Source organism: Brevibacterium sp. (genome assembly GCF_031179145.1).
Classification (GTDB): domain Bacteria; phylum Actinomycetota; class Actinomycetes; order Actinomycetales; family Brevibacteriaceae; genus Brevibacterium.
In genome coordinates, this window is sequence record NZ_JAPSIB010000008.1 from 3,287 (window position 1) to 60,186 (window position 56,900).

Here is a 56,900-nt window from a genome sequence, read left to right on the forward strand (position 1 = left end):
GGAGAAGGCGGCCATGGAGCAGGTGCTCGACACGTGCCCCGGGAAGTCTGCCTTCGACGAGGATGTGTCATGGCCAGGGCGTGGCGAAGGGGACAAAGCGCCGGAAGAGCCGAATGCTGATTCCGGCTCCGGTTCGGACGGGGCAACGCATTTTGAGAACTGCGCTGCCGCGCGGTCGGCCGGCGCGGCTCCCGTCCACCGAGGCGACCCCGGCTATGGTTCCCACCTCGACCGAGATGGCGACGGGATCGCCTGCGAGTGATCGACCGGCGTCTCCGACGTTTCGAGGTCGATTCGGTGCGATTCTGAGAACAGATATCGGACCGAATCGACCTCGAGAATCGTGTCCCGGACTCGGGGTGGGGGTTTCGCTGGGTCTGACCGGGTGATCAGACCTCGGCGGCTGCTCGCGATGCGGCGCGCGACCGCTTCCGGGTTCCCTTCTTCCGGCCTCGGAAGATCAGCTGGTCGAGGCTGATCCGTCCCGGTCCGGCGGCGGCCAGCAGGAGGGAGCCGGCTGCCAGGGCTGCGACGAGCTCCCAGCCGCCCTGGTCGACGAAGACTCCGGCAGTCAAGTGGACGAGGATCATCGCCCCGACCATGTTGATCGCCAGCAGCAGGCCCACGACAGGAGTGAGTGCGCCGAGGATGAGCAGGGCGCCGCCGATGAGTTCGACGTAGGTGGAGAACGGCGCCGCCACCTCGGAGGCCGGCACACCCATCTGGTGGAACGACTGGGTCGTTCCCGCCACGGTCCATTCGCTGAACTTCTGCCACCCGTGAGCCATGAAGATGACGCCGAGGCCGATTCGGGCGATGAGAGTGACGATGTCGCGAACGACGGTCGGGAGTCCAGTGGTGGCGTACACGCCTACCTCCAATGAGTAGTTGAAATTGCAACTGAACGGTACGTGCTGAACATGCCGGTTTGCTGAAAGCCAGATGCGAGCATAGTCGGACTTCCGCCTGCGGACGAGTTCAGCCCTCCCTGAACGTGCGAAGTCCTCCGGTCACCGGCGGGCAGGTCTGCTGCGCCGGAGCCGGAGGACCCGGGAAGGCCGCTCAGGCGGGGATACGATCAGCGGTTGACGAGCTTGAAGAACGTGCTGTCGCTGCCGTCCGACTTCTGCTCCTGGTAGAGGAAGGCGAGGTTCTCGTCGTCGAACTTCTTGAACCAGTCGTCCCAGCTGATGTGCTCGAGGTCGTCCTTGCCGGCCCCGCCGGGGAAGTCGATGCGCAGGACGCCGGGATCACCGCCCGATTCGGTCGAGCGCACACTGGCGGGTTTGCCGTCGTGGGCCTCGACCCAGCTGCGGATCTCGTCGTGGTCCGTGGTCGTCGTGCTCTGTGATGTCATCGGTCATTGTCCCTTCTCTTGGTGTGATCAGGTCAAGACGTGAGGGCGGCAGTGCCGCCTGTCACTGTTTCCACGCTATCACCGGCCGGCCGGCGGAGCAGGAGGAGATTCGAGGCGGAGGAGCAGTTCGAAGCAGTGGCCCATCCGGAGAATCGAAGCAGAGGCCCGCCCGGAGAATCGAAGCTCAGGCCCGGGAGGAGAGACTGCGTTAGGCGGCGACTGTAAGTGAGGACGGGCGGAATCGAGCGAACTCTGGAACGCTCTGCCCGGATCGTGGAACAATGACGGGTGAAACAGCGACGGGAAGTGTGACCGCATCGTATACGGAAAAGATGATCTTTGTGACCAGTGAGAACACCATCGTGGGCGTCACCAGTGAGGACGCGGCCAGCGAGAGCACGACGACCACCCTGGATGCGACGGCCCTCCTCGGGGCGGGTCGCGGGGCAGCGGTGATCATCGCGTCCACCTCGGCGGCGAGGGGAGAGGCGGCCGACACCACCGGTCCGATCCTCGTCGACTGGCTGCGCTCGCGCGGCTACGACTGCCCTGAGGCCATCGTTGTCCGCGACGGGGAACCCGTCGGCCAGACGCTCCGGACGCTGCTCATCGACACTCCCGCGGACGAGCGGCCGCGCATCATCGTCACCAGCGGCGGAACTGGCTTGGCTCCCGACGACCGAACTCCGGAATTCACCGCCGAGCTCCTCGAGCGGCAATCCCCGGGGCTCGTCTACGCGATGTGGCGCAAGGGCCTCGAATCGACCACCTCGGCGGTGATGAGCCGCGGCGTCGCGGGCGTGCGCGGACGCACCTTCGTCATCAACTTCCCGGGGTCGAAGGGCGGGGTCAGAGACGGGATCACCGTCATCGACGAGCTCCTCGAACACATCCAGACCTCGGTCGAGGACACCACCGATCACGGCCCGAGGGTCTGATTCCCATGCAGCAGCGCAGAGCCGTCCGCGCCCGGGTCCACCGTTTCGACTCCACGGGGGAGATCTCCGCCGGCCCCGATTCGCTGGCAGGGGAGGAGCCGCTGGAGATCCGGCTCGACGGCGAGCAGTTCTCCGTCACGATGCGCACGCCCGGAAACGACGTCGAACTCATCGCCGGCTACCTGCTCTCCGAAGGTGTCGTGGCCGAGATGAGCGACATCGAGGAGATCGACTTCTCGGCCGGGCTGGCACCCGATGGCTCCCGCAACTACAACCTCGCCCTCGTGAGACTGCGGCGCGGGATCTGGAGCGCCGACGCCGCCCCCGCGCGCTCGGTCTACACTTCATCCTCGTGCGGCATCTGCGGGACCGCGGCTCTCGACGCGGTGACCAAGACCTCGGCCTACCCACTGATCCCGGCCTCCTGCCACTTCGATCCCGCGGCTCCCGCCCACAATCACTTCGATCCCGCGGCCCCCGCCCACAGCCACGCCGAGGTGGGCGATGATTCGCACGCCGAGGCGGCCGACGGTCCCCACGCCGAGGTGGGCGATGAGTCGCACTCCGAGGTGACTGTTGACGAGGACGGCGAGTACCGGTTCCCGCCATTGCTGGCGGCCGCCCGCGTGGGGGAGCTGCCCGATCGGCTGCGCTCGGGACAGAGCGTCTTCGACAAGACCGGCGGAGTCCATGCGGCGGCTCTGTTCGCCGTCGGCGACGACCCGCACGCCGAACCGGAGCTCCTCGCCACCCGCGAGGACGTCGGCCGGCACAATGCTGTGGACAAGGTCATCGGCTGGGCGATGGCCAACCGAGACCTGCCTCTGAGCCACACGGTCCTCCAAGTGTCCGCCCGAGCCTCGTTCGAGTTGGTGCAGAAGTCCGCGATGGCCGGGATCCCGATGATGTCCGCGGTGAGTGCCCCGTCGGCGCTCGCCGTCGAATACGGCAGGAGCGTCGGCGTGACGGTGATCGGATTCAACCGCAAAGGCCGGTTCAACGTCTACTCGTACCCCGAACGCGTGATCTGAGGAGGCGCCGGCCCGACGTCGCCTCGCTCGACGCTGCGTAGCCCGGAGCTGTTCGGCTTCCGCTCCCCGGCCCGGTGGTGTTCGACTTGGGCTGTCCAACTTCCGCTTTTCAGCTGAGCACCCTCGGCGCATAATAGAACGTATGGACGAATGGGATGCTCCGGAATGGCTGAACAGGTACAGAGCCTTCAAGTCGCTGTGCGCCGCCGTCTCGGGCGAATACATCCGGTTCAGTCTCACCACCGGTTGTGGCGACGTCTCGTACACGCATTCGCAGAGGACCGAAGGATTGCCCAACTATTCCTGTCGCCTCGAGGCCCGCGACGGCGCGGTGCTGATGCTCGAGCTCGACAACTGGCGGGGACGCCCGGATGACGTCCGAAGGGTGGTCCGGAAATGGCTGGGGGAGCATTCGAACCTGCGCGGCTGCAAACCCGCTCAGACCCACTATGGAGGCGACGAGTATTGGCGGACTCAGCTTCAGCATGCGAATCAGTGAAGCAATCAGCGAAGCACTGACTCAACCTCGAGCCCGCATCCCGGGTCAAGTCTGCAGATCAGCGAGGCACTGACTGCTGAGGTGGCCGTTGAGGCGACCGCTGAGAACTCACTCGGTCGAGATCCGCTGTCGCAGCCGCTGACCGTGAGTGAGACGCTTGACGTCCAAGTCCGAATCGAAGTTCGACCCCAGCGCCCCGGCCGCCACGCCCATCGCCGCGCTGAGCCAAGCGATGTCGAGATAGCTGGTGAAGGTCGCTTCCGTCTGAATCACCGTGCCGAGGAACTCGGGGTCGATGACGACCAGGCTGCCGAGCAGGATGAAGGTGACCAGGCAGAGGTAGAGGGCCACGGTGCAGGCGAGCAATGTCAGAATCGTGGAGAGATTGTAGAGGAGGACGGTCGCGGCCCGGCTCTCATTGGGCGGAAAGTCCCACAGCCGGTGGGAGAAGATGAGCCAGGCGACCATGCCGAGGATCGTCATCAGACCGATCGACAGCAGTCTCCCTGTCGACAGGTAGCTGGCCATCTGCCAGATCGAGCTGTAGAACACACCGAAGGCCCCCACGGCAGCGGCGGCGGCCATGATGCCCGAGAGTTTGGGCAGGGTTCGCCAAGGGTCGTTCGCCGCGACCATGCCCATGAGCAGTCGGATGTTCCCGGTCATCCGTGAGGCGTAGAGCGACAGCGCACCTGTCTCTTTGTGTTCCATCCACGTGCAGAAGCTCAGCTTCGGCTGGCGGACTCCCTTGCGTGAGAGGTTGGGGCGCATCCGTTCGATGCAGCTCATCAGGACGTTGAGAATCCGAACGTTGGGCCTGATCGCGCCGACTGCGGTGGAGCAGACGACGGCGACCCGGTGATCGGAGAACACCTCCGCGACCAGGGGGCGGCGGTGGAGGTGACGGGGGGCTTCGACGAGGACCAGGATGATGTCGATGTGCTCGTACTCGTCTACCGCCTCGGCGACGCTGTCGACGTCGATCCCGTAGTGCGGCGTCATCCTGACGGTCTCGATCCTGGTGGTCAGGTGGACCTTGGGTTCGAGATCGGAGTTGAGACGCTCGTCGAGTCTGTCCAGGACTCCCTGCAGGCGACGGCTGGGAAAACCGGGATCGGTGATGAGCAGGATCTCGAGCGGGGGGCGGGGCTCATTCATTTCGGGTCAAGACTCCGCCGCGGATCCGTCGCACCGGGTTTCTCGACCACCACCACCGGCGCCGGCGACAGATGCGGAGAAGGCAGGTACCTCGCTGCGATCGGACACGTGGTGACCACCGGCAGCCGGCGATTGACCGCATCTTTCATCGCCCGCGAGATAAGTTCCGCGCAGTGCTGGTCGGCGCTGTCCGGTTCGATGGCCTCGAGGTAGACGAAGACGACTTGATCCTTCTCGATCGTGTAATGCAGTGAGGCGACCAACTTGCCGGGCAGGTAAAGATCGAATTTCGACGCTCCCCGATTGTCGAGCATGGTGTACATGAGACTCCTGGAAGACTCGTGCAGTGCCGCGTGGAACTTTCACTATCGACCGCAAGCAGATGGTCATGGTTCTGACCAGTCCACTTGTGGCGAACGGTCCAGGAGCCAAGTGAAAGCAGCGCTGTTACTGGTTGACGGTTGGTTACCCCGTCAGTGTAAACGACTACAGCCGAATCCGGCGCGAAGCGCATTGCGGTAAAACGTAACAATCGCGTCAGGCTCAGCCCCGCGAATCGTCCGCCGGTGCTCACGAATCGTCCGCCGGTGCTCACGAATCGTCCGCCGGGACCCGTGAATCGTCAGGCTCCGCCCCGTGAACCGTCCGCCGGGGCCCGTGAATCGTCCGGCTGGGCCCGGGAATCGAGGAGATCACGCACGGCAGTCTCGGTGACAGGAAACCTGGCCGGGGCGTCGCCGTCGAGGAAGGCGTCGAAGAGACGCGGATCGACGTAGGAGTCCTGGGTGACCTTCGGAGTGTCGGCGAGGAACTGAGCGGTCACGTCGATCGCCTCCTTGATCAGCTTGCGCCGCTCCTTCTCACCCGTGCCCGCTGCCGTATCCCACGCCAGCGACTGACCTGCGACGACGGTGGCCCTCCAGGTGCGCAGGTCCTTGGCCGTGAAGCCGTCACCGGCCACGTCGCGGATATAGTCGTTGACCGCCTCGGCGGTGAGGCGCCGCCAGGCTCCGCCTTCCTTCGCGGCAAGCAGCTGCTGCGTCGGTTCCCGGCGGAGCATCGGTCGCACGGCTTTCGCAAGGTCGCTGTCCTCAAGGCTGACCGCCCACTCCTGGCCGCCCTTGCCCGTGAACTGGAGGGAGAGAGCGGAGCCGCTGACAGAGGCGTGCTGGATCTCCAGGGTCGACACTCCGTACGTGCCGTTGACCCGGGCATACTCTCGGCTACCGATGCGCATGCCCGTCGTGTCGAGGATGCGGAACGCGGCAGCCACGGCCCGGCGACCCGTGCCGCCGCGGGAACGGAGATCGAGGGTGACCCTCCGCCGCGCGTTCGGCAGCGCCCAGGCCAGGGACAACGACCGCTCGAACTTCTCTGCCTGCCGTTCGGCGATCCAATCGGGGTGGTAGATGTACTGCCGCCGTCCGGCGCTGTCGACACCCGTGGCCTGGATGTGACCGTCAGGACGCGGACAGATCCACACGTCCTTCCAGGCCGGGGGAATCGCCAATGACCGGATCCGGTCCAGTTCCTCTCCAGGCGGAACTTTCGTCCCATCTCCGTACAGGTAGAAGTAGCCCTTCCCGGCGCCCTTCCTCCGGATCCCCTCGGATGAAGGGTCGACGTAGGCGATCCGCCTCACGAATTCACCTCTTCTCCACTTCTCGACCGATGCCAGCGATTCAGCAGCTGGTGCAAGCGGTTCAGCGACTGGCGCCGCCGACGCTATCAATGTCGCCCATGATCCGTTTGAGCACAAGAGGGCTGGACAGAATCGGGGTTTCGTCCTAGGTCCACCGACGGCTCTCGTCACCCGCCGAACGCGCAGGCGCGGCGGCGTCTCCTGAGGTACGGCCTCGACTTTCGACCCAGGTGGAAGGAGAATACACTCACATCTGCGCAGCGCCGCGCCGAACCCCACGACTCGAACTCGTCAACCCCATGACGCGAAGCAGGAGGCCTGATGACCACAGCGCGAGCGTTCGACAGATCGAAGACCATTCTGTCCCGGATGTGCGCGGTCGGCGCCGTCACTCTCATGCTCACCCTCAGCGGTTGCGTGACCGCGGAGGGGGGAGTCTGGGGTGACATGTCCCGCGCGGTGGAGACGACCACCTCGGCGGTGAAATCGGTGTCGAACACCTTCCGCCAGGTCCAGGAGGGCACGACCCTGACCACGGTCGCGGAGACGAACTGCGAGGAGATGTTCAAGCAGGTCGAGAAGTCGAACAAGCAGATCTACGGGCTCAAGGTCGACTCGGACGCGCAGTCGGAGGCCCGGCAGAAAGTCCTCGACGAACTCTCCGGCGCCGCCAAGGCGATCGCGAACGCCCAGGACTCCATCGAAGGCACAAGCAGCGACTCACCCGAACAGCTGGACGCCGAGCTCAGCGACGCCGTCGAGCGGCTGTCCGCCCTCGAAGACGAGTTGGAGGCGCGGCAGTGAAGAAGATCGTCGGCGTCATGTTGGGCCTGCTGTCGGCGATCGGCGGCTTCGTCGACATCGGTGACCTGGTCGTCAACGCCCAGGTCGGCTCCCGGTTCGGCCTCTCCCTGGCCTGGGTGCTGCTCGTCGGCGTCATCGGGGTCTGCGTCTTCACCCAGATGTCCGGCCGGGTCAGCGCCGTGAGCCGACGGGCGACGTTCGAGATCATCCGCGAACGTCTTGGGCCCCGGGCGGGGCTGGCCAACCTCGCCGCCTCATTCCTCATCAACCTGCTCACCGTCGCCGCGGAGATCGGCGGCATCGCGCTCGCCCTGCAGCTGGCCAGCAGCGTCAGCTATCTGCTCTGGGTGCCGGTGGCGGCCCTCGCCGTGTGGCTGATCATCTGGCGGGTGAAGTTCTCCACGATGGAGAAGACCGTGCCGTTCGTCGGATTGGCCCTGGTCGGATTCGCCATCGCGGTGTTCATGCTCGGTCCGGACTGGGGTGAGCTGTTCGACCAGACATTCCAGCCGTCGGTGCCCGGCAACGAGCATGTGGCGACCTACTGGTACTTCGCGATCTCGATCTTCGGGTCCGCGATGACTCCCTACCAGGTTCTGTTCTACTCATCGAGCGCGATCGAGGAGAAGTGGACGCCGCAGAAGATCGCCGAATCCCGCCGCAACGTCCTCATCGGATTCCCCGTCGGCGCGCTGATCGCGCTCGCGATCTCCGCCTGTGCCGCCATCGTCCTCTTCCCGCAGGGCATCGAGGTCAGCTCCCTGTCGCAGGTCGTGCTCCCCGTCGCCGAGGCGGGTGGGAAGCTTCTCCTGGCGGTCGTCATCCTGGGCATCGTCGCCGCGACCACAGGCGCCGCTCTCGAGTCGACGCTGTCGACCGGGTACATGCTCTCGCAGTTCTTCGGCTGGCGGTGGGGGAAGACCCGGAAGCCGACCCATGCCGCCAGGTTCCACGTGACCATCATCGTCTGCGTGCTACTGGGCATCGGGGTCCTGTGCACAGGGGTCGACCCCGTGCAGGTGACGGAGCTGTCGGTGGTGTTCTCGGCCATCGCCCTGCCGTTGACCTACCTGCCGATCCTCATCGTGGCGAACGATCCGCAGTACATGGGCAAGCACGTCAACGGTCCGTTCACCAACGCCTTGGCACTGATCTACCTCGTCATCGTCATTGCCGCGTCCGTCGCGGCCATACCCCTGATGATCATCACAGGAGCGGGAGCATGAGTGAGAAGCAGAAGCCCCTCGACGCCGATGAATCCGTCGCCGAGCCACGGCACTTCGACGCCAGGCTGCACCTCGTCGACCGGCAGATCCTCGACAATGACGGCGATCCCGTCGCCGTCGTCGACGACCTCGAGATCAGCGACATCCCGTACGGACAGCCGCTGGATCCGGACGCCGATCCGCCGGTGATCACCAACATCCTCACGGGTCCGGTGCTCGCAACCCGCATCTTCGGCGGGCGCCCGCCGTCGTCGCGGTGGCACCGGATCAGCTGGGACAACGTCACCGACGTCGGAGTGACCGTCGACCTCGATCTGCCGCGGGACCAGATGGCGGCCGCATGGGTCGAACGCTGGATGCAGCGGCACGTCATCTCCAGGATCCCAGGAGGCAAACATGATTCTCAGTGACCTCATCGACGCCGAGGTGGTCGACTCGACCGGCGCCCGCCTCGGGTGGGTCCTCGACCTCCGCTTCAGTCGAGGTCGCGACGACTCGAGCCAGGCGCGCTTGGAGGCGATGGTCGTCGGCGGGCATCGGAGGGTGCCCTTCCTCGGCTATGAGCGAGCCGGGATGACCAGGCCGAAGATCCTCGCCTGGTTCCTCCACCGGATGCACCGTGATTCGCGGCTGATCCCCTGGAGCGAAGCGGCGCGGCTCGACGAAGGCCGGATCACCCTGCGCGCGGACTTCGACTCCGAACCGCTGATGGACCCCGGAGCCGGGGACGTGGAACGGGCGGCGGGGCGCATCGAGCAGAATACCGGGAAGCGGCAGGACGGAGAGCCCTGACCCGCGGACGGGCGCAACGCAGGCTCGTTGACCGGCGAAGACGCCGCAATTCAGGCCACCCCTGGCCGGCGGTGGAGACCCTCGCGGCGAAACTGTGTGAGTTCCGGCCCTTGGTGACAAGCACCCCTGATGTTGGAAGAATGGGCGAACCGTTCTTCGACGGGTCGGGCCGAGTCCTGCCCGTCTTCAAAACTTCATCAGGAGGACCCTCATGACGGCGCAAGTGTTCAACGATCGGACCCGCACCGCCCCACTTCCCCGAGGTCCGGTGAGTGAGCAGCTGATCGCAGTCCTCACCTCGGACGCCGAGGTGGGGCCGGAGGAACTCGATGAGCTGAGAACACGCGTCGTCACCGCCCTGGAGAACACCGACGACCTCTTCGCCGACGACGATCTCCAGCTCACGCTCTTCCTCCTCTACCTGCTCCACTACGGCCCCGCCGACTTCGTCACCGGCGAGTGGGAATGGAGCCCCGAGCTGATCGGCATCCGGAGCCTCGTCGAGGCTCAGCTGGAAGCCGCGCTCCGGGTCCACAACCCGCTGCCCGAGGTCCTCCCGGAGACCGGAGACGAAGTGTCCGAGGTCCTGTTCGAGATGACCGCCGGCGCCGCCAAGCCCACCCTGGCGATGTGGGCGGCCCGCCACGCCTCGGTGGAGCAGCTGCGCGAGTTCCTCATCCACCGCTCCATCTACACCCTGCGCGAAGCCGACCCTCACTCGTGGGCGATCCCACGCCTGCGGGGCCGCGCCAAGGCTGCGATCGTCGAGATCCAGTCGGACGAGTACGGGGCGGGCGATCCGGAGCGGGTCCATGCCGAGATCTTCGCCGGCACCCTGCGCAGTTTCGGACTCGACGACCGGCCCGACGTCTACCTCGACCTTGTTCCGGCTCTCACCCTCAACTCGATGAACACGATGAGCTTCTTCGGACTCAACCGGCGCCTGCGCGGGGCGATCGTCGGCCACCTCGCGGCATTCGAGATGACATCGTCGATCCCGAACAAGTTCTACTCCCGGGCGTTCTCCCGCCAGGGTTATGGCGAGGACGTCACCTGGTACTTCGATGAGCACGTCGAAGCAGATGCAGTGCACGAGCAGATCGCGGGCAGGGACCTCGCCGGGGGTCTGGCCGACTCCGACCCCGATCTCATCGCCGACATCATCTTCGGCGCCACCGCCTGCCTCTACGTCGACGACCTCGTCGCCGCGCACATGTACGCTCACTGGACCGAGGGGCGAACCTCGCTGCGGGAAGTCCGAGACATGCGATGACAGCCTCAGCGAATGCCGGCGCGAACTCGGCGAGGGCCGGCGCACCGATTCTGCCGGTGCACTATGTGCTGCCGATGCGGTGGAGCGAGGACAAGGGTCTGGCGGAACTCGCCGACTACCTCGAATCGATCAGGGAGTTCGTCGACGTCATCGTTGTCGACGGTTCCGATCCCGACCGCCGGCGACAGCACCGGGCCGCGCTGCCCGAGGACATCACGGTGCTCGACTGCGCGAACACCACCTGCCTCAACGGAAAGGTCGCAGGAGTGCTGACGGCAGTGCCGATGCTGCACCGGGCGAACACGGTCATCGCCGATGACGACGTCCGCTACGAACCCGAGGACCTGTTCAGGATCGTCGGTGAGCTCGATCGGGCCGATCTGGTCATCCCGCAGAACCACTTCAGCGCCCCCGGCAGTCACAGGGTTCCCTGGCACGCGCGGTGGGACACTGCCCGGTCCCTGCTCAACCGCGCCTTCGGCTCCGACTATCCCGGAACTCTCGCCCTGCGCACCACGATGCTCGCCGACGGATACGACGGCGACGTCCTGTTCGAGAATCTCGAACTCATCCGCACGGTGAAGGCTCGCGGCCGGATCGTCCGCAGCGTCCGCGATCTCTTCGTTGCCCGCCGTCCGCCATCATTCGCAGGCTTTGCCGGCCAGCGAATTCGGCAAGCCTACGACAGCTGCGCCCAACCACTGCGGTTCCTCGTCGAGCTCTCGCTTCTGCCCCTGGCCGTGGCATCCGCGCGCCGACCCAGACGTTTGGCGGCGATGGTCGTCCTCGTCATCGGCATCGCCGAGGTGGGGCGGAGGCGAGCGTCGGGCACATCCGTCTTCCCCGCCTCGGCGAGCTTCTGGGCCCCGCTCTGGGTGGCGGAACGGGCCGTCTGCGCGTGGTGGGCTCTGGCTCTGAGACTGCGTGGGGGAGTGACCTACCATGGCAGGAGGATTCCGGTTGCCGCGCATTCGCAAGCGCAGCTGCGGAAGGTTCAGCACGAACCGCAGGAGTCCTCTGCCGAGCCGCGACGGACGATCGTCGCGAGACCGGCTGCGGTCGGACCGTCGAGGAAAGTGAGCGAATTGTGAAGAACGAAACCGATCCGGTGACCATCACGCCCTGCCCCGACGGGCCGCTGCTGGTGCGCGGCGACTTCCTCATCGCCCCCGCTCCCGGCCGGGAGCCCGAGGCGCCGGGGCGGCGGGTCGTCGCCCTGTGTCGGTGTGGCAAGAGCGGGATCCCGCCGATGTGCGACGGCTCGCACAAGCTCGTCGGCTTCCGCGCGCCTGCCCCCGAGGCGGCACCCGAGGATTCTCCGCGAAGCGACTGACCACTGTCCTCTCTGCTGCTGCACCGCTGACAGACGACTGACGCCACCTCGGGGAATCCGAGGTGGCGTCAGTCGTTCTCAGCGCCGCGGTTCAGCTCTGGGCGCGGGCCCAGGCGCGGTGCTCGGCGAGGCCCTCAGCGATCTGCTTGACGATGCTGCCGAAGTCGTCATTGCAGTACACGCCGGGATCGTTCGCCGCGATTCCGTACTTCGACATCCATTCCGAGGAGTCGCTGTAGGCGCCGATGAACTTGAGGTGGCGCCACGCCTCGGAGACGAGGCGATCGATCTCCACGGTCAGTTCGACCTCCTCGGCGAAGATCAGAGCGTCGAGCTCGACCGAGGACATGGTCATATAGGTCCGTTCGACCGCGACGGACTTGCCGCCCGAGGTGATGCTTCCTCCGGCGGGAGCGATGAGGATCGGCACCATTCCTGCCTGCGCGATGAGGTCGTGCGCCTTGATGGCCTGCTCGGCCGGAGTCGCGGTGCCGGTGACGATGCCGACCTTCCGCCCGTCGATGGGCCACTTGTGGCCGAGCTGCGACAGCGCCGGGCTCGGCTCGACATCCGTGGCCGGCTCGACCTCGGGCTCGGGGACGTCGAGTCCGAGACCCTGGGCCACCATCGTGGCGAGTTCGGAGTCGACCGAGGCGAGCACCTTGAGCTGGCGTTCGCGGATCGTCTCCTCGTAGCACTTGCCGAGCTCGAAGGTGAACGCGTCGGCCAGGTGTGACTGCTCGAGCGGGGTGAGGCTGAGCCAGAACAGTCGAGCCTGGGAGAAGTGATCGTCGAAGGTCCGCGGCGTCTCGCGCACCTTCGTCGATTCGGCGACCCGCGTCGGCACCTCGACGAAGGTGTGATCGTCGTCGGCGGGCGCATGGAAGGGGTTGCCGCCGTCGAGGGAGTTCGGCTTGTACGGGGCGGCTCCGCGGTGGACGGCGGTCTGATGCATGCCGTCGCGGAACATGTCGTTGACCGGGCAGTGCGGTCGGTTGATCGGCAGCTGGGCGAAGTTCGGCCCGCCGAGGCGGCTGATCTGGGTGTCGAGGTAGGAGAACAGGCGCCCCTGCAGCAGCGGGTCGTTGGTCACGTCGATGCCGGAAACCAGGTGGCCCGGGTGGAACGCGACCTGCTCGGTCTCTGCGAAGAAGTTGCTCGGATTCCGGTTGAGGGTGAGCAGGCCGACGGGCTGGACGGGAGCCAGCTCCTCGGGCACGATCTTCGTCGGATCGAGGAGGTCGATGCCTTCGAACATCTCGTCCTCGGTGTCGGGGAACACCTGGATGCCCAGCTCCCACTGGGGGCACGCTCCCGCTTCGATGGCGTCGGCCAGATCCCGCCGGTGGAAGTCGGGGTCGACCCCGTTGACCATCTGCGCCTCCTCCCAGATCAGGGAGTGGACGCCGGCCTTCGGCTTCCAGTGGAACTTCACGAGCGAGGTCTCGCCGGCGGCATTCTCCAGGCGGAACGTGTGGATGCCGAAGCCCTCCATCGTCCGGAACGACCGCGGGATCGCCCGGTCGGACATCTGCCACATCGTGTGATGGGTCGCCTCGGTGTGCAGGGACACGAAGTCCCAGAACGTGTCGTGGGCGCTTTGGGCCTGCGGGATCTCACGGTCCGGATGCGGTTTGGCCGCATGTACGATGTCGGGGAACTTGATCGCATCCTGGATGAAGAAGACCGGGATGTTGTTGCCGACGAGGTCGAAGACTCCGTCCGAGGTGTAGAACTTCGTCGCGAACCCGCGGGTGTCGCGCACGGCGTCGGCAGAACCACGATTGCCCACCACCGTGGAGAAGCGGGTGAAGACCTCGGTCTCGACGTCCTTCTGCAGGAAGGCGGCCTTCGTGACCTTCGCGGCGCTGCCGTAGGAGACGAACGTGCCATGCGCTGCGGAGCCTCGAGCGTGGACGACGCGCTCGGGAATGCGCTCGTGGTCGAAGTGGGTGATCTTCTCCCGGAAGTGATGATCCTGCATGAGCAGCGGTCCGCGTCGGCCGGCCTTGAGCGAATGGTCGGTGTCGGGGACGCGGGCGCCCTGAGCGGTGGTCAGGTAGGCGCCCTGCTGTGCCTGATCCGCCTGGGTGTCGGCGCTGGGAGCGCCCGTCGGGGACGTCGGACGGGGACCGCTCTGGTCGGGCTTGGGCGGCAGCGGAGGCTGGGGATTCGTCGGCTCGTCGAACTCGGGGGTCCGGGGGCCAGGTTTGCCGGGAATGGTCGGCTGATCTTCGGGAGCCATATCGTTCTCCTCCTGTGTCGGGGTCGGGGTGGTCGGGGACGGATGGGTCTCGTCAGAGTACGGTCAGTTCCCCTCGTGAATCGCAATGTCGAGAAAGGTCTTGATGTTCTTGATCCGTGTGGTCAGCTCCGCGATGTCCAGGGACGCGGTGTACTCCTCCATCTCCCGTGTCTGAGCGGGGCAGAGGATCCCGGAGTCGAGGAGCCGTTTGATCGGAGTGACGGGGTCGTCGTAGACACGGCGGCGGACTCCGGACGGGGTTCGCTTCCACCCGATAGGGTTCTTCACCGGCATGAAGAAGTTGAGTCTGTCGCCGAGGGCGTCCCAGATGTCGTTGGCCAGCTCGATGTCGACGTGCGGATTGTTCTTGATCACCGATTGGAGCGTGTCGACGGTCTTGCGCTTGCGCTCGGCCAGGCGGATGCCGTGGTTGATCGCGGAGATCGGGTGAACTGCGACCATCCGCTCGGTGGCCCACTCCTCGATTTCGTCCAGCGGCAGCTCGGGGCTGATGAGGAGCCCGGTCACGATGTAGGGGATCGAGGCGACCGCCTCGGCGAGCACCTTCACCGGGTCGGCGTCGGGTTCGAAGCTCACGGTTCGGACCCATCCGATGCGGACATCGGTCAAGGTCAGGGTGCGGCGACCGGGGCCGCGATCGTCATCGTGGTCGGGGTCGATGTACTCGGCGACGAAGTAGCCCGGTTCCGGTTCGGCGAGGAGCTTGGTCGCATGCAGCGACACCGAGGTCCTCAACCCGGTGCCCGACCCGGAGAGGAGGACATCCTCGGTGGTGTCGGACTTCTCGGAGCTGAGGTAGCGGTCGATCGTGGCGGCCGAAATCTGGAACAGCTCCTCACGAACCTCCTCGGAGTAGCTGTCGCGTCCCGGCCGCAGGTGGCCGTGGGCTTCGAGGGAGGCGAGGCATTCCGGCATCGCGGCTTCCAAGTACTTTCCGCAGGGCTGCCCTGACTGCTCCCAGACGAATTGGAGCGTCTTGCGGGCTGCGAGGGAGAACTTCTTCGGCTTGCTGCGGCGGCGATCGGGGACCGAGTCGGGAGACACTCCCTCAGCCATCAGAGCCAACTGCTGCCTGAGCTGGTGTCTGGCGTGGTCACGGCTCCATCCTGTGGCAACCGTGATCGTATCGAGCAACCTGCCCTTGTCCTTCCTTGAGGACGTGTCGTACGCCTGCGCGTATTTGCGGGCCATTTGGATCGCGGTTGTCATCTCGTCCACTCCTGACTGTCGTTGAACGTCTCCGGCAACCTCTCATGCCCTTCCCGATTGCCGTCCGGCTCAAGAGAAGGAGGAGAGGCTTAGTGGAAATGACGCTAACTATGCGGTCACAGCTTCACAACCCCCCTTTACAAAACTCGGTTCTTGTTCTAGAGACGTTCATGTCCTGGACGAATGCGGAGAAGATCTCGGCCATGCCAGAGATTCCTGACATGGCCGAGACGCTGGAGATGCTCTGAGTCAGGTCAGTAGTGCCCGGGCGCGTCACTGCCGGGGAACGACTCCTCGCCCCACTCATCAACCAACTCGTCCTCGCTCATCGCGTCGTCCGATCCGGAGCCGGAGTCGTGAGCGTTCGAGTTCTGAGCGTCCGAGCCCTCGGAACCGGGACGCTCCGCCTCGGTGTCGGGAGCCGCAGCGGGCACCTGCTCGACCGAGTCGTTCTCGGAAGCCCCGGCGAAGTCCTCGGTGCTGTTCTGGTCGGGCGAATCGGTCATCTCTGTCTCCTCATAGGGTCGATGATTCCTGTCACCGGGCTCGCGGCCCGGCCCTGTCACCGGGGCTGACGCCCGGCATATCATTGATGATGGCAAAAACGTCACACCCTGTCACTCGACACCCGGAACTCACCTTCCGCCGCCGGTAGGGGACCTCCGGCCCGCCGGACGCCACCACCGGTAGGGGACCTCCGTCCCGCCAGGCGCCGCCGCCGGTAGGAGCCCGCCGGACCAGGCGAGCAGTCTCAGGCCGGTTCGGGCTCGAGCACCTCGACGACTTCGTGGTCGCGCTGGGTGAGGGTGGTGGGGGATTCGAGGTGCACCGCGCTGCTGGGGATGATCCCGGCACCGCCGTGTCGCCGCATCACCTGCCATTGGCAGTAGACGTCCTCACCGACATGGGTATCGGGCAGTTCGTTCCAGAACTCGAACCCTCCGGCGTCAATGAGCTTGTGCCGGTCGAAGAGCACGCAGCCGCCGACCCAGGCCACGTGGTAGACGCCAGGGTCAGCTGTCGAGTAGCTGCGGTCTGCGGCGATGTGGCAGAGGTTGGCTGCATTGTGGAGCTTCCAGCGCTCGAGTTCCTCGGCGCTCTGTGACAGCGACTCGGGTGCGACGGGTCCCTGCCATTCGGCGAACTCTCTCCATTCCTCCGGTCTGCGGTCGTCGAGGTAGGACAGGCCCTGCACCGCTGAGCCGATGAAACCGCATCTCTGCGTCTGCAGTGTGGAGAGCATCCTGGTGATCGTCCCCGGTTCCAGCCACACGTCGTCGTCGAGGTAGAGGACGAAGTCGGCTGAACTGAGGTCGAGCAGATGCTGGCGCTGCTGTGCCATTCCCCGTTTGGGCAGGTTGCGGTCGACCGTGACCCGGCGTCCCTGAGCCTGCAGGAGCGTGATCATCGGAGCGACCCCGGTGCGGGGTTCGACCGGCTCCCGGGACTGGTCGCTGATGATGACCGCGAAGTCGGCGTCCATCTGTGCGGCGAGCCCGCTGAGGGTCACGGCGAGCTCGGTGGGGCGGTCACAGGTGGGGATCAGCACCTCGACCGCTGCGGGGCCGGTGGGAGCGGGAGTCCGTGCTCCCCACTCCGCCGAGGTGCGTGCTCCCCTCGACCGTGAACCCGCCGACCGTGCGGAGGCCGACCGTGAGCCCGTCGACCGTGCACCGGCGGACCGTGTGTCCTCCGAAGATCTGTCCTCCGTCGAGATGTGTGCCTGCGTCGAGGTGTGTGCCTGCGAGCTCATTGTGCCTCCTTGGCAACGTCGGCCGGTGCCGCCTCCCGGCTCTGGCTGAGGTCGATGACGTCGACGCCGAGGTGGGAGAACCGCAGGGTCAGCTCCGCGGGCCGGAATGCCGTCTGCGTCGAGGCGTCGATCGCGATGACATCGGGGCGAACGGTCTCGACGACTGCCGTGGCGTCCCCGGAGAACGTCGTGACGACGTCGACGCTCGGGTCCGAGCTGAGCAGCGCCATGGTCGCGGCCGTGGAGTCCGTCGAGCTCAGCCCCGCCGAGGTGGACAGAGCGACGACGAGGAAGTCCCCGAGCGCTCGTGCCGACTCGAGCACGGTGCTGTCGCAGTCGCTGCCCGGCTCGAAGAGCCCGAGAGCCAGCACCGTGCGTCGCGCAGCGCCCCGATCCGAGGAGCGGTCGCGCCCGGAATGCCGGGTCCCCGAGTCCTGTGCGTCGGCGCCCATCTCGGCGCTGCGGTGGTCGGGACCGACGAGCTCGAGGAGATCGGCCGCCGAGCACAGTGACGTGCCCTCCTTGTGGACGACGACGTTCGCGGCCAACTGGGCGAACTCGGCGGCCAGGTTGAGGGGGAACCCGGCCGACATCGCCAGGGCCAGGCCCGCGACGAAGGTGTCGCCGGCCCCCGACGCCTGGCTCTCGGGCACCGGTTGAGCCTGGGTCACGTGGATGGAGTCGGCTTCGTCGACGGCGACCGCCCCGTCCCGGTCGAGGGTGATGACCATCGCCGAGGCGTTCGTCGCCTCCCGCATGGCCGGAGCGTATTTCTGGGCCAAGGTGACCCGGTGGCGGCCGCTGCGGAAGCTTGCGTGCAGGGTCTCCTCGACCTCATGGACGTTGGGGGTGACCACGGTGGGGCGCAGGTCCCGCCAATGCTCGGGCTGGTGGGCGTCGACGATGGTCATCGGGCGCTCGCCCACTCCGGCCAGCCGACGCGGCAGGTCGCTGTCATGGACGGGGCCGCCGTAGTCGGCGATGACGAGGGCATCGCTGTCGGCGGCCGCCGCGAGTGCGGCCCGGCAGAGCCGATCGTCGACCTCCTGACGCTCCTGTCGGTCCAGCTCCTGCATCGGCACCGTGTCGAGCCGGAGCAGGATGTGGTCGTCGACGAGGACGCGCGTCTTCTTCGTCGTCGTCAGCTGGGAGCTGATGACGACCTCGGAGACGTCGACGTTGGCCTCGGCGAGGAGTCGCCTCACCGCGGCACCGGATTCGTCGTCACCGACGGCCCCGATCAACCGCACCCGGGCGCCGAGGGAGGCGAGGTTCATCGCCGTGTTCGCCGCCCCACCGGGCGACAGCGTCTCCTCGCCCTGTTCGACGACGGGCACCGGGGCTTCTCGGGCCAGGCGGGTGCTGCGGCCCTGCATCCAACTGTCGAGGATGACGTCGCCGATCACCGTGATCAGCGGGGAGCTGCGGGTGAGCTCGCAGATCAGCTCGGGTGTGATCTCCTCACACGCGGCGCTGGGAGCGCCGGCCGCGATGGAGACGGAATGCAGATCGCGTTTCATGATGTCTCCTCACTGTTCCGGACCACTGGACGACGCTGAACCGCTGGACGACGCCGGATAGCTGGACGACGCCGGACCACTGGACGACGCCGGACCGTCGGACGCATCCGCACCGCTCGACGCCGGCGGAGCGCTGATGTGGACCACCGAGGTGGTCGAGAACTCGTCGAGCAGCTCCGGGCCGAAGCCGAATCCGGACCCGCTCTCACCCAGCGGTTCCGCCGAGCCGCCGGGAGCCCCGCCGAACACGGCGTTGACCTTCACGGTGCCCACCCGCAGGGTGTCCACGGCGGCGAGCACATGCCCCAGATCGGGGCTGAGCACCGTGGCCGCGAGCCCGTAGGGGTCGGCAGCGGCCAGTTCGAGGGCCTCGTCGAAGTCGTCGGCGACGCAGATGGGCGCGACGGGACCGAACACCTCGTCGGTGAGCAGCGGCATTCCCGGACGGCAGTGATCGACGACGGTCGCCGGGTAGTGCGCTCCCGGGGTATCGGGGATCGAGCCGCCGGCGAGCACCTTCGCTCCCATCTCCCAGGAGGCGGTGAGGAGGAACTGCACGCTCTCGCGGTGGCGGCGGTCGACCAGCGGCTGGGGTTCCGGCGCGCTGTTCCACTTCTCAGCCTCGGCGACCAGCGCCGAGGTGAAGTCGGCGGCGACGTCCCGGTGGACGAAGATCCGCTCGACGGAGGTGCAGATCTGACCGGCGTTCGCGAACGACCCCAGCGCGGCCTGCCCGGCGGCCCATTCGATGTCGACGCCGGAATCGACGATCAGGGCATCGTTGCCGCCGTTCTCCCGGATCACGTGGGCGCCGTGGGCGGCGGCGCGGGAGTGGATGTCGCGGCCGGCAGCGCTCGACCCGACATGGGCGTACATCGCGATCCGCTCGTCGTCAGTGAGCACCCGGCCGATCTCGGCGTCGCCGAGGGCGGTGGCGAAGACGCCCTCGGGCAGCACGGCGGAGCAGATCTCGCCGAGGCGCCTGCCCAGGTGAGGGCAGCGCTCACTGGGTTTGTGGATGACGGTGTTGCCCATCACCAGGGCCGCTCCGATGAGACCCGCCGCGATCGCGACCGGGTCGTTCCACGGGGTGATGGCGGCGACGACGCCCCGGGCGCGGGACCGGGTGAAGTCCGCGGCGAGGCGGTCCCCGCGCAGACTGTGACCCCGGTGGACGGGCCCGAGCTCCGCGTACTGGCGCAGCGTGCCGACTCCCGCGTCGATACCACCCTGGGAGTCCGCGACGGTCTTGCCCGTCTCCCGGTGGTTGAGCTCGGCCAGCTCCTCCGCAGCCGCTTCGAGCTGATCGGCGATGAGGGTGAGCAGACGAGCGCGTTCGGTGACGGGTGTGGCCTCCCAGCCGCGCCGGGCACGATGGGCGGCGGCGACTTTCGCGCGCACCGAATCGGGGGTGTCGCAGCTGATCTCGCCCACGAGTTCGCCGGTGGTGGGGTTCTGTATAGTGATGGACGAGACAGTGACATTGCGTGTGTTCAGGTCATCTGGCATGGGAATCCTCCTCGAACTCGATGGGTGGGAATGGCGACGGTGAAACGACGGTGACGGCGGTGGAGGCATTCGACGGTGTGGAGAGGATCGCGGTCCTGCGCGGGGGCGGTCTCGGTGACCTGATGTTCGCCTACCCGGGACTGATCGCTCTGCGCGCGACCTATCCGCAGGCGACGATCACTCTGCTCGGGACCGAGCTGCAGAGGCAGCTGGTCGAGGGCCGCCCCGGCCCCATCGACGCCGTGTGGGTCCTCGACGGGGAGCCGGGACTGCGTGACACCCCGGAGCAGGCGGAGTTCTTCGCGCGGGCGCGGGCACAGAACTTCGACCTCGCCGTGCAGCTGCACGGGGGTGGGAAGAACTCGAACCCGTTCCTGTTGGCACTCGGCGCCGCCCACACCGTGGGCTCGGCCACCGATGACGCCCCGCCGCTCGAGCGGACCCTGCCCTACGTCTACTACCAACATGAGATGATCCGCAGCCTTGAGGTGGCCGCCCTGGCGGGGGCCTCCCCGCAGGTGCTCGAACCCGAGCTCACCGTCCTCGAATCCGAGGCGCGCGCCGGACGCGACATCGTCGGCGAGGCGCCCGGACCCCTGCTCATCGTCCACCCCGGAGCCACGGACCCGCGCCGACGCTGGCCGAACGGCCACTGGATCGACGTCGCCGTGAGCGCGGTGAGCGCCGGGTGGCAGGTCATCGTCGTCGGTGGGCCCGAGGACCGCGAGGACGGGGCGAGCATCGCCGCCGGCGCCCGCGATCGCCTGACCGCCGCGCAGGGCGAGCAGGTCAGGACCTTGGCCGGAGAACTCACCCTCCCGCAGCTGCTCGGAGTCTTCACCCGCGCCGAGGTGGTCGCCGGCAACGACAGCGGACCCCGGCACCTGGCAGCGGCCGTCGGGGCGAAGACCGTCGGCGTCTACTGGGTGGGCAACGCGCTCAACGCGTCCCCGCTCAGCCGGGCCCGCCATCGGGTGCTCATGTCCTGGGTGACCCGGTGCCCGGTCTGCGGAATCGACATCACCCAGGTCGGCTGGACCGCTGAGCGCTGCGCCCACGATCCCTCGATCGTCGCCGAGGTGAGCCCGGTGACCGTGTGGAGCGCGGTCCTCGAACTCGCCGAGGGGTGAGCGGGTCACGGCCACGAGTTCTCGCTCTCGTGGGCGATGAGGAGCTCGCGGACCTCGACGCGCGGGGGCTGTTCGAGGGCGAAGACGACTGAGCGGGCGACGTCGCGGGGATCGTTGAGCTTGGTCCGGTCGGGCGGCAGGAACTGTTCGGTGCGGCCGTTGAAGAAGTTGGTGTTCATTCCGCCGGGGATCAGGTTGGTCACCCCGACCTTCCCGGCCATCTCTGCGGCCAGGGCCTGGCTGAAGCCGCGGACGCCGAACTTCGAGGCCGCATACGCGGTGGCTCCCGGAGCGCCGCGCAGTCCGAGGGTCGAGCAGACGGTGACGACGCGGCCGCGGGCGGCTTCGAGGTGGGGGAGCAGGGCCCGGACGACGGAGACCGTCCCGAGCAGGTTGACGCCGATGACGTGCTCCCACTTCTCGGCGTCGACCTCGCTCAGATCTCCGGGCACGTCGATGCCTGCGGCGGTGATCACGCCGTGGATCCCGTCGACCGACTCCGCCAGACGCGCGACGGCGTCTTCGACCGCCTGGCGGTCGGTGACGTCGACGACGACGGATCGGTGCTTCTCGGTCGCCTCCCGGTCGAAGACGACGGGAGTGCCGCCCGCCTCGGCGACGGCTGCGGCGCAGGCGGCGCCGAGTCCGGAGTTTCCGCCGGTGATGACGATGGTGCGGTTCTCAAGGCTCATACTGTCACGTCCTCTGCTGTCGGGGTTTCTGTTCGGTTGGTCGGTTCGGAGTTCGCGCCGGCGGACGCGAGCGCGTCCGCCGGCGCCTCCAGGCTGTGCAGGGCGTCGGCCAGGCGGCTCGTCGAGCGGGCGGGGACGAAGGGGACGGTGACGACGCGGCCGCCCCATTCGGCGATCGTCTTCGCCTCCGCCAGGTCCGCGCTGCGGTAGTCGTCGCTCTTGACCCAGATGTCGGGGCGGATGCTCTCGATCGCCCTGACCGGGGTGTCCTCGTCGAAGATGACGACCTCGTCGACGCAGTCGAGGGCCAGGAGCAGTTCGGCCCGGTCCTGAGCGGTGACGATGGGCCGGGTGTCTCCCTTGAGCCGGCGCACCGAGGCGTCGGAGTTGAGGAGGACGATGAGGGTGTCACCCATCCGCCTGGCAGCGCTCAGGGCACGCGCGTGCCCGGCGTGGAGGAGGTCGTAGCAGCCTCCGGTCGCCACCACCGTTCCGCCCCTCGCCCGCACCGACTGGGCCCGGGCGAGGGCGGAGTCGCCGTTGAAGTCCGGCTCCGGTTCGCGTTCGGCGGAGCTTCCCGGGTGGGCGAGGGTCCGCAGGTAGGCTCCGGCGCCGCCGAGGGCGATGTACTCCGCGGTCTCGGAAATCGCGCGGTCGACGGCGGCCATCAGGTCGTCGCCTGCCCCGAGGCCTGCGGCCAGGCGCCCCGCCAAGCAGTCGCCGGCACCGCATTCGTCTCCGGTCGCGGTTCTGGTGGCAGGGGAGAACCGCGCCCCGCCCGAGTCAAGGATCAGCGCGCCGCGGGATCCCAGGGTCACGATCACCGAGGTGACGGTCCACAGGTCGAGCAGCTCGGTGGCGGCGGCGTGCGCGGTGGGGATGGAGGTCTCGCCCGCCTCGACGCCGGCCAGGGTCGTGGCCTCGGAGAAGTTCGGCGTCACCGTCGCCGTGTTCGGCGCCGGTGGGGGACCGGCCGGGTGCGGGTCCCAGACGATGGGGATCCGCACACCCGCCTGACTGAGCGCCGTGCGCAGCGTTTCCTCGGCGAGGAGGCCGCGGCCGTAGTCGGAGACGAGGATGGCATCGGCGTCGTGGACGGCGCGCAGCATCTCATCGGTGACCTCGTTGCGGGAGGCGTCGCAGTTCTCGTCGAGCCGGGTCACCAGGTGACCGTCGGCAAGCACGCGGCGTTTCACCGGGGTGGGCTGGTCGAGGCGGGCGGCGACGACGTTGACTGCGGAGAGAGCCGCCAGCAGGCGTTCGGATTCCTCGTCGTTGCCGAGCACCGTGACGAGGGTGACCTCGTGGCCGACGGCGGCCAGCAGGGAGGCGGCCAATCCGGCGCCTCCGGGCCGATGGTCGACGTGGTCGATGTCGACGACCGGCACGGGATTGTCGGGCAGGAGCCGCCGCGCGGCACCGTGGGCGTCTGCGTCGAGGAGGGTGTCCCCGACCACTGTGATCTTCATGGCGTCTCCTCTCAGAGGGATCCGGTGCGCACTTGCCGGGTGGACCTGGCCGGCGTTCGCGTGGTCGTCGGCCGCGAGGCCCGGCTGCTCATCGTCGCGATCGTGGCGTCGAAGATCGCGCACAGGCAGTGGACGGCCATGAGATGGGCCTCCTGCACGTGCGGAGCGGCGGCGTCGATGCGGATCGAGGAGTCACAGGCCGCGGTCAACGGGCTCGGGTCCGGTCCCGTCAGCGCCCAGGTGGTCACTCCCAGACGCTGGGCGGCCTCGGCGGCTCTGACCAGATTGGGACTGCGTCCGCTGGTGCTCAGCAGGATGAGGATGTCCCCGGGGCGGGCGTGGGCCTCGACCTGTCGGGCGAAGACCTGCTCGAACCCGTAGTCGTTGCTGATCGCGGTCACCGCCGAGGTGTCCGTGCTCAGCGCCACCGCGGAGAACGGGGGACGGTCGGGACCGTACTTGCCGACGAGCTCGGCGCTCAGATGCTGGGCTTCGGCGGCGGACCCGCCATTGCCGGCGCAGTAGAGCGTGCCTCCGGCCGACAGGGTCCGGGCGAGGACCGCACCCCACTGCCGCAGCTTCGAGATCTGCCCGGCCAGTGAGTTCACGGCCGAGGACACCCCTTGGAAGTGGCGGACGACGACGTCGACGGAATCCCCGGAGGTCTCGGCGGGCGGGCTGATGCGGGCCAGCGAGCTCGCGACGAGCGCATCGTCGTCCTGGCCGAGGGTCGCCCGGTACGCCCGTTCCGTCCTCTGCGCCACGGCGGGCCAGGTGAAGCGGTCGCGGACCCGGCGGGTGCCGGCCCGGCCGAGCTCGCGGGCGTACTCGTGGTCGGTGAGCAGCCGGGCGGCGGCGATGGTGAAGGCGTCGACGTCCTGGGGTGGGATGAGGAGGCCGGTGACCCCGTCGACGACGGTGTCCTGAAGACCGCCCACCGAGGTGGCGACGACGGGCACGCCGCATGCCATCGCCTCGAGCGGGACGATGCCGAAGGGCTCGTACCAGGGGGTGCAGGCGACGAAGGTCGCCGACCGGATGGCATCGGGGATCTCGTCGCGGCCGAGCTGACCGCGGAACGTGACCTGTTCGTCGACGCCGAGTTCCGCGGCGAGGGCCCGCAGCCTGCGGACCTCGGGGTCGGTGTCGATCGATCCGCCGCTGCCGCTGCCGCCGATGACCTCGAGCTCGACGTCGTCGACTCCGCGACTGCTCAGTTCGGCCAGGCCCCGGATGACGAGGTCGACGCCTTTGCGGGGGACGAGGCGGCCGAGCGAGACGATCTTCTTCGTGCACGGCTGCGGTGCTTCGAGCGTGGTGGTCAGGGCGTCCGTGGAGTTTCCGGCGCCGGCCGGCCTGTACTCGGCCGGGCGGAACTCATCGGTGTCCACCCCACAGGGGACGACGGAGATCTTCGTCGTGTCGATGCCCAGCGCCGCGAGTTCGGACACCTCGTCCTGGCAGGTGGCGATGATCGCGGCCGCATCGTGGCCGAGCCTCGTCTCGAGGTCGGTGCGCTCGGGCGGACTCGTGTCCTCGCTGCCCTGGAAGCGGCGTTTGACCGAGCCGAGGGCGTGGTAGGTGTGGACCAGGGGCACATCGTCGTACCCTGCCTCCTCGAGCGCGGTCCGGGCCGCGAGCCCCGACATCCAGAAGTGGGAGTGGAGGACCATCGGCCGCTGCTCGGGATTCTCCGCCCAGTGTCGGGCGACCTGCCGGCCGAACTCGGGCATGTGGTCGAGGAGGTCATCCTTGGGGATGTAGCGGTCCGCCCCGGTGGAGACATGGACGACCTGGACCCCGGGCTCCATCGTGACGACGGTGGGCGTCGTCGTGTCCTCGCGCCGGGTGAAGACCGTGACCTCGTGACCCCGGTGGGCCAGCTCACTGGCGAGTTTTCCGACGTGGACGTTCTGACCCCCGGCGTCGACCCCGCCGAGCGGGGCCAGGGGGCTGGCGTGTTCGGAGATCATCGAGATCTGCATTGGTCTCTCCTTGGCGGTCGGGTGATGGGCGGTGTCTGTGGTGGGTCGGCCTCGCAGGCGAGGGGACCTGGCGCGCGGATGCTCACAAGCCGGGGGCCGCCCTGCTCAGCGCATGGGCCCGGCCGTGGTCGGCCACCTCGGTGAGCAGTTCGTCCCACTCGCGCAGGAACCGGGGGAGACCGTAGCGCTGCAGCGCGTGGGCCCGGGCGGCCTGACCCATGTCGTCGGCCAGCGCCGGATCAGCGATGAGTCGGCGAGCCATGTCGACCATCTCCCGCGGGTCGGTCGTCAACAGCCCGGCCTCCGGGGGAACGGCGCGGATCGCCTCGGTGGCGGCGAGGACGATGACCGGCATGCCAAGATGCATCGCCTCGAGCAGGGACAGGCCGAGCGACGTCCACCGGACGGGGTGGAGGTAGGCCCGGCGCTTGGCCACGAGCGGATGGAGTTCGGCCAGGGGGATGTCCCCGTGCGGGACGAGCCGGGCCTCAGGCCCGGTGCCGCCACCGGTCCGGATCTCGGGGCGGACCAGGGCGGCCGGGGCCGCGTCGATGAGCTTCTCCGTCCCGATCCCGAACGCGTCGACGGGGACGGATTCGGCGATGGTCTCGACGAGGTCGGTGCCGAGCACCCGCCGCCGCCTGACGGGTTCGTTGGCGACGAAGGCCAGTCGCTCGATCTCACCGGAGTAGAGGTGGCCGGGATCGCGGATGCCGTGTTCGATCACCGCCACCGGTGCGGTGCCGTTGTCCCACATCAGCGCATTGAAGTGGGTGACGTGGGCGATGGGGATGGCGCTCTGGTCCGCCAGGGGATGGACGGTGTCGGGCACGTGGGCGCGCGGGGTGTTGTGCTCGACGAAGATCGCCGGGACGTCGACCCCGGGCTCGACGCCGAGGCGGGTCCTCACCTCGTCGATCTCCTCGGTCCGCTGGAGCACGACGAGGTCGAAGTCGGCGAGAGTCAGCAGCTCGATCGACACCTCCCGGGCGTTCGCCGGCCAGTCCCTGCCGCCCCGGCCCAGCCCCCAGGCCGAACGGTCGGCGTCGGTGGGCAGCAGGTACTCGTGGGATCCGTGCACGAAGGCATCGGTCCATGAGCCGTGCACATGCCACAGGAGGATTCTCATCTCATGCTCCTTGTCTCGGTCAGTGTCTCGGTCAGTCGGTTCACAGCGGCCACCACCTCGGCGGGGGTGACGGAGTTCAGGCACGGGTGCCCCGGGAGCGGGCAGTCGCGGGCGCGCGAGCCCGCGCACGCGGCGCTCTGGTCGCCGAGCATCTCGACGGGCACCCCGTAGGGCAGCCAGCGCCGAGGCGGCACGACGGGGGAGAACAGACTGACCACCGGGGTGCCGACGGCGGCGGCGAGGTGGGCGGGCCCCGTGTTGCCGACGATGAGGGCCCGTGCCCGGGCGAGCAGGTCGGCCAGCCCCGCGACGTCGAGGGCCCCTCCGAGGTCGATGCCCGACGCCCCGGCGACGTCGTCGGTGAGTTCACGTTCGGACGGCGATCCGGTGACCACGACCTGCCACCCGTCCTCGGAGAGGTCCTGGACGGCGTCGTGGAAGTGCTCGGGCGACCACATGCGGGCGGGGACATTGGCCCCGGGGTGAGCGACGAGGACCCGCTCGCTCTCGAGCAGGGAGGCGAGCTTCGGAGCCTGCTGGGCGAAGGCGCCGGGCGTCGGGTTGACGTGGAGCCGGCCGTCGTCGCCGGTGGGAAGTTCGAAGCCCGCCGCAGCGGCGATGTGGGCGCTGCGTTCGGCCTCGGGCAGTTCGTCGTCGAGGTCCTCGGCGGGACGGATCCGGACATCGAGCAGGGAGCCCGCGTAGTCGGTGGACACTCCGGTGATGCGCCCCACCCCGGCCAGCCGGAGGATGAGCGCCAGGGGCAGCGGCGACTGATGGAATGAGGTGAAGATCACGGCTTCGTCGAACTCCCGGCGGGCCACCTCGGCGCGCAGGGCCTCGATGTCCTCCGCGCTCACCTCGGGGGCGGGCGCGACGATCCACGGGCTCGACCACGTGAGGATGTCGGTGACGCCGGGCAGCAGCTTCGCCACGGACTCACTGCCTGGTGAGCACAGAAGAGTCAGCGACTCGACCCGCTCGTCGGCGGCGATCGCGCGCAGCCCCGGCCCGGTGACGAGGACGTCGCCCATGCTGTCGAGGCGTGCAGCGAGGACCCTCGTCATCCGGCCCTCCTCTCCGGCGTCAGCGCCATCTCCACGGCCTCCACCAGGTCGGAGGCCACCTCGGCGGCGGCTGCGATCTCGGGGTTCAGGGTCCGGGCGGTGGGCACGAGGATGCCCCGGGCCCCGGCGGCCTTCGCGGCGGCCATGTCCGCGGCGATGTCGCCGATCATCACGGTCTCCGTGACGTCGACGCCGAGCTCGCCCGCCGCGGCCAGCAGCATGCCGGGCTGCGGCTTGCGGCACTCGCAGCCGTCGTCACTGACATGCGGGCACCAGCACCAGACGTCGAAGGGACCGAGGAGCTCGGCGACGCGGGCGTTGACCGCAGTCACCTGCGCAGCGGTGATCAGCCCGCGGCCGACTCCCGACTGATTGCTGATGACGCCGACGGGAATCCCCCGCTCGCGCACCAAATCGAGCGCGCGAGCGGCCTCGCCCTTGACCGTGACCAGGGACGGGTCGCCGTTGTACGGCACATCGTCGATGAGGGTATCGTCTCGATCGAAGAGGATCGCGGCGGGAAGGGAAGTGGAATGGAGCAGGTCGTCTTGGCTCTGCGTGCTCTGGGACTCGGCGACGTGCTGGCGGTCGTTCCCGCCCTGCGCGGGCTGCGCCGGGCGCTCGGTGATTCGCGACTGGTCCTCGCCTGCCCCGAAGCGCTGCGTCCCATCGTCACCGCCGCGGACTGCGTCGACGACATCGTCGACGTCCGCCCCGATCACGTCGCGGCAGGTGACCCGGCCGGGGCGCGGGCGCTCGCCGGTCGGGTCCGGACGGTCGTCAACCTCCACGGACGCGGACCGATCAGCCACCGCTGGCTCGAGGGCTTCGGCGCCGAGCAGCGGATCGGACATGCAGCTCCCGGCTGGGAGGGACCGGTGTGGTGCGAGGACATCCACGAGAGGCAGCGCTGGGTGCGTCTGCTGCGCCACTGCGGGGTCGACGCCGATGCCGGCGACCTGCGGATCGATCCGACGCGCCTGCCGGTCGGACCCGTGGCGGCAGAGGCCGTCGTCCATGTCGGGGCGGCCCTGCCGAGTCGGCACTGGCCCTGCCCCCGGTTCGCCGAGGTGGTCATCGACCTGATGGACCGCGGGCACGACGTGGTGCTGACGGGCAATGGCGGTGAGGTCGAGCGCGCGGTGGCCGTCGCCGAGGCGGTCGCCGCGAGGAGTGGAGTCCTGAGCGGCTCCCGCCTGCGGGTGGCCGCCGGGCAGCAGTCGCTGGCGGAGTTCGCCGCCACGATCGCCGGAGCCCGGGTGCTCGTCAGCGCCGATACGGGAGCAGCCCACCTGGCCAGTGCCTTCGCCACCCCGTCGGTCGTCATCTTCGGACCCGTGTCCCCGCAGCTCTGGGGTCCTCCGGCCGGTCCTCATCGGGTCCTGTTCGAGGAGTCGCTGAGCAGCGGGGATCCGCACCGTCCGAACCCCGATCCGGCTCTCCTGGCGGTGTCCGCCGGCGACGTGGCGAGCGCTCTCGACACCCTCGGGATCTGACCCGGACCGGCTCTTCCTCACAAGGGTCCCTCCTTCGCACGTTCGCTGCAGCCGCTGACAGAAGCGACCTCACCTCGACTTCTCCTAACTTGCAGGTACTTTTGCCGGAAATCAAGTGGTCCCGGTGGATCAGTTGTCGACACCCGGGGGCGGACGAGTGAGGTTTCGGAGAGTCTTGAAGCCGGCAGACCTTCTCACCTAGGGTTCGAGCCAGGTATCAGACCTGCCGACAGCACGACCTGCCAGCAAATCGCCTATCCGCAGATGCGGCCAGCGGTCGCAGCGGAGATTGGAAGTGTCGAGCATGAAGAACATATTCGTCCCCGGGCTCACCGAGGTGCAGAGAGCTGAGCTCGAATCGATCGCCGGCTCCGATGACATGCGGTTCTTTAGCCTCATGGACTACGACTCCCTGGTCGGGGCCACCGTCGTCGACTTCGAGAAGACCCTGAATGAGGCCCGGGAGGAGCTCGAGGCCTTCGACGGCAGTGTCGATGCGATCATCGCCCACTGGGACTTCCCAGTGAGCATCATCGCCCCGATGCTCGCCAAGGAGTTCGGTCTGCCTGCTCCGAGCCTGGAGAGCCTGCTCAAATGCGAGCACAAGTACTGGAGCCGTCTGGAGCAGAAGAAGTCCATCCCCGAGGTCGTCCCCGACTTCAGCGCCTTCGACCCGTTCTCCGACGACGCCCTCGAGGCCATTTCGCTCGAATACCCGTTCTGGGTCAAGCCCGTCAAGGCCCATTCCTCCGACCTCGGGTTCATGATCACCGACGAGGAGGAGTTCTGGGCCGCCCTGCAGGAGATCCGCTCCGAGATCGCCAACGTCGGCGACGCCTTCGAAACCGTGCTCGACCGCGTCGAGCTGCCGCCGGAGCTGGCCGAGCTCGGCGGCAACGCCTGCATCGCCGAGAAGCTGGTCACCGGCACCCAGTTCGCCCCCGAGGGCAGCGTCGCCGGCGGGGAGTTCAACGTCCATGGCGTCTTCCACATGCGCAAGGACGAGAACGGGACCAGCTTCGACCGGCTGTCGTATCCGACAGCGGATGTTCCCGCCGAGGTGCAGGAGCGGGCCATCGAGGTCTCCCGGCGGTTCCTCGAGCACATCGGCTTCGACGACGGCTGCTTCAACTCCGAATTCATGTGGGATGAGGAGACGGGTGACCTGTCGCTGATCGAGTTCAACACCCGCATCAGCCAGTCCCACTCCGAGATGTTCCTCAAGGTCGACGGCGTCTCCAACCACCAGGTGGCCGTCGCAGTGGCGCTGGGGCGCACGCCCCGGATGCCCGACGAGAGGGGGGAGTTCGCCGTCGCCGGACAGTACATGATCTTCCACGACGACGACGCGATCGTGACCCGGGTTCCCACTCGGGAGGAGATCGCTGAGGTCCAGGAGCGCAACCCGGGGACCGTGATCACTCTCGAGGTCAAGGACGGCGACCGCCTGTCCGAACTGGCGGGGCAGGACAGCTATCGGTTCCGGTTGGGCAAGGTCTACCTCGGCGCCCGGGACCAGAAGGAGATGGACGAGAAGTTCACGCAGATCGTCGACGCACTCGACTTCTCCTTCTCATCGCCCGGAGGAGGAGCATGAAGGAGGTCGAGGAGTTTCCCTACGAGGTCCGCACGGTCGAGAATGTCTTCATCACGATGCGCGACGGCGCGAGGCTGGCCGCCCGGCTGTGGATCCCGATCGAAGCGCTGAGCGAGCCGATGCCGGCGGTGCTCGAGTACATCCCGTATCGGAAGCGTGACAACAGCCGCGGCCGCGACACCCTGAACATGCCCTACATCGCGGGCCACGGCTATGTCTGTGCGCGCGTGGACCTGCGCGGCAGCGGCGATTCCGACGGGGTGCTCGTCGACGAATACTGCCCTGCCGAGCTCGAGGACGCGGAAGACGTCATCGCCTGGCTGGCCGAGCAGGAGTGGTGCGACGGCAGCGTCGGGATGATGGGAATCTCCTGGGGCGGCTTCAACAGCCTCCAGGTCGCGGCCCGGCGCCCGCCCGCGCTCGGCGCGATCATCAGCGCTTCGGCCACCGACGACCTCTATGTCGACAATATGCACTACATGGGTGGCGCGCTGCTCTCGGACAATCTGTCCGAGGCCACGGTGATGTTCGCCTTCAACAGCCTCCCACCCGATCCGGAGATCGTCGGCGACAGATGGCGGGACATGTGGATCGAGAGGCTCGAGGACAGCGGGCTGTGGATTGAGAAGTGGCTGTCCCATCAGCGGCGGGACGAGTACTGGCGATCCGCCTCGGTGTCGGAGGACTATTCGGCCATCGACTGCCCCGTGATGGCCGTCGGCGGGTGGGCCGACGGTTACACGAACGCGATCTTCCGGCTGATGGAGAACCTCGAGGTGCCCCGTAAGGGGCTGATCGGACCCTGGGGTCACAAGTACCCCCACCTCGGCGTTCCCGGTCCGGACATCGGATTCCTCCAGGAGGTGATCCGCTGGTTCGACCACTGGCTCAAGGATGAGGACACGGGGATCATGGACGAGCCGATGCTGAGACTGTGGATGCAGGACAGCGTCTCCCCGAAGTCCTCCTACGAAGAGCGGCCGGGGCGGTGGATCGAGGAGGACCAGTGGCCCTCACCGCGAATCGAGTCGCGGACGCTGCAGCTGGGGGACCGTCACCTCATCCCCGTCGCCGAGGCGGACGCGGCTGCCGGAGATCCCCCTCGTCCCGATGCCGACCAGGTCCAGGGCGACGAGGTCCAGGGGGAGCAGTCGCTGAAGTCGCCGTTGAGCGTGGGGATGTTCGCCGGGAAATGGGCTTCCTACGCCGCGGCCCCGGATCTGCCCTTCGATCAGCGGGAGGAGGACGGCGGTGCCCTGACCTTCGACACCGACGTCCTCGAGGAGGACGTCGCGATCTGCGGCCGTGGGGAGTGCTCGTTCGTCGTGTCCAGCGACAAACCGGTGGCGATGCTCATCGTCCGACTCTCCGACATCCTGCCCGACGGGGAGGCGACCCGGGTGACCTACGGGATCCTCAACCTCACGCACCGGGGTGGCAGTGAGAACCCCGAACCTCTGGAGCCGGGCAGGAAGTACCGCGTGAGGATCCCGCTCAACGGGATCGCGCAGGTGTTCCCTGCCGGACACCGGATCCGGCTGTCCGTGTCCACCTCGTACTGGCCCCTGGTCTGGCCCTCACCCGAGGCGGCCACCGTGACGCTGACACCGGAGCTGAGCACCCTGACCCTGCCCGTGCGCAGACTCGTGCCCGCCGACGATGAGATCACAGGCTTCGAGGAGGCGGAGGCCGCGCCCGAACTCGAGGTCACTCCGGTGGAGACCGGCGATCACCAGTGGCGCGTCATCCGTGACCTGGCGACCAATGTGTCGACGCTGGAGATCATCAACGATCAGGGCAGCTTCCGCATCGACGAGACCGGCGCCGTCATCCGTCGCAAGACCGACGAGTGGTACAGCTTCCGCTGGAACGAGGTGAACTCCACCCGCGGTGAGACTCGGACGATCCGTCGGATCGAACGCGGCGACTGGGGGGTCGAAGTGCATACGCGCACGGTGCTCACCTCAACTCCGGCCGACTTCCACATCACCGCCGAACTCGACGCCTACGAACTCGAGGAGGGCCTGGGCTACACCCGCGTCCACTCCGAGAATTGGCACCGGGAGATTCCCCGCGACCTGCTGTGAGGGGAGACCGTCCACCGCTGCGCAGCCAGTCTGACGCTGCGCAGCCAGTCTGATCACGATCCGGCTACATCCGGGAAGACCTATGTACGACAAGTCAACTTGCGAGTAGTCTGAGGCCACGGCTCCATCTGCGACACCGCTTCGCCATCATCCATCCATAAGGAGTGAGCGCAATGTCCAATGCAGCACCTCGTTCAACACCTCGCACGCGGACGGCAGTCCAAACCGTCGCCCTGATCTACGGCGTGGTGTTCCTCCTCGTCGGGGTCATGGGCTTCATCCCCGGACTGACGTCGAACTACGAATCGATGAGCTTCGCCGGTCACCATTCCCAGGCAATGCTCATGGGCATCTTCCAGGTCTCCGTCCTGCACAACATCGTCCACCTGCTCTACGGCATCGCAGGTCTGGTCCTGGCTCGTTCCGCGCCGGGTGCCAGGCACTTCCTGCTGTGGGGTGGAATCATCTACGCCGTGCTGTGGATCTACGGTCTCCTCATCTCACCTGAGTCGGCGGCGAACTTCGTTCCGCTCAACACCGCTGACAACTGGCTGCACTTCGTCCTCGCCATCACCATGGTGGGGCTGTCGTTCCTCCCGTACCGGGACAAGCGCACGAGGACGCGGGCCTGATCCGTCCCACTCCCGCGGTCCAGAGTGCGGTTTGTCTACGTGGTAGCCGGCGGCGATACCCTGATGAGCCTCGCGGAGGGCCGCGGCGTCGCTCGGATCGGACCTGAGCATCACAACGGGTTCGCCCGCCAGATCTCGGACACGGGAGTCAGGTGGGACTTCGGTCACCAGTGTGAACCACTTGTCGGTGACCCTGGCTGACTCCCAGCCGACTTCGAAGGTGTCGAGCGTCGCCGACGGCAGGTTCTCGACACACCGGCGGACAGCGCCGTTCCAGGTGGACGCGGGCTGTCCCGCGGTGGGGCAGTAGCGCGGTTCACTCGTCCTCGGTGATGGCCCGCATCGCCTTCCACCCGTGGGTGACGGCTCCACCTGCACGCAGGGTCGCCGCGACCATGACAGCCTCGGCGACGTCGGCCTTCGAAGCGCCGGCCTTGACCGCGCGCTTGGCGTGGTCCTCGATGCAGAACGGACACTGGGTGGTCACCGCGACGCCGACGGCGATCAGCTCGCGGGTCGCCAGATCGAGATTCGCGGAGTTCTTGCTGAACACCGCCTTGTCGACTCCGAAGAAGGCCGAGACCATCTCCGGCGCAGCCTCCTTCATATCGGCCATGAAAGATGCTTCTTCATTGTGGGAGTGCATGTGCTGTTCCTTTCGTAGTGCCTCATGCTTTGACGAGGCGGGCTTTGGCCGCGGAGGCTTGAGGACTTGATGAGGTGGGTCAGTGCTCGCCGTGGTTTCTGTGTGTCTGTTCGTGCCCGCCGCCCGGGGCAGCTTCGAGGACGAAGTGGACGGAGTGGACGTCGTCATCGACTTAGAAGTCGAAGTAGAGCAGGTACTTCCCCGGCGTCGGGGCGTGCGCCATGAATGAGATCTCCGGCCCCGAAGTCTCGCCCGGTCGGGGGCTTTCGCTCTCTGGGTGAATGTGCAGGTAGCCGAGGTCGCCCTCGCGCAGCGCAACCAAGTGGCCGAAGGCGCCGAGGTAGGGCTGAATCGCGGTGACCGGCTGACTCTCGCGGGAGATCGCGATCGTCAGTTGGCTGACATCGCCGGTGACGAGGGATCCGGAGATCGTGGCATCGAAGCCGTCGATCGAGTCCGAGGTCGTCAACTCCGGCGTTTGCGGCGCGAAGTCGCCGGCGACGTGCACGGTGCGCGTGAGCGTCAGCGCATGGTCGTGCTGGCTGTCGGCAGGCAGGAGGTCGGCGAAGACACGGTAGGTGCCGGCCTTCTTCCAGGTCCAGGGCAGCGACCAAGTGCCCGTTGAGTGGTTCAGCTCGGGATGGACGTGAGAGAACTCGGCACCGTCGGCGCGGACGACCACGAGGTGTAGGTCACGCTCGTGTGAAGCTTCGTATTCGGTGACCGGCCGCCCGTCAGGGGCGATGATCTCGAATGACAGTTCCCCGGCGTCTTCGAGCCGCGTTGGGGCATGGATCGTGCCCAGTCGATATCCAGACTGTTCGATCGAAAGACCGTTCATCTTCCCCTCTACTTCCCGTGGAGAGGGTTGCCCCGGCTCCGCGTGTTCATGGGCGACCACCAGTGTTCAGCGGGCGGGCATCGCTTGGTAGCCGGCTTCGCCGACCGCCGCCTCGCAGTGCCCGCAGGACATGCCCGTCACCTGGTACTGATTCGTGGTCATCCGTCCACAGCTCCTTTGCGCACTCGAGGATACCCGCCGGGGGTAATTTCGACACCACTATACCCGCCTGGGGTATTCGGGACAAGCGGGGTCATCGACAGCAGGGTGAATCGGGTCACGACCTGAGGTGCTCGGCGGATGGGAGCGCGTCCAGTGTCACTGGAAGTCGATGTGCGCTTCCTGGGACAAGCAGTCTTGCTATTGCCCCCCATGGTCGACTGCCGTAACTTGAAAGTCCGTAGGGCGTCCGACGAAAGGACCGGCGATGAGACTGTTCGGGGTGGAAGAAGAGCTGCTCATCGTCGATGCGGTGACCTTGGCGCCGGCGCCCTATGTCGATGCCGCCATCGAGCGTTTCGAGCGCGATGGGGCGAGTGATCACGAGCTGACCGTCGAATTCAAGCAGGAGCAGATCGAGGTGGTGTCTCCTCCGCAGGCAACGCTCGACGATCAGATCGAAGCGATCAGAACCGGACGAGCGCTCGCGGACAAGGCGCTCGGCGCAGTCGGGGGCCGGGTGCTGGCATTGCCGATCCTCCCGTTCGCCTACGAGACGACCCTGAGCAGCGGCGAGCGCTATGACGCCATCGCCGAGCAGCTCGGGTACGCGACCACCGAACACATGACGTGCGGCTTCCACGTCCATGTCGAGGTCGAATCGCACGAGGAGGGAGTCGCCATCCTCGACCGGATGCGGCCGTGGCTGCCGACCCTGCTGGCGCTGAGTGCGAATTCCCCGTACTGGAGGGGAGTGGACTCCGGGTATGCGAGCTATCGCTACCAGATGATGAGCCGGCTTCCCACCACTGGTCCCTCCGATGCCTTCGGCTCGGCCGCAGAGTACGACGATCATTGCCGGCAGCTGCTCGACTCGGGTGTGCCTCTTGACCCGGGCATGATCTACTTCGACGCCCGGCTCAGCGTGCGCTACCAGACGCTCGAGGTCCGAGTCGCCGATATCAGTCTCACCGCTGAGCGGGCCGGCGTCATCGCCGGTCTCATCCGTGCCCTCGGAGAGACCGTGGCTCGAGAGTGGCGCGACGGGGGCACCGTGCCGGAGGTGAGCACAGCAGTCCTGCGGGTGTGGATGTGGCAGGCCAGTCGCTTCGGCGTCGAATCGCATCTGATCGATCCGGTGACCCACAAGCGCGCGCCGGCCCGTGATGTCGTCGGCCGGCTGCTGCAGACGGTTCGCCCGGTGGCGGACGAACTCGGGGAGATGGACCGGATCGAGTCAGCCGTCGACGACATCCTCACCTCGGGGACGGGCGCCCACCTGCAGCGGCAGGCGTACACCGACAGGGGAGACGTCCTCGACATCGTCCGCAACGCCCTCGACCTCACCCACCGCTGAGCCGAACGGGCCGCCTCAGGAAATGGCGGTCGGCGTCTGCTGGTGGGTGAACAGCTTCCACTGGCCGCCTCGGCGGGCGTAGGTCGAGATCATGTCCGCTTCATAGCGCTGTTCGCCACGGGTGCCGGAGAAGTGGTAGCTGAGCGCGGCGGCGTTCTCCGCCAATCCGATGACTCGCAGTCGGGTCAGCTCATAGTCGTCCCATGGAGGAGTCTGCTCCAGACCGGTGATCGCCTCGTCGAGGGTCGCGACCATTCCGGGCATGATGAAGTGGCTGCCGGGATCGCAGACTTCGCGGTAGATCTCGACGTCGCCGCCGGCGAGGCGCCGCTCGATGCATTCGAGTGTTTCGATGGGCGTCATCAGATGGTCGCCCCCTTCTGTGTTGAGGACTGTGTTGAGGAGTGATTGGACCGTCCCCTGATCGCCACGACGATGAGAGCGGTGCCAAGGACGATGGTGTAGACGGCGATGATCCACAGGAGAGCGCTGACCGCTGCTCCCGGGGAGAGGAAGAGCACCACCATGACGATGATGGCGAAGACCACGTCGAGGACTCCGAGGGCCTTCGACCACCCGCCCAGCGACCGCGACGCGAGAGCGAGGATCCCGCGCAGCAGCATGCCGAAGGCGAGCAGCCATAGCAGCGCGACTCCGGTGAGAACAGTGAACAGGGCGGGGGCGATCATGATGAGGACGCCGGCGAGGATGTAGGCCAGGCCTGCGGTCATCTCCCAGCCCCAGGACAGGCCGAGCCTGCGGGCGGAGTTGGCACTGATGAACGTGAGGACTCCGTCGACGATCAGCCAGACTCCGACCCACACGCCCACGGCGATGGCGACGAGGCCCGGGGTGATGAGCACCAGCAGTCCGAACAGGATGGCGACGGCACCGCGGACGACGACCGTCCAGAAGACGCCCCTCCCCAGATCTGTCAGCAGCGACTGCGGGGAATCAGGCGGGAGCAACGGCGACGGCAGCTCACCGGACGGCTGATCGCGATGGTTGTCAGACGCGGACATCAGTGCTCCTTTGACGGAAAGGCCCGTTGTCAGTTGGATCAGTCTAACCGAGCACTGTGGGCTATGGGAGGGGGGTCACATCCACTTCTTGATCCGGAATGCCGCGTAGAGGAGGGCGGCGACGACGACCATCAGAATCAGGGCCAGGGGATAGCCGTAGGTCCACTTCAGCTCGGGCATCTTCTCGAAGTTCATTCCGTAGATGGCTCCGATCAGGGTGGGCGCGAAGATGATCGCAGCCCAGCCGGAGATCTTCTTCATGTCCTCGTTCTGGCGCTGTGCGATGAGCGCTGAATTGACGTCGAGGATCTGAGTCAACGTGTTCCGCAGTTCCGTGGCCTCGGCGACGACTCGCGTCAGGTGATCGTCGAGATCGCCGAGGTAGGGCTTGAGGCTGTCGTCGACCAGGTCGTCGGCGGCGTTGTCCGTGAGCGTCTCGCTGATGCGCTTGAGCGACATGGTCGCGTGGACGACATCGATGACCTCCTGGCTGACCCGGTAGATCCTCTCCGCCGCCGCGGCGTCGCCGCTGAAGACCTGGCTCTCGATCTGGTCCTTGTCCTCCTGCAGTCCGTCGAGGACCCGGAAGTATCCGTCGACGGTGGTGTCGATGAGTCGGTAGACGAGGGTGTCGGTGCCCAGGGCGAGGAGGTCCTTGTCCTCGGCGTGGACCCAGTCCGACTCCTCGAAGAGCCTGTTGAGTTCGTTCCGGTCCTCCGGGATCCGCGCGCCGTCGATGAGGCGCTTTCCTTGGCAGATGATGATGACCGCATCGCCCTTGACGAGGATGTGGAATTCACTGAAATCGACTTCCTCCTCGTCATCGAGGTAGAAGGCGTTCTTGAGCACCATGAAGAGAACGCCGTCGTAGCGTTCGATCTTCGGGCGCTGCTTCGCATGACGCAGGTCGTCGGCGAGGACCGGGTGGATGTCCCACCGGTCGATGATCTCCTCCACCAGCTCAGCGGTGGAGTGGGGGATGAGGTAGCGCGTCATCGTCCCCGACTGGTCGGAGGAGTTGAGTTCCAGTGCTTCGGAGAAGGAATCCGAGACGACGACATCCTCCTCCTCGCCGTCGACGATGCGACGGCTCAGCACCATGGTCGTCTCTTCGGTGGGGAACTTCTCATCGGAGGTGGCTCGGTTCGGCATGCCCATAACCTTAAGCCTCACCGGGGTGGCATGGGGGACCGGGTTCAGAACACGATGATCGGTTTCAAGGTGCCGCCTTCGGCTGAGTCTGTGAACGCCTGATTGATGTCGTTGAAAGCGTATGTCCGAGTCAGCTTGTCGAACGGGAAGTCTCCCGCTTGGTGCAAGGCGATGAGTCTAGGTATGAACTCACGGGGGACGGCATCGCCTTCGATCACCATGCTGATATTGATGCCAGAGGTCAGCAGTGTTCCGATGTCGAAAGCTGCCTCCGTGCCGAGCTTCGCGGCCCCTACCAATGCTCCATGGCCTCGGATTGCAAGAGATTTGGTCATCTGGGAGAAGACCGCAGGAACGCCCGTCGTATCCAGTGCATAGTCCGCGCCGGTTCCGGTGATCTCCCGGATGGCGTCCACCGGGTCGACCGTCGAGGATTCGACTGTATGCGTTGCGCCCAGCTCCTCTGCGAACTCGAGTCGTGGAGCAACGATGTCGACCATGATGATCGTCGAAGCGCCGGCTGCTTTCGCAGCCAACATTCCCGCCATGCCAACGGCCCCGGTACCGAAGATCGCAATCGACGATCCGGGTTTGGGTCTGAGGACATTGAGAACTGCGCCCGCTCCTGTCATGAGTCCGCAGCCGAGCGGACCGAGGAGCTCAAGAGGGGCATCCTCTTCAACTTTGACGGCACCGTGTGCGACCACGTTCGTGTACTGCGCAAAGGAGGACTGCCCGAAGAAGTGAGAACCGACCGTTGTTCCGTCTGCGTCGCTGAACGCTGTTGATCCGTCGGCGCGACGCACGCCGAAGTTCCTGTCGAAGAAGTTGATGCAGTACATGGGGTGGCCGGACAGACACTGCTCGCACTCTCCGCAGAACGTCGGGCCAAGAACGACCTTGTCGCCGACATTGAACTCGGTCACTGCCTCGCCGACCTTCTCGACGATCCCGGCTCCTTCATGGCCGAGAACCACCGGCTGCGGTACCGGGTACCACTGATCGCGGATGATCGCGTCTGTGTGGCAGATACCTGACGCAACCATCTTCACCTGGATCTCATTGGAACGAGGGTCATCGACCTCGAGGTTTTGGATCTCCAAGTCGGTTTCCGGTGCCGTTGCCACGGCTGCTTTTGTGCGCATAACGACGTCTCCTCTGACTCAAGGGACGCCGCTCCAGGAAGATATTCGCCGCGTCCTCGTCCTCCCATAGTAGTGATCTGAGTCACGGAGCGACGATGCGTTCTTCATCATCGCTCAGAAGTGTGAGAATGAGAGTCCATATTGAGTGCAGATTGATCTGATGCGACCAGGGCACAATGGTCCCATGTCGAAAAGCGGACAACGACTGACTGCACGCGCGGTCAAAGGCATCAGTATGGCGAAGAAGGGCTGGGTCGTCGGCTCGTCCTTGGTGACGTCTCGTCTGACCGAAGCACGGCTTCCCTCCGACCTGAAGCCACGAGGCGACGACGCGTTCACCGCGGCCGTCTATTTCTCCTCGGATATGACTTCGGTCTACCAACTCGAGCAGTGGCTCTGGCCCCTCGAGCAGCTGGCGGGCCAGCTGGGGGAAGCCTCGCTCGCCATCTTCGTCCGGGATCCGCAGGTGGCGCTCCACATCCAAGCTCGCACTGATCTGCCGGTGCGGTTTTCTCGGCTGAGCCATGGCCTCGACACCTTCATGGAGTCGAAGCGACTGCGGCTGATCTTCTACGTCAACCAGGCAAAAGGCAACTTCCAGAGCCTGCGATTCCCACGGCCCGCCCACGTCCACCTCAGCCACGGGGAGAGCGAGAAGATCTCGATGATCTCCAACCAGCTCAAGGCATACGACTACGTTTTCACCGCTGGTCACGCCGCCCGGGTGAGGATCACCGACACCCTCATCGGTATGACCGAGGACAGGATGATCGACGTCGGGCGCCCCCAGCTCGATCGCCCTCGCCAGATCCCGCAGCTATGGCAGAGCTTCGACGGGCAGGCCCCGAGCGGGCCCGTCGTCTTCTACGCACCGACATGGGAAGGCGATTCCGCCGCGATGGCGTACGGGACACTGGCGCACAACGGGGAGACGATGTTGAGGTCACTCCTCGACGCCGGGTACCGGGTGATCTTCCGTCCGCACCCACGCACCGGAGTCGTCGACAAACAGTTCGCCGTGGCACTCGAGGGAGTCCGACGGCTCGTCACGGCTCATCCCCGCGGCTTCCTCGACACCAGCCCGGACGTGTCCTGGCAGTTCGACGTCGCCGAGGTGGCGCTGGCGGAGATGTCCTCTGTGGCCTTCGACTGGTTGTCCACGCGCAAACCCCTGGTCATGGTTTCCCCGCGCAATCCCCACGCCGAGGTGCTGCCCGGGGGGCTCTTCGACCGCTGCCCGACCATCGAATCCGCATCCGGCCGTGATGTCGCCGGTCTGATCAAAACCACAGTCGCAGGCTTCGACGGTGAGGCGATCGCGGAGGACTACCTCGGCGACACATCCTCGGGGTGTCAGATCCGACGATTCATCGACGCGAGTGCCCAGGTCATCGCACAGCGCAGCGCGGCGCTCGGGCACGCGGTGGAATGAACCTCCGCGGCAGGTGGCTGCGCAACCGAGGGGAACCTTTCAGAATGGTAAACTGAGTCTGAATTTCCAGTACGTTCGCGGCCCCGATCACCGGGGCTTGATTTATTTGGATGGTTGCACTGATGCGTCGAGTCATCACCTACGGCACTTTCGACCTGCTTCACTACGGGCATATCCGTCTGCTGCAGCGCTGCAAGGAACAGGGCGACTACCTGGTCGTGGCGCTTTCGAGCGACGAGTTCAACGCGGGCAAGGGCAAGAAGTCGTACTTCTCCTACGAAGAGCGCAAGCGCATGCTCGAGGCCATCCGCTACGTCGACCTCGTCATCCCGGAGGACAACTGGGAGCAGAAGACGACCGACGTCGAGAAGTACCACATCGACGCCTTCGTCATGGGCGACGACTGGGAAGGCAAGTTCGACTTCCTCCAGGACAAGTGCGAAGTCATCTACCTGCCTCGCACCCCTGAGATCTCCACCACTAGAATCAAGAGCGAGCTCGCCGGTTCCTGACCGGGTCTTTCACTTCTCCCCTCGAGACGGAACACATGAAGAATAATGAACCATCCCCTCGCGTCAGCGTTGTTGCCCCCGTCTACAACGCGGCACCGTTTCTCGACGCCTTTGTCAAGAGCTTTCTGACGCAGACGCTGCCCTCTGGAACGATCGAGCTCATCGCTGTCGACGACGGTTCGCTTGACTCGAGCGGTGAGATCCTTGACGAATACGCGCGACAGCACGAGAACATCCACGTCATCCACCAGGAGAACGCGGGCTGGCCCGGCAAACCGCGCAACGTGGGGCTGGCAGCTGCCCGGGGAACGTACGTGTTCTTCGCCGATCCCGATGACGAGTTCGGCGGACCCGAAGCGCTCGAGCGCCTGGCCGATTTCGCCGACGAGCACGACAGTGATGTCGTCATCCCGAAGATGGTGCCCAAGGGCAACCGGCTCTACGCGCAGTGGCGGTACAAGACCACCCAGATCGACGCGGATCTCGTCACGGCATTCACGACCCTGACCCCGCAGAAGCTCTTCCGTCGTGAGTTCCTCGCTGAGAACGGCATCAGGTTCCCGGAAGAGAAGGTCAGGCTCGAAGACGGCCAGTTCCTGTCAGAGGCATATCTCAAGGCGCGGCGCGTCTCGATCCTCACGGGTTACAACTTCTACTTCATCATCGACCACCCGCAGCAGGACCATCTCAGCCGGAAGGTCCCGGACCCGAGTAACTACATCGGCTCCGTCGCGGTGATGAGTGAGAATGTGGAGAAGCTGTGCGCTGACGCCGACACCGGCGACCGCATCATCAACGAGATCTACTTTCGCAAAGTACTCTCAAACTTCACGAACTCGCGACTGGCCAATCACCCCCTCGAACGCCGGCTGAGGTGGCTGGAGAATCAGCAGAAGTTCGTCGAGCGCTTCATCACCGACGACCGCTATTCCAAGATGACCGATGTGGCGCAGAGGCGCACCGATCTTGTTCGCGCAGGAGATCCTGGCGCAATCCTCGCCTACGCGAAAGAGGGACAAGTGGATTTCCAGTTCGAGGAAGCAACAAGCGTCGGTGGGGTTCTCACCCTCTATGGAACATTGACTGGCTGGCCCGACGGTGACGATCTGCCTCAGCTTGTCATCGTCGAACGAGACGTCCCGACCGAGTCCACCCGGGTTCACTTTGTCGCCACTGCACAAGGCGTCAAGGTCGATATTCCCAAGACAGCGCTGCGGGCCAAGGCGAGTACGCGCTACTACGACTTCTTCGTCCGGCCGGGAGAGGGTCAACAGGACCGTCGCGTCAAAGGACCGAAGAAGCAGTTCCGCCAGATCTTCACAGACGATCGGCAAGTGGAGATCTATACCACCAAGAGGGGGAATCTCAGCGCTGCCGTGACGAAGGGGCTGAGCGCCGCAGATCGGATGAAACGCCGGGTGAAGCGAGTCCTCAAGCTCAATTAGACGGTTGCGCCGGTTCCCAGCCGTGCACCGCTGCGCGGATCCGACGGAATCCGGATCGTTCGGCGCGAATATGAACTGAGGGTAAACTTGGGCGGGCCTGTGTCCTAGAGGAGAAGCCAGCAGATGGGGGAGAGCGTGCAGCCGGATCGAACGCCGAAACACCCGACCCTCTCCGAACTTCGTGCCAAGGCACAGCCGATCGAAGTCCGCAGTCGGAAGAACGCCGAGCATTGGACTGCTCAGCTGTACCTGCGGCACATCTCCATCTACTTCACCATGCTTCTGGTGCGGACACGGATCAGCGCCAATGGTGTGACCGGTCTGATGATCCTCGCCGGATGGTGCATCGCTGCCTCCCTCCTGATCCCCGGGATCTGGGGTGCGGTGCTGGCAGTGTTCTTCTCCCAGGTTCAGATGTACATCGACTGCTGTGATGGAGAGGTTGCCCGGTGGCGCGGCACCAGCGGCGCCAAAGGCGTGTTCCTCGACAAGGTCGGCCACTACACCACTGAATCCCTGGTCGCCGTCGCGCTCGGCGCCCGCGCGGTCGGCGAATGGTCGAATCTGCAGAGCGACCCTGCTGGCACTTACCCTTATCTCCTGGCCGGCACGGTCCTGGCGTCATTGGTTCTGCTCAACAAGGCGCTCAACGACATGGTTCACGTCTCCCGCGCTTTCAACGGCCTGGACAAGCTCGCCGATTCGAAGGAAGCGACGGCTCTGGTCCCTGGCACCGTGGCGAAGCTCAAACGCATGGCGCGCTTCGTGCCGTTTCATCGGATCTACCATTCGGTGGAACTGTCGATCCTGGCGTTGGTGGCGAGCATCGTCACCGCGATCGCCGTGCCCATGGGCTCTGATCCGCTGACCGGCGAACGGTGGCTGGTCCTTCTCCTTGCCCCTTTGTGCCTCCTATCCGTCATCGGTCATTTCCTGTCGATCATGGCTTCGAGGAGGCTGTCATGAACGCTGCCAATGAGTATCGAGCCGGTCAGGTCGAGAGACACACGAAGTACACCTTCGGTGTTGTCATCCTCACCCAGGGCAAACGGATGGACGATCTCAATCGGGGTGTCCGCTCGCTGCTGGAACAGAAGGGTGTTGACCTCGATGTCGTGTGCGTCGGCAACGGCTGGGAGCCGCAAGGGCTTCCCGACTCGGTCAAGACGCTTGCGCTGCCGGAGAATCTGGGAATCCCGGCGGGGCGGAACGCGGGAGTGCCGCACGTCGAGGGCGAGTTCCTCTTCTTCCTCGACGACGACGCATGGCTGCCCGACGACACGACGCTGATGAAGATGGCGCACCTGATGCGGACCAAACCGAGCATCGGCATGGTCCAGCCGCGCGTCGAAGACCCGGATGGTCCACCGGCACCTCGACGGTGGATCCCCCGGTTGAAGAAGGGCTCGGCGAAGCACTCCTCGAACGTGTTCTCCGTCTGGGAGGGCGCCGTGTGCCTGCAGCGCCGAGCCTATGACAAGTCAGGTGGCTGGCCTGCCCCATTCTGGTACGCGCATGAGGGCATCGAGCTCGCGTGGAGAGTCTGGGACGCCGGATACGAAGTCTGGTACAGCGGCGATCTTGCCGTTGCCCACCCCGTCATCGATCAGCGTCGGCACGAAGAGTACTTCTATATGAACGCGCGGAACCGAGTATGGCTCGCCCGACGGAACCTTCCTGCGCCGTTCAACCTCGCCTATGTCGGAAGCTGGACTCTGATGCAGATGGTGGCGTGGTCGAACAAACCCGAACAGCTCAAGCCGTGGTTCGAGGGCTGGCGTGCCGGCTGGCGTGACAACCCCTGGAGCGAGGATGAGATCCCTCACAAGATCTCAGGGCGAGGAGTCCTGCGGATGACTCGTCACGGTAGACCCCCGGTGGTGTGACGTCACAGTCTCACTGCAATATGGCAATGATGCACGTAGTGAAGAATTCCGGCGACAGAAAGCACAGAGTCGATCAATGGTGATGAATGAACTGGTCCGCACTGCAGCCAGGGTGACCAGAAGTGCTGCCGATGGACTGCCGGCGCCGGCCCGCCGCCGCGTTCATCGCGCTTTGAAGTCGAATCTGCTCAAACAGGTTGTCCATGTGGCGACCGGGTCTCAACGTCGTGAGGTCGGGCCTCTCGTGACCATTGTCGTTCCCGTCTACAACGTTGCGCAGTATCTGCCGGAGTTCTTGGACTCAGTGGTCGGCCAGACCTACAAGAACCTTGAGATCCTTGTCGTCGACGATGGTTCTCCCGACGAGTCTGCTGCGATTGCCAGGCGCTGGGGTCGATGGGACCGGAGGATCAAAGTCATCACCAAACCCAATGGGGGGCTTGGTGACGCCCGGAATGCCGGCTTGAAGGCAGCGCGCGGCAAGTACATCACCTTCACTGATTCGGACGACATATTGCCGCCCAACGGCATTCGGTCCATGGTGGAGACGATCGAGGCCTCGGGGTCGGATTTCGTCGTGGGCACCATGGTGCGGATGCGCGGCGGGAAGAAGTGGCTGCCCCAGTGGACTCGGCGAGCTCACGGCGCGAACCGCATCGGGATCACTGTCGACCAGTTCCCAGAGATCCTGCTCGATGTGTTCGCCTGCAACAAGATCTGGAATACGGAATTCTTCAGGGAGCATGTCCATGGCTTCCCCGTGGGTGTTGCTTACGAAGACCAGGAACCATCGGTCAAGTCCTATCTCAGCGCCACTAAGTTCGACATCATCAAAGACCATGTCTACTACTGGCGCATTCGCGATGACGGTTCCTCAATCACACAGCAGAAGGCGAAACTGACCGATCTGAGAGACCGGATCAGGGTGTCGCTGGCCGTTGGTGAGCACATGGTGGAGACCCCGCTGGAAGCGGTGCGACGCGGTTGGTACCGGAAGATCTTCGGCGTCGACCTCATTCAGTACGTCGAGCAGGTGCCACGAACCGGTGAAGAGTACTTCGAAGAGCTATGCGATGGTTATGAAGCCATCATCAGCCTCTGTGAGGACGACTTCTGGCGCGACGTGGCGACGTATCCCAGCGTGGCAGCATGGTACGTCCTCAATCGTGACTACGAGTCGCTGATGGAAGTCATCGCCGGCCACGTCGAGAGGGGACGAGGCTATCGGCTCCACCGGGACGAAGGGGTGCTCTCCGCCTGGCCACTCTATGTCGATGGACTCCGGGCGCAACCCAACGACAAGGTGTTCGAAACCCGTGACGAGTACCTCGACATCGTCTCGAAAGTCACCCAAGTCGAATGGCTTGACGACTCCAGGGTCAGAATCGGCGGGCACGCCTTCGTCCGCAGTGCGTTCTCTCCCGACGAGAACGTGAACCTCTCCTTATCAGCGGTCAACACGCTGACAGGGGAACGACTCGAGATGCCGACCAGACTGGTCCACGATCCGGCCATCAACGAATTCGCAGGCACGGAAGCCAGGGATTGCTCGACTTCCGGCTTCGAAGCAGTCGTCGACACGTCGCAGCTGAGCTTCACCACCGCATCGGACAGCACGGTCGAGGGGGAGGAGTTCTGGAAGCTCGTCGTCTCGGTGCAGTTCGAGCAGATCCGGAAAGAGGACATCCTCCGTGAAATTGCTGATGACGCGGGTGCGGCTCAATTGGGTCATTCCGGTGTCCAGGAAGGCGAGCAGGTATTCGCCCTCACGCACAGTCAGCAGGAAGGACTGAGATTCCGCCTTTCACGGCCGAAGACCGTCGCCCGGGCAATCGTCCTCCAGGGCAGGACTCTGGACATCTCGGTGAAGTCGCTTCTCGGCGAAGAGGTGTCGACTCTGATCCTTCGCTCGAAACCTGGGAAGACTTCGATAGTCACAGCGCCGATCCGCACGGATGCAGATGGATACACCCACTTCCGTGTCGACGTTCCGCCGCGAGACCCGAAGCTGGAGGGCACTCGCCGCAGCAAATGGATTGCGGGCGTCACCATGGCCGACGGCAGCAGGCGCCTCATCCACTTCGGTTCCGGTTCAGCATCCGAGGCCGGACTGCGTAAAGGCGACGCCTCCCTGACCGCTGACTTCGACGCTCGAGGGTATCTTCGGCTCGACGAATGGCCGAACCGCTTCACCACAGAATCCATCACGGTCAACGGTGACGCCCTGGTGGCGCAGGGCTGCTTCCTCGTTGAGCACAGCGATCACCGGCCGGTGCTCACCCTCGTCGGCGAGTCGTTGAATTGCGAACCATCCGAATTCGACTGGGACCGGGCCACCGGCAGCTATTCGGTTCGCTTCCCTCTGTCACGTACGGACTGGTACGGAAACGAGGTCGCTCTTCCTCTCGGTGCCTATGCCTTGATGGGTCAGGTTCGAAATACTGAGGATTCCTCCTGCAGCAGACTCCAGTATGCGTTCATCCCCCTGGGTTCATCCCTGACGATGCCCTGGGAAGGGACGACCGGGCTCTCTCGCATCAGAATCACCCGGACCAGGAAGGCATTCAGGCCGTGGATCAAGGTGATGCCTCTTCTCGGAGAAGATGAGCGTGGCCATTACAATCGACGGGCAGTGATCGGTGAGGCCGACGCGTCGAGAGGCGGGCTGAGCGATTCGATTCTCTTCGAGAGCTACCACGGCAAGCAGATCTCGGACAGCTGCCGAGCCCTCTACGACTGGGTCCGTGAGCATCGTCCGGACCTGAAATGCCTGTGGTCGGTGAATTCGCATGCTGTGTCGGTGCCTCCGGGGGCGGAAGCCGTCCTGCACGGTTCGCGGGCATGGTTCCGTGCCGCAGCCACCAGCAGATATCTCGTCAACAACGCCAACTTTCCCGGCTACTTCCGGATCAGGGGCGGTCAGCGGTACCTGCAGACCTGGCATGGCACTCCGATGAAGAAGATCGCCGAGGACATGCCACCGGGGAATCTGTCCCTCGGCTACCGTCTGCTCATGCGAAGAGAGGCGAAGGCGTGGGACACATTGCTGGCGCAGAACGATTTCGCCGCCGATGTGCTGCCCAAGGCGTTCTGGTTCCATGGCACCACGCTCAATGTCGGTTATCCGCGCAACGACGTCCTCGTCGGCGAGCGGGAAGAACTAACGCGTTCGCTGACGAGGCAGAGGTTGGGAATCGCCGACGACAGTTTCGTCGTCATGTACGCGCCGACCTTCCGCGACAACGTCAAGACGACAGGCGGCGGCTATGCGTTCTCCACAGAGCTCGACGTGGAACAGCTGCTGCTTGGCCTGCCGAGCGATTCGAGAGTGCTTGTCCGCGGGCACGCGAACACGACAGGTTCTGCGAATCTGTCCGACAGCGACCGGGTCATCGATGTCAGTTCTTACGGGGAGATCAGCGAGCTCTTCGCCGCCAGCGACACGTTGATCACCGACTACTCGTCGATGATGTTCGACTACGCCGTGACTCGGAAGCCGATGTTCTTCTTCGTCCCCGACTTGGAAGAGTACGAGAGTTCAACACGAGGCTTCTATCTGGATTTCAGAGAGATATGCCCGGGCCCGAATCACAAGGACACCAGATCCTTGGTCGTCGACCTCCAGCATGCGCGAGTCAACCCGGGCACATTCATCGACTCCCGATACTTGGACTTCGTCGACCGTTTCGCTCCGAACGATGACGGACATGCCACCCAACGTTTGGTCGAGAACCTCCAGTCGCGTGGATGGTTCGCGTGACTTCGGCCTGGCATCCGGGAGGGAGCTAGCGCCTGAGCAACGACTTGGCTTTGGATAGCAGACCGCCTGACGTGGGTTCGCTGTTCGACTGAACCGCTGAGGGACCCGTGATATCAGGAAGGCTCCTCATTGTTCGCTCTATCCCGGAAATGCAATCCTTGGCGATGTCGATCGGATCGATGTGCAGCTCCCACCAGTTCACCTCGAGGTGATATCCCGACTTGCCGAACCGAGTGCCGAGCAGCTCAGCGGATTCCCGGAGGCGCTCCCTGAGAACGCTGTCTCTGGCGGTGACGACGAGGGAGAGCTTCGCCGCCTGCAGTCGCAGCTCGAAGGCGATGGCTCCGACATCACGCACCTCGAAATCCATCACGTAGACGTCGTCTTTCCAGAACCATGACTTCTTCAGACCATCAGCGGTCCACCGCGCAGTGAAGACTTCATCAGCGAGGTTCTCCAGGTACGCTCTCTTCGATTCAGGGGAGGGCGAATCGAGCACGTCTCCGATGAAAGACGAGTGATTCGGGATCGCGAAAGTGGCGTCCAGAACCCGCTTCAACGTTCTGTCGACAATCAGCCCCTGATGGATCTTCTCGTCTTCTCGAGAGCGTTTCCATTTCCAGTTGGTCGTGATTCCTTTGAAATGGCGGTGTTTGAGCAGAGGAGTCTTTGCGCTCGATGCGCCAGCCACACTGTGCGTCTTCCACTGGGCTGCGTCAGCCAACCGCGCAGCAGACGCGGTCCATTTCCGGGTGGTGGGTCCGCCCTTCGCGATCGTGTAGCAGAAGTCGCTGAATCGCGGTGTCTCTTCGGAGGCATCCCGGGCCGCCTCGATCCACACTCCGTCGTATGACAGGTAGTCCTCTTCAGTGGAGTCAATCAGTTCCTGCACGGTGGAATCGCCTTCGACGATGAGCAGCTCATCGATATCGTGACTGATGATGTAGGCGGAATCTCGGAGATACTTCCGTCTCGCATGTTCGGTGATCCCGTATTCGCAGAAGTCGGAGTCCCAGGGCCTGTCGACGGGTCCATTCCAGCGCCCACCCTGCGGTCCGAACTTGAATGGCCAGTTGACCACGACCGCGGAGTCGATGCCTTCGACGCTGATCGCTTCGAGCACCTCGTCGAGCTGGTATGCCGTCGAGGCGTTGTCGTAGATGAGAACGGCGTTCACACCGTGGTTGGTCGCGTAGAAGTGTGCCCAATCCCTGATCCAGCGCAGATTGTTGTTCTTGGACTTGGTGACCAGGACAGTCTTTCCCCTGAACGAATCGAGCTGTGAGTTCCCGATCGCAACGTCATACGATGTCCCGCCGATCGCGACCGACACCTGCTCTTGGCGGGAAGGAACACCTGCGATGACGAGATGGGAGACCCGATCGAGAGCATTCACCCTCACATCGGTGCTCGGTCCCGTCGCAGCGGACAGAGCTTCCACCACTGAGGACTCCATGTTCAGCAGTGGGGGTCCCGTGCAGATCACTGTGTCGTCGAGGCGATAAGTGTCGTAGAAGATTGTGTCCGTATCGAACTTCTCCAGATAGTCGTCCTCCTGGAGCGCGGGATCCCGAGGCGGGAGCCGTTTGAGGTCGTCGTCGATGGAGATGATCGGATTGACGTCATCCACGCGGAAGTTCCGGTCGTCTACCATGAGTCTGCTCTCTACCTCTCGGCTCGGAGAGCCAGTGTCGCGATGAGCGGGGTCAATCGATTCTACCGCGCAGTTGGTTTTGGGTAGACTGCTCGATGGCAATGTCCTAACCAACAGACTCAAAACGGAACGCTGTCGATTGCCTGCCTCGCGGTCGAAGCGTCAGCGATTCCGTTCCGAAGGATTTCGCGCATATGGAACCTGCTTCCTCAGACTCTCGGCCCCGTTTCGAAGATTCAGGCCCAATAGAGGTGGACATCTGGGGAGTCGAAGGACGACCTTTGGTATCGGTGATCGTCACCGGGTACAAGGATCCAGTGAATATTCGGGCTGCGATCGCCTCGGTGCAGCATCAGACCCTGCACGCGGTGCAGATCATCGTCGTCGACGACTGCTCCCCGGATCACACCAAGGAGACTGCGGAGGAGATCGCGCGAACTGACCCACGGATCACGGTGCTGTCGACGGAAGCCAACAGCGGTGGCCCCGGTGGCCCGCGGAACGTCGGACTGGACAACGCGGCCGCGCCGTATGTCATGTTCCTCGACAGTGACGATGTTCTTGAACGTCACGCCTGTTACAACCTGCTCACGGCTGCAGAGGAGTCCGGAGCAGACCTCGTCATGGGAAGAACCACGCGGTACGAGGTCGCGAAGAATCGTCCTCTGGGATGGCATGCACGCCTGTACAGGGAAGTCCGCCGGCTGGAGTCGATCGAAGACGATCCCGAGATGGCCATCGACACCATCGCAGTTGCGAAGCTCTACAAGAAGTCGTTCATCGACGCCCACTCGCTGCGCTTCCGTGAGGACATCCACTACGAGGACCTGATCTTCACAGCGACAGTGTTCACCGAGGCGCGGGGCATCCAGGTCATCCCGGAATGGGTGTACCAGTGGAACATCTATCCCGTCGACGTGCGGAAGTCGATCACCAACCAACGCGATGACATCAAGAATCTGCGCGACAGGAAGATCGCTCTGAAAGAAGTGATGCGCATCGCCGACCCTGCCCTGGTCCCAGGCCTGCACGATCGACTTCAGCTGAAAGTCGTGCGCCACGACGTGAGGATCTACCTCAACGACATCGCGAACGGAGTCGACCCGACTGTCGCCAAGGAGCTGGTGGCGGAGCTCAAGCCCCTCATCGAATCGGTTCCACGGCCGATCCTCGAGTCGCTCTTACTGGCGGATCGGCTGCTTATGGCCGCGACACTCCTCGGCGACGTCGAATTGGTCCGGCGAATGGTCGATGTCGCACGAGGAGACTGTGACCTGTATGGGTCCTGGAGGTCTGCCGGAACGGACAGTCTGTGGGAGCCGGAGAAGTTCGACACCTATCCGCCGGACTCGTTGGAGCGCACTCTGGCCACATTCGATTCCAGCGAGCTGGAGTCCATTCCCTGGTACAGCTTCCGCTGGTTCAACGAAGTCGACAGGGTGACGATCAACGATGCGAACCTCATCACCATCACCGGTCGCACCCCGGACCCGTTCTGCAAATTCGCGACCCATGACGATATGAAGGTGAGAGCCGTCATCCATGAGCGCTGGGGTCTCAAACGCTTCTGGGTGGCACCAGTGAAGCACACCCGAACCGGTGACACGGTGGAATGGACGATCGAGTTCCAGTTCCCGCGCGACATCGACCTGCAGGTTCTCCCCAAGATGTCGATCCGGATGGAGTTCACTGACGGAGCAGTTGCGCACCGGCAGGCTCTGCGTGCGAAGAAGGGATTCGCCGGCAGCAGGCAGAAGACCTCGCCCGTCGGAGTCGTCCAGAAGGTGGCGAACATCCGGTATCAGGCCTACCGGACCGTCACAGGCACCCTGGCGCTGCGCCTGTCGAAGGTGACGAAGAAGCGAAAGAAGGTGCGCACGGCCATCGACCGTGTGATTCCCGCGCTTCCCCAGTCGACCAGGAGCGCTGTGGTGCCGATCGAATCGCACCTCCAGGCCGAGCGCGGTGCGGAGATCATGGCCAAGTTCAGCGGGCAGCGGGATGAGAAGCTGGTGGTGGTCGAATCGCATATGGGCCAGTCGCAGTTCGACTCTCCCCGTGCGATCGTCGATGAGCTTCGCCGGCACCGTCCGGACCTGCGAGTGGTGTGGTCGGCAAGCTACGGGCAGGAATGGGCGCTGGGTCGCGACGACGTGGTCATGCGGCACACGGAGGACTACTACCGCACACTCGCCCGGGCAAGCTTCATCGTCGACAATCAGAGTCTGCCGGACGGCTATGTGAAACAGGCAGATCAGGTCTATGTCCAGACGTGGCACGGCATCCCGATCAAGAGGATGGGCTTCGACGAGGACAGCATGGCCTACGCCTCGAAGGAGGAGACGGAGAATCTCCGGCGCAAAGTCGGCTACTGGGACTACCTGACGGTGCCCAGTGAGTACTTCCGGGAGACGTTCGTGCCTGCATTCGGCTACGAGGGCGCGCAGCTTCCACTCGGATCTCCCCGAAACGACGTGCTGGTCAACGAGGCCGCTGACATCGCCGCTGCCAAGACGCGGCTCGATCTGGATCCGAGCCGGACAAGCGTGCTCTATGCACCGACGTTCCGGACGCCGGGGGCGGCACCACTGGAGCTCGATCTCATCGAGCTGGTGGAGGCGCTGGGCGATGACGTGCAGATCATGCTTCGCCCGCACTACCTCAATCGGATCAGAGTCCCGGCGGAGCTGCGCGCCAATGTCATCGATGTGTCCGCAGTCGGCGACACGTCGCGGGTTCTGCTCGCATCGGACATACTCGTCTCCGACTATTCCAGCATCATCTTCGACTTCCTGACCCTGAACAGGCCCGTGATCCTCTACGCCTACGACCTCGACGACTATGTCTCCTCCGCCCGTGGCACCTATTTCGACTTGCGAGACGATCGTCCCGGACCCTTGGTGACCACTCAGGACGATCTCGTGGACGCCATTCGAGGATCCATCGCGAAAGATGACCATGCCGACCAGCGACAGAGCTTCAGACTGAAGTACGCAGGAACAGAGCCGGGAAACAGCGCTCGGACGACCGTCGAGACCGTGTGGGGTGCCCAGAAATGATGAACTCGCCCTTTGACCGGATCGTTCTCATGGCCAACGACGTCGACCGACTGGGCGGCGTCGGACGCTTCATCAACGAAATGGCCCGGGGTTTCCACTCCCGCGGTTATGCCACGGAACTCGTCGGCGTCTCGCCCTCGCCCGAAGGTCATCACCAGGTGGTCGAGCGATCTCCCGAAATCATCGTTCGCACGCTCATGCCACAGGCTCCTCCCGCAGACTGGATCATCCGTTCCGACTCGGACAAGCAAGACCGGGCACGGATGGCACGCCACAAGAAGCGATTCGCTCTGCGGAAGATCGCTGTCGACAAGCTCCGCAAACTGATCCCCCAATGGGGTCCGAGGACACTCATCATCTGCACCCAGGTGTACGGAATGGAACACCTGCTCGAAGCCGGCTACGACGCCAACGACTTCACCCACCCCCGGGTGGTCGGGCAGTACCACGGCGCATTCAGGGGCGCGAAGCTGACAGGGCGGGACTACAGCCGAGTGATGGAAGCTTACGCCGACGTCGACAGAACAGTGTTCCTCACCGAGGAAGACGCCCTCAACTTCCGGCTCGCGGGTCTCAACAACACCCACTGGATTTCGAACCCCGTGTCCAGGCCTGCCCATTCCGAGGCCACCACTCGGCGCAACACGATCGTCGCTCTGGGACGTTATGACGAAGTGAAGTCGCTGCACTACCTGTTGGCGGCATGGGAACGGGTTGCCGAGTCCCTGCCGGACTGGAATGTCGAGCTCTACGGGGAAGGCGACCTCCGCACCCAGCTGCAGGAGATGATCGATGACCGATCCATTCCCCGAGCCAGGCTCATGGGGAAGACCGACCACGTCGGCGACGTGCTCGCATCGTCAAAGATCCATGTCATCTCATCCCAGCACGAAGGTCTGCCCATCGCGATCGTGGAGGCCGGGCTTCTGGGAGTCCCCACGGTTGCCTTTGACTGTTCGCCGGGCGTCCGCAGCCTCATCGACTCCGGCAGGACCGGGTTGATCGTGCCGCAGAACCACGTCGGCTCCATGGCCGAGGCCATTGCCTCCCTGGCGAAGGATCCTGAGGCGTGGTCGCGGATGTCGGGCGTCTGTGCCGAAGGGATGACACGGTTCGCACCGGAGAACATCCTCGATCAATGGGAAGATCTGTTCATGCAGATGGCGCGCTGAGTCATTCCCCCATGGCGGCCAGGTCGGCCTGGCGCGTCTTGATGAGATCGGAGACGGTGTCGACGAACGCGCGAGTCGATTCGCCTACGGCACGTTCGCCGAAGTAGTAGCTCCGCAGCCTCCAACGGTCGTCGATGTGAGGATCGGACTCGAGCGCCTCGGCGATGGCGGTGCGCAGCTGGGCCTCGGTCGATCGGGAGATGACCGGGGTGGCATGCGAGATGGGGGAGTCGTGGCGGAGGGATTCCAGATCGTCCCAACGGTCGGTGAGAATGATCGGAGCTTCGGGCCGGAGGTAGAGGAAGTCGAGGCCGACGCTTGAGACATCTGTGATCATGAGATCGACGTCTGCGAACATCGGAAGGATGTCGCCCTGCATCGACACGATGTGTTCGGCGCCATTCACATTGGCGGCCTCGATCAACTCTCGAATGCGGGCATCCGCTTCGACGATCTCCAGATGTTCCGAAGTCTCCACCCGCGGGTGCGGCTTGTAGACGATACGAGTGTCAGGGAGATCGAGAAGCGCTTCGACAATGGACACGCCGAACAGGTCGACCGAGGTGTAGTTGTTGGCGTCGTTCTCACCCTCCCAGGTCGGGGCGTACATGACCGTGCGACTGCGAGTGGTGGGAAGCGTGGAATGAACGTCGATGTCGAGCTGCGGACGTCCGATCTCCACCAGCTTGTTGAAGTCGAATTCGATGAGGGCTCTTCTGTGCCTCTCAATGGCCGCCGGTCCGGCAACGAGGACTCGGTCGTAGGCCTTGACCTGGTTGGACACCATGGAGACCTTGTCGCTCTCTCCATGATTGATGTGGACGTGGACCATCGGCGCATAGCCCAGTGACTGGAAGTTCCGCACCCCGTTGTTGACGTAGAGCGCCACCTTCGGATCGAGCTCGTGATAGAAGTCCTGCAGGGGATCGAATCGTCGTTTGAGGACGAGAGGCAGCTTCGTGATCTTCCGGAGCTCGAGCAGCGTGCTGTGCGAGCGCAGGACGAGAGCGACCTTATGAGTCCGGTTGAGCTCTTCGAAGATGGGCAGCCACTGCAGGATCTGGTAGATCTTCGCCGGGCCGTCGCCGAAGTAGACGACGACCGGAGCGTTGAGACCGCGGCCGTCGTATTGGATCTCAAGGCGTTCGATGGCGGCTGCTCCACGAATCCACCTGCTCGTGGCCTGCCACGGCCGGGAGTTGAGCGCGCTCAGACCGGCCCGCCGAATCAGCGATCCCACTTTCGGACGCTTGCCGGCCAACGCCTTCTTGACAGAGCTCATCTTCGGCTTTCTCCGCTCATCTCGGGGCACCAGTTCAGTGTCGGACACTTTAGTTTATGGGGACAAGATCACAGGGGACGATTCGAGAGACAGGAGCCACAGTCGTTCTGCACGGGCTGTGACAGTTGCGAAGAATCGGCGCGACCGGAACGGAGTAAGATTGAGGCAGATCTGTGGACCATCGTGGCGACAGGTCATTCTTCTCATTGGAAGGGGCCTGCGATGGAAACGGCGCACTCTGAATTGGAAGCAGCGGAACTGCTGCATGAGCTTCTGGCCACTGACCAGGACCTCGCTCCGTTCCTCGACGACGTCGCCCGTCTGGCCGCGATCGAGGTCACCAGAGATCTCCCCGTCCTCTGCGGGATCACTCTGGAGCGCAACAAGCGCATCTCCATCGCCGGCAGCAGCGATGAGGAAGCACGGCAGATGGACGAGATCCAGGCAGGCTTCGAAGAAGGCCCGTGCCTGACCTCGCAGAAGACCGGCACTCTGATCAGAGTCGACGATGTTGCGAATGAAACCAGGTGGCCCGACTACATGGCAGCCGTGCGCGGCCACGGATTGCGCAGCGTGCTGGCGGTGCCGCTGGACCTGAACGGCGCAGCGAAAGCCGCGATGAATTTCTACACCGTGGTCCCCATGGCCTTCGGCGATGACTCGATCGCCGCAGCACAGCGCTTCGCGGAGTTGGCGTCGAGAGCGCTGCGGGTGGCGATCCGAATCGCCAGACTGGCCGAACATGCCGAAGATCGACAGCGCGCAATGGAATCGCGGACTGT

General features: G+C 65.2%; 51 protein-coding genes and 1 pseudogene (1 of these 52 cut by a window edge). 26 read left to right on the forward strand and 26 right to left on the reverse strand.

The genetic code is table 11. The features are described from left to right. Positions 1-262: excalibur calcium-binding domain-containing protein (locus RIT73_RS07540; RefSeq protein ID WP_309131457.1), on the forward strand; the 262-nt coding region annotated here is incomplete at its 5' end. Between the two features lie 127 nt (positions 263-389). On the opposite strand, the gene RIT73_RS07545 is transcribed toward RIT73_RS07540, so the two are convergent. Together RIT73_RS07545 and RIT73_RS07550 are read right to left on the reverse strand one after the other, a co-directional pair. Then, positions 390-869: a DoxX family protein gene (locus RIT73_RS07545; RefSeq protein WP_309131458.1), complete on the reverse strand. Its 480-nt coding sequence runs from the start codon at positions 867-869 to the stop codon at positions 390-392. 209 nt (positions 870-1,078) lie between these two features. Further along, on the reverse strand, positions 1,079-1,357 hold the full coding sequence (locus tag RIT73_RS07550) for a hypothetical protein (protein WP_309131459.1): 279 nt from the start codon (positions 1,355-1,357) through the stop codon (positions 1,079-1,081). 332 nt (positions 1,358-1,689) lie between these two features. Between RIT73_RS07550 and RIT73_RS07555 the strand changes: the two genes are divergently transcribed. From RIT73_RS07555 to RIT73_RS07565, 3 genes are all read left to right on the forward strand, one after another. Further along, positions 1,690-2,295 (forward strand): MogA/MoaB family molybdenum cofactor biosynthesis protein, encoded by a 606-nt coding sequence (locus tag RIT73_RS07555; protein ID WP_309131460.1) that lies wholly within the window; start codon positions 1,690-1,692, stop codon positions 2,293-2,295. Positions 2,296-2,300: 5 nt separating this feature from the next. Then, a complete protein-coding gene (locus tag RIT73_RS07560; RefSeq protein WP_309131461.1) occupies positions 2,301-3,326 on the forward strand; it encodes a formate dehydrogenase accessory sulfurtransferase FdhD in 1,026 nt (341 codons plus the stop codon). 142 nt (positions 3,327-3,468) lie between these two features. Then, positions 3,469-3,825 (forward strand): hypothetical protein, encoded by a 357-nt coding sequence (locus tag RIT73_RS07565; RefSeq protein WP_309131462.1) that lies wholly within the window; start codon positions 3,469-3,471, stop codon positions 3,823-3,825. Between the two features lie 108 nt (positions 3,826-3,933). Here RIT73_RS07565 and RIT73_RS07570 read toward each other — a convergent pair whose 3' ends face one another. From RIT73_RS07570 to RIT73_RS07580, 3 genes are all read right to left on the reverse strand, one after another. Beyond that, entirely contained in the window at positions 3,934-4,983 is a 1,050-nt protein-coding gene (locus RIT73_RS07570; protein WP_309131463.1) for a hypothetical protein, read from the reverse strand. Next, positions 4,980-5,306 carry a hypothetical protein gene (locus RIT73_RS07575; protein ID WP_309131464.1) on the reverse strand — a complete coding sequence of 109 codons (327 nt, stop codon included), beginning with the start codon at positions 5,304-5,306 and terminating at the stop codon, positions 4,980-4,982. The genes RIT73_RS07570 and RIT73_RS07575 overlap by 4 nt, the downstream gene beginning before the upstream one ends. Before the next feature lie 299 nt (positions 5,307-5,605). Then, positions 5,606-6,625, reverse strand: a complete 1,020-nt coding sequence (locus tag RIT73_RS07580) for a DNA topoisomerase IB (RefSeq protein WP_309131465.1) — start codon at positions 6,623-6,625, stop codon at positions 5,606-5,608. Between the two features lie 321 nt (positions 6,626-6,946). On the opposite strand from RIT73_RS07580, the gene RIT73_RS07585 reads away from it, so the two are divergent. From RIT73_RS07585 to RIT73_RS07615, 7 genes are all read left to right on the forward strand, one after another. Continuing rightward, positions 6,947-7,429, forward strand: a complete 483-nt coding sequence (locus RIT73_RS07585; RefSeq protein ID WP_309131466.1) for a hypothetical protein — start codon at positions 6,947-6,949, stop codon at positions 7,427-7,429. After that, the gene (locus tag RIT73_RS07590; RefSeq protein WP_309131467.1) at positions 7,426-8,655 is read left to right on the forward strand and encodes a divalent metal cation transporter; all 1,230 of its coding nucleotides are present in this window, start codon (positions 7,426-7,428) and stop codon (positions 8,653-8,655) included. The genes RIT73_RS07585 and RIT73_RS07590 overlap by 4 nt, the downstream gene beginning before the upstream one ends. Then, positions 8,652-9,065 (forward strand): hypothetical protein, encoded by a 414-nt coding sequence (locus RIT73_RS07595; protein WP_309131468.1) that lies wholly within the window; start codon positions 8,652-8,654, stop codon positions 9,063-9,065. The genes RIT73_RS07590 and RIT73_RS07595 overlap by 4 nt, the downstream gene beginning before the upstream one ends. After that, complete coding sequence (locus RIT73_RS07600) at positions 9,052-9,447, forward strand: PRC-barrel domain-containing protein (RefSeq protein ID WP_309131469.1); 396 nt, start codon at positions 9,052-9,054, stop codon at positions 9,445-9,447. Before RIT73_RS07595 ends, RIT73_RS07600 begins: the two co-directional genes overlap by 14 nt. Before the next feature lie 211 nt (positions 9,448-9,658). After that, positions 9,659-10,720 (forward strand): iron-containing redox enzyme family protein, encoded by a 1,062-nt coding sequence (locus RIT73_RS07605; RefSeq protein ID WP_309131470.1) that lies wholly within the window; start codon positions 9,659-9,661, stop codon positions 10,718-10,720. After that, positions 10,717-11,811 carry a glycosyltransferase gene (locus tag RIT73_RS07610; protein ID WP_309131471.1) on the forward strand — a complete coding sequence of 365 codons (1,095 nt, stop codon included), beginning with the start codon at positions 10,717-10,719 and terminating at the stop codon, positions 11,809-11,811. Before RIT73_RS07605 ends, RIT73_RS07610 begins: the two co-directional genes overlap by 4 nt. After that, entirely contained in the window at positions 11,808-12,053 is a 246-nt protein-coding gene (locus RIT73_RS07615) for a CDGSH iron-sulfur domain-containing protein (RefSeq protein WP_309131472.1), read from the forward strand. Before RIT73_RS07610 ends, RIT73_RS07615 begins: the two co-directional genes overlap by 4 nt. Before the next feature lie 91 nt (positions 12,054-12,144). Here the strand turns inward: RIT73_RS07615 and RIT73_RS07620 are convergent, their stop codons facing one another. The 6 genes from RIT73_RS07620 to RIT73_RS07645 form a co-directional block, all read right to left on the reverse strand. Next, positions 12,145-14,298: a catalase gene (locus RIT73_RS07620; protein ID WP_309131473.1), complete on the reverse strand. Its 2,154-nt coding sequence runs from the start codon at positions 14,296-14,298 to the stop codon at positions 12,145-12,147. Positions 14,299-14,361: 63 nt separating this feature from the next. Continuing rightward, positions 14,362-15,528, reverse strand: coding sequence for a hypothetical protein (locus tag RIT73_RS07625; RefSeq protein ID WP_309131474.1), 1,167 nt, complete (start codon positions 15,526-15,528; stop codon positions 14,362-14,364). 254 nt (positions 15,529-15,782) lie between these two features. Next, entirely contained in the window at positions 15,783-16,034 is a 252-nt protein-coding gene (locus tag RIT73_RS07630; protein ID WP_309131475.1) for a hypothetical protein, read from the reverse strand. A gap of 245 nt (positions 16,035-16,279) precedes the next feature. Further along, positions 16,280-17,281: a glycosyltransferase family A protein gene (locus tag RIT73_RS07635; protein WP_309131476.1), complete on the reverse strand. Its 1,002-nt coding sequence runs from the start codon at positions 17,279-17,281 to the stop codon at positions 16,280-16,282. Further along, positions 17,278-18,801, reverse strand: coding sequence for a PfkB family carbohydrate kinase (locus tag RIT73_RS07640; RefSeq protein ID WP_309131477.1), 1,524 nt, complete (start codon positions 18,799-18,801; stop codon positions 17,278-17,280). Before RIT73_RS07640 ends, RIT73_RS07635 begins: the two co-directional genes overlap by 4 nt. Positions 18,802-18,810: 9 nt before the next feature. Beyond that, a complete protein-coding gene (locus RIT73_RS07645) occupies positions 18,811-20,310 on the reverse strand; it encodes an aldehyde dehydrogenase family protein (RefSeq protein ID WP_309131478.1) in 1,500 nt (499 codons plus the stop codon). A gap of 59 nt (positions 20,311-20,369) precedes the next feature. Between RIT73_RS07645 and RIT73_RS07650 the strand changes: the two genes are divergently transcribed. Continuing rightward, positions 20,370-21,440 carry a glycosyltransferase family 9 protein gene (locus RIT73_RS07650; protein ID WP_309131479.1) on the forward strand — a complete coding sequence of 357 codons (1,071 nt, stop codon included), beginning with the start codon at positions 20,370-20,372 and terminating at the stop codon, positions 21,438-21,440. 5 nt (positions 21,441-21,445) lie between these two features. Here the strand turns inward: RIT73_RS07650 and RIT73_RS07655 are convergent, their stop codons facing one another. The 6 genes from RIT73_RS07655 to RIT73_RS07680 all read right to left on the reverse strand — a co-directional run bounded on the left by RIT73_RS07655 (position 21,446) and on the right by RIT73_RS07680 (position 28,258). Continuing rightward, the gene (locus tag RIT73_RS07655; protein WP_309131480.1) at positions 21,446-22,132 is read right to left on the reverse strand and encodes an SDR family NAD(P)-dependent oxidoreductase; all 687 of its coding nucleotides are present in this window, start codon (positions 22,130-22,132) and stop codon (positions 21,446-21,448) included. Further along, entirely contained in the window at positions 22,129-23,601 is a 1,473-nt protein-coding gene (locus RIT73_RS07660; protein ID WP_309131481.1) for a PfkB family carbohydrate kinase, read from the reverse strand. Before RIT73_RS07660 ends, RIT73_RS07655 begins: the two co-directional genes overlap by 4 nt. A gap of 11 nt (positions 23,602-23,612) precedes the next feature. Continuing rightward, on the reverse strand, positions 23,613-25,586 hold the full coding sequence (locus tag RIT73_RS07665) for a glycosyltransferase (protein WP_309131482.1): 1,974 nt from the start codon (positions 25,584-25,586) through the stop codon (positions 23,613-23,615). Between the two features lie 82 nt (positions 25,587-25,668). After that, positions 25,669-26,715, reverse strand: coding sequence for a glycosyltransferase (locus tag RIT73_RS07670; protein ID WP_309131483.1), 1,047 nt, complete (start codon positions 26,713-26,715; stop codon positions 25,669-25,671). Then, entirely contained in the window at positions 26,712-27,782 is a 1,071-nt protein-coding gene (locus RIT73_RS07675; RefSeq protein ID WP_309131484.1) for a glycosyltransferase family 9 protein, read from the reverse strand. Before RIT73_RS07675 ends, RIT73_RS07670 begins: the two co-directional genes overlap by 4 nt. Beyond that, on the reverse strand, positions 27,779-28,258 hold the full coding sequence (locus tag RIT73_RS07680) for an HAD family hydrolase (protein ID WP_309131485.1): 480 nt from the start codon (positions 28,256-28,258) through the stop codon (positions 27,779-27,781). Before RIT73_RS07680 ends, RIT73_RS07675 begins: the two co-directional genes overlap by 4 nt. Before the next feature lie 57 nt (positions 28,259-28,315). Here RIT73_RS07680 and RIT73_RS07685 point away from each other — a divergent pair, with 57 nt between their 5' ends. From RIT73_RS07685 to RIT73_RS07700, 4 genes are all read left to right on the forward strand, one after another. Beyond that, positions 28,316-29,278, forward strand: a complete 963-nt coding sequence (locus tag RIT73_RS07685; protein WP_309131486.1) for a glycosyltransferase family 9 protein — start codon at positions 28,316-28,318, stop codon at positions 29,276-29,278. A 304-nt stretch (positions 29,279-29,582) separates the two neighbouring features. After that, positions 29,583-30,875: an ATP-grasp domain-containing protein gene (locus tag RIT73_RS07690; protein WP_309131487.1), complete on the forward strand. Its 1,293-nt coding sequence runs from the start codon at positions 29,583-29,585 to the stop codon at positions 30,873-30,875. Next, positions 30,872-32,962, forward strand: a complete 2,091-nt coding sequence (locus RIT73_RS07695) for a CocE/NonD family hydrolase (RefSeq protein ID WP_309131488.1) — start codon at positions 30,872-30,874, stop codon at positions 32,960-32,962. The genes RIT73_RS07690 and RIT73_RS07695 overlap by 4 nt, the downstream gene beginning before the upstream one ends. Positions 32,963-33,135: 173 nt before the next feature. After that, the gene (locus tag RIT73_RS07700) at positions 33,136-33,594 is read left to right on the forward strand and encodes a DUF4383 domain-containing protein (RefSeq protein WP_309131489.1); all 459 of its coding nucleotides are present in this window, start codon (positions 33,136-33,138) and stop codon (positions 33,592-33,594) included. 36 nt (positions 33,595-33,630) lie between these two features. Here the strand turns inward: RIT73_RS07700 and RIT73_RS17225 are convergent. The 3 genes and pseudogenes from RIT73_RS17225 to RIT73_RS07710 all read right to left on the reverse strand — a co-directional run. Next, a pseudogene (locus RIT73_RS17225) lies at positions 33,631-33,972 on the reverse strand (MmcQ/YjbR family DNA-binding protein); the annotation flags it as partial. After that, the gene (locus tag RIT73_RS07705) at positions 33,911-34,240 is read right to left on the reverse strand and encodes a carboxymuconolactone decarboxylase family protein (protein ID WP_309131490.1); all 330 of its coding nucleotides are present in this window, start codon (positions 34,238-34,240) and stop codon (positions 33,911-33,913) included. The gene RIT73_RS07705 and the pseudogene RIT73_RS17225, both read right to left, overlap by 62 nt. Before the next feature lie 172 nt (positions 34,241-34,412). Continuing rightward, complete coding sequence (locus RIT73_RS07710; protein WP_309131491.1) at positions 34,413-35,081, reverse strand: hypothetical protein; 669 nt, start codon at positions 35,079-35,081, stop codon at positions 34,413-34,415. A 427-nt stretch (positions 35,082-35,508) separates the two neighbouring features. On the opposite strand from RIT73_RS07710, the gene RIT73_RS07715 reads away from it, so the two are divergent. After that, positions 35,509-36,597 (forward strand): glutamate--cysteine ligase, encoded by a 1,089-nt coding sequence (locus RIT73_RS07715; protein WP_309131492.1) that lies wholly within the window; start codon positions 35,509-35,511, stop codon positions 36,595-36,597. 15 nt (positions 36,598-36,612) lie between these two features. Here the strand turns inward: RIT73_RS07715 and RIT73_RS07720 are convergent, their stop codons facing one another. The 4 genes from RIT73_RS07720 to RIT73_RS07735 all read right to left on the reverse strand — a co-directional run bounded on the left by RIT73_RS07720 (position 36,613) and on the right by RIT73_RS07735 (position 39,916). Continuing rightward, complete coding sequence (locus tag RIT73_RS07720; protein ID WP_309131493.1) at positions 36,613-36,960, reverse strand: DUF4440 domain-containing protein; 348 nt, start codon at positions 36,958-36,960, stop codon at positions 36,613-36,615. Further along, the gene (locus tag RIT73_RS07725; RefSeq protein ID WP_309131494.1) at positions 36,960-37,619 is read right to left on the reverse strand and encodes a DUF308 domain-containing protein; all 660 of its coding nucleotides are present in this window, start codon (positions 37,617-37,619) and stop codon (positions 36,960-36,962) included. The genes RIT73_RS07720 and RIT73_RS07725 overlap by 1 nt, the downstream gene beginning before the upstream one ends. Positions 37,620-37,694: 75 nt before the next feature. Next, positions 37,695-38,771 (reverse strand): magnesium and cobalt transport protein CorA, encoded by a 1,077-nt coding sequence (locus RIT73_RS07730; protein WP_309131495.1) that lies wholly within the window; start codon positions 38,769-38,771, stop codon positions 37,695-37,697. A 44-nt stretch (positions 38,772-38,815) separates the two neighbouring features. Next, the gene (locus RIT73_RS07735) at positions 38,816-39,916 is read right to left on the reverse strand and encodes an NAD(P)-dependent alcohol dehydrogenase (protein ID WP_309131496.1); all 1,101 of its coding nucleotides are present in this window, start codon (positions 39,914-39,916) and stop codon (positions 38,816-38,818) included. A 184-nt stretch (positions 39,917-40,100) separates the two neighbouring features. Here RIT73_RS07735 and RIT73_RS07740 point away from each other — a divergent pair, with 184 nt between their 5' ends. The 6 genes from RIT73_RS07740 (at position 40,101) to RIT73_RS07765 (ending at position 48,951) form a co-directional block, all read left to right on the forward strand. Continuing rightward, positions 40,101-41,348: a CDP-glycerol glycerophosphotransferase family protein gene (locus tag RIT73_RS07740; protein ID WP_309131497.1), complete on the forward strand. Its 1,248-nt coding sequence runs from the start codon at positions 40,101-40,103 to the stop codon at positions 41,346-41,348. 122 nt (positions 41,349-41,470) lie between these two features. Next, entirely contained in the window at positions 41,471-41,860 is a 390-nt protein-coding gene (gene tagD, locus RIT73_RS07745) for a glycerol-3-phosphate cytidylyltransferase (RefSeq protein ID WP_309131498.1), read from the forward strand. Positions 41,861-41,895: 35 nt separating this feature from the next. Next, complete coding sequence (locus tag RIT73_RS07750; protein WP_309131499.1) at positions 41,896-43,305, forward strand: glycosyltransferase; 1,410 nt, start codon at positions 41,896-41,898, stop codon at positions 43,303-43,305. 123 nt (positions 43,306-43,428) lie between these two features. Beyond that, positions 43,429-44,271, forward strand: a complete 843-nt coding sequence (locus tag RIT73_RS07755) for a CDP-alcohol phosphatidyltransferase family protein (RefSeq protein WP_375294984.1) — start codon at positions 43,429-43,431, stop codon at positions 44,269-44,271. Then, a complete protein-coding gene (locus tag RIT73_RS07760) occupies positions 44,268-45,191 on the forward strand; it encodes a glycosyltransferase (RefSeq protein ID WP_309131501.1) in 924 nt (307 codons plus the stop codon). Before RIT73_RS07755 ends, RIT73_RS07760 begins: the two co-directional genes overlap by 4 nt. A gap of 76 nt (positions 45,192-45,267) precedes the next feature. After that, complete coding sequence (locus tag RIT73_RS07765) at positions 45,268-48,951, forward strand: CDP-glycerol glycerophosphotransferase family protein (protein WP_309131502.1); 3,684 nt, start codon at positions 45,268-45,270, stop codon at positions 48,949-48,951. A 25-nt stretch (positions 48,952-48,976) separates the two neighbouring features. Here RIT73_RS07765 and RIT73_RS07770 read toward each other — a convergent pair whose 3' ends face one another. Beyond that, positions 48,977-50,605: a hypothetical protein gene (locus tag RIT73_RS07770; RefSeq protein ID WP_309131503.1), complete on the reverse strand. Its 1,629-nt coding sequence runs from the start codon at positions 50,603-50,605 to the stop codon at positions 48,977-48,979. 194 nt (positions 50,606-50,799) lie between these two features. Between RIT73_RS07770 and RIT73_RS07775 the strand changes: the two genes are divergently transcribed. Then, complete coding sequence (locus tag RIT73_RS07775; protein WP_309131504.1) at positions 50,800-53,664, forward strand: CDP-glycerol glycerophosphotransferase family protein; 2,865 nt, start codon at positions 50,800-50,802, stop codon at positions 53,662-53,664. Next, positions 53,661-54,836: a glycosyltransferase gene (locus RIT73_RS07780; RefSeq protein WP_309131505.1), complete on the forward strand. Its 1,176-nt coding sequence runs from the start codon at positions 53,661-53,663 to the stop codon at positions 54,834-54,836. Before RIT73_RS07775 ends, RIT73_RS07780 begins: the two co-directional genes overlap by 4 nt. Position 54,837: 1 nt before the next feature. Here the strand turns inward: RIT73_RS07780 and RIT73_RS07785 are convergent, their stop codons facing one another. Then, entirely contained in the window at positions 54,838-56,118 is a 1,281-nt protein-coding gene (locus RIT73_RS07785) for a CDP-glycerol glycerophosphotransferase family protein (RefSeq protein WP_309131506.1), read from the reverse strand. 222 nt (positions 56,119-56,340) lie between these two features. On the opposite strand from RIT73_RS07785, the gene RIT73_RS07790 reads away from it, so the two are divergent. Next, positions 56,341-56,900, forward strand: the 5' portion of a protein-coding gene (locus RIT73_RS07790) for a GAF and ANTAR domain-containing protein (protein WP_309131507.1). It continues 172 nt past the right edge of the window; 560 of the gene's 732 nt are visible here — the first part of the coding sequence; it begins with the start codon at positions 56,341-56,343; its stop codon lies off the right edge, out of view.

Bases quoted from the DNA above. Each gene is read 5' to 3' on its own strand.
- RIT73_RS07665 (WP_309131482.1), bottom strand. From the start codon at position 25,586: ATGCAGATCTCGATGATCTCCGAACACGCCAGCCCCCTGGCCCCGCTC.
- RIT73_RS07675 (WP_309131484.1), bottom strand. From the start codon at position 27,782: ATGACGAGGGTCCTCGCTGCACGCCTCGACAGCATGGGCGACGTCCTC.
- RIT73_RS07625 (WP_309131474.1), bottom strand. From the start codon at position 15,528: ATGACAACCGCGATCCAAATGGCCCGCAAATACGCGCAGGCGTACGAC.
- RIT73_RS07720 (WP_309131493.1), bottom strand. From the start codon at position 36,960: ATGACGCCCATCGAAACACTCGAATGCATCGAGCGGCGCCTCGCCGGC.
- RIT73_RS07550 (WP_309131459.1), bottom strand. From the start codon at position 1,357: ATGACATCACAGAGCACGACGACCACGGACCACGACGAGATCCGCAGC.
- RIT73_RS07695 (WP_309131488.1), top strand. From the start codon at position 30,872: ATGAAGGAGGTCGAGGAGTTTCCCTACGAGGTCCGCACGGTCGAGAAT.
- RIT73_RS07575 (WP_309131464.1), bottom strand. From the start codon at position 5,306: ATGTACACCATGCTCGACAATCGGGGAGCGTCGAAATTCGATCTTTAC.
- RIT73_RS07735 (WP_309131496.1), bottom strand. From the start codon at position 39,916: ATGCGCACAAAAGCAGCCGTGGCAACGGCACCGGAAACCGACTTGGAG.
- RIT73_RS07685 (WP_309131486.1), top strand. From the start codon at position 28,316: ATGGAGCAGGTCGTCTTGGCTCTGCGTGCTCTGGGACTCGGCGACGTG.
- RIT73_RS07645 (WP_309131478.1), bottom strand. From the start codon at position 20,310: ATGCCAGATGACCTGAACACACGCAATGTCACTGTCTCGTCCATCACT.
- RIT73_RS07715 (WP_309131492.1), top strand. From the start codon at position 35,509: ATGAGACTGTTCGGGGTGGAAGAAGAGCTGCTCATCGTCGATGCGGTG.
- RIT73_RS07655 (WP_309131480.1), bottom strand. From the start codon at position 22,132: ATGAGCCTTGAGAACCGCACCATCGTCATCACCGGCGGAAACTCCGGA.
- RIT73_RS07705 (WP_309131490.1), bottom strand. From the start codon at position 34,240: ATGCACTCCCACAATGAAGAAGCATCTTTCATGGCCGATATGAAGGAG.
- RIT73_RS07635 (WP_309131476.1), bottom strand. From the start codon at position 17,281: ATGAGCTCGCAGGCACACACCTCGACGCAGGCACACATCTCGACGGAG.
- RIT73_RS07770 (WP_309131503.1), bottom strand. From the start codon at position 50,605: ATGGTAGACGACCGGAACTTCCGCGTGGATGACGTCAATCCGATCATC.
- RIT73_RS07740 (WP_309131497.1), top strand. From the start codon at position 40,101: ATGTCGAAAAGCGGACAACGACTGACTGCACGCGCGGTCAAAGGCATC.
- RIT73_RS07725 (WP_309131494.1), bottom strand. From the start codon at position 37,619: ATGTCCGCGTCTGACAACCATCGCGATCAGCCGTCCGGTGAGCTGCCG.
- RIT73_RS07585 (WP_309131466.1), top strand. From the start codon at position 6,947: ATGACCACAGCGCGAGCGTTCGACAGATCGAAGACCATTCTGTCCCGG.
- RIT73_RS07595 (WP_309131468.1), top strand. From the start codon at position 8,652: ATGAGTGAGAAGCAGAAGCCCCTCGACGCCGATGAATCCGTCGCCGAG.
- RIT73_RS07555 (WP_309131460.1), top strand. From the start codon at position 1,690: ATGATCTTTGTGACCAGTGAGAACACCATCGTGGGCGTCACCAGTGAG.
- RIT73_RS07785 (WP_309131506.1), bottom strand. From the start codon at position 56,118: ATGAGCTCTGTCAAGAAGGCGTTGGCCGGCAAGCGTCCGAAAGTGGGA.
- RIT73_RS07760 (WP_309131501.1), top strand. From the start codon at position 44,268: ATGAACGCTGCCAATGAGTATCGAGCCGGTCAGGTCGAGAGACACACG.
- RIT73_RS07565 (WP_309131462.1), top strand. From the start codon at position 3,469: ATGGACGAATGGGATGCTCCGGAATGGCTGAACAGGTACAGAGCCTTC.
- RIT73_RS07640 (WP_309131477.1), bottom strand. From the start codon at position 18,801: ATGAAACGCGATCTGCATTCCGTCTCCATCGCGGCCGGCGCTCCCAGC.
- RIT73_RS07710 (WP_309131491.1), bottom strand. From the start codon at position 35,081: ATGAACGGTCTTTCGATCGAACAGTCTGGATATCGACTGGGCACGATC.
- RIT73_RS07750 (WP_309131499.1), top strand. From the start codon at position 41,896: ATGAAGAATAATGAACCATCCCCTCGCGTCAGCGTTGTTGCCCCCGTC.
- tagD (WP_309131498.1), top strand. From the start codon at position 41,471: ATGCGTCGAGTCATCACCTACGGCACTTTCGACCTGCTTCACTACGGG.
- RIT73_RS07775 (WP_309131504.1), top strand. From the start codon at position 50,800: ATGGAACCTGCTTCCTCAGACTCTCGGCCCCGTTTCGAAGATTCAGGC.
- RIT73_RS07605 (WP_309131470.1), top strand. From the start codon at position 9,659: ATGACGGCGCAAGTGTTCAACGATCGGACCCGCACCGCCCCACTTCCC.
- RIT73_RS07610 (WP_309131471.1), top strand. From the start codon at position 10,717: ATGACAGCCTCAGCGAATGCCGGCGCGAACTCGGCGAGGGCCGGCGCA.
- RIT73_RS07660 (WP_309131481.1), bottom strand. From the start codon at position 23,601: ATGAAGATCACAGTGGTCGGGGACACCCTCCTCGACGCAGACGCCCAC.
- RIT73_RS07620 (WP_309131473.1), bottom strand. From the start codon at position 14,298: ATGGCTCCCGAAGATCAGCCGACCATTCCCGGCAAACCTGGCCCCCGG.
- RIT73_RS07755 (WP_375294984.1), top strand. From the start codon at position 43,429: ATGGGGGAGAGCGTGCAGCCGGATCGAACGCCGAAACACCCGACCCTC.
- RIT73_RS07670 (WP_309131483.1), bottom strand. From the start codon at position 26,715: ATGAGAATCCTCCTGTGGCATGTGCACGGCTCATGGACCGATGCCTTC.
- RIT73_RS07600 (WP_309131469.1), top strand. From the start codon at position 9,052: ATGATTCTCAGTGACCTCATCGACGCCGAGGTGGTCGACTCGACCGGC.
- RIT73_RS07700 (WP_309131489.1), top strand. From the start codon at position 33,136: ATGTCCAATGCAGCACCTCGTTCAACACCTCGCACGCGGACGGCAGTC.
- RIT73_RS07570 (WP_309131463.1), bottom strand. From the start codon at position 4,983: ATGAATGAGCCCCGCCCCCCGCTCGAGATCCTGCTCATCACCGATCCC.
- RIT73_RS07765 (WP_309131502.1), top strand. From the start codon at position 45,268: ATGGTGATGAATGAACTGGTCCGCACTGCAGCCAGGGTGACCAGAAGT.
- RIT73_RS07560 (WP_309131461.1), top strand. From the start codon at position 2,301: ATGCAGCAGCGCAGAGCCGTCCGCGCCCGGGTCCACCGTTTCGACTCC.
- RIT73_RS07730 (WP_309131495.1), bottom strand. From the start codon at position 38,771: ATGCCGAACCGAGCCACCTCCGATGAGAAGTTCCCCACCGAAGAGACG.
- RIT73_RS07690 (WP_309131487.1), top strand. From the start codon at position 29,583: ATGAAGAACATATTCGTCCCCGGGCTCACCGAGGTGCAGAGAGCTGAG.
- RIT73_RS07780 (WP_309131505.1), top strand. From the start codon at position 53,661: ATGATGAACTCGCCCTTTGACCGGATCGTTCTCATGGCCAACGACGTC.
- RIT73_RS07630 (WP_309131475.1), bottom strand. From the start codon at position 16,034: ATGACCGATTCGCCCGACCAGAACAGCACCGAGGACTTCGCCGGGGCT.